General features: G+C 35.2%; 60 protein-coding genes, 1 riboswitch and 1 other annotated feature (1 of these 62 running past the window's edge). Of the genes, 31 read left to right on the top strand and 29 right to left on the bottom strand.

The window, feature by feature from the left end; all coding sequences use genetic code 11:
• From ACQV2T_RS03715 to ACQV2T_RS03645, 15 genes are all read right to left on the bottom strand, one after another.
• Nucleotides 1-340 carry the start of a methionine ABC transporter permease gene (locus ACQV2T_RS03715; protein WP_428893243.1) on the bottom strand. 350 nt of this gene lie to the left of the window's left edge, so the window shows 340 of its 690 coding nt (coding positions 1-340); it begins with the start codon at nucleotides 338-340; its stop codon lies off the left edge, out of view.
• 1 nt (nucleotide 341) lies between these two features.
• Nucleotides 342-1,073 (bottom strand): methionine ABC transporter ATP-binding protein, encoded by a 732-nt coding sequence (locus tag ACQV2T_RS03710; RefSeq protein ID WP_428873071.1) that lies wholly within the window; start codon nucleotides 1,071-1,073, stop codon nucleotides 342-344.
• A gap of 221 nt (nucleotides 1,074-1,294) precedes the next feature.
• Nucleotides 1,295-1,849 carry an energy-coupled thiamine transporter ThiT gene (gene thiT, locus ACQV2T_RS03705; RefSeq protein ID WP_428893242.1) on the bottom strand — a complete coding sequence of 185 codons (555 nt, stop codon included), beginning with the start codon at nucleotides 1,847-1,849 and terminating at the stop codon, nucleotides 1,295-1,297.
• 47 nt (nucleotides 1,850-1,896) lie between these two features.
• A riboswitch (TPP riboswitch) is annotated at nucleotides 1,897-1,996 on the bottom strand.
• Nucleotides 1,997-2,133: 137 nt separating this feature from the next.
• Nucleotides 2,134-2,658: a QueT transporter family protein gene (locus ACQV2T_RS03700; protein WP_428893241.1), complete on the bottom strand. Its 525-nt coding sequence runs from the start codon at nucleotides 2,656-2,658 to the stop codon at nucleotides 2,134-2,136.
• Between the two features lie 207 nt (nucleotides 2,659-2,865).
• A complete protein-coding gene (locus tag ACQV2T_RS03695; RefSeq protein WP_428873068.1) occupies nucleotides 2,866-3,471 on the bottom strand; it encodes a sigma-70 family RNA polymerase sigma factor in 606 nt (201 codons plus the stop codon).
• 12 nt (nucleotides 3,472-3,483) lie between these two features.
• Nucleotides 3,484-4,026: an NYN domain-containing protein gene (locus tag ACQV2T_RS03690; protein WP_428873067.1), complete on the bottom strand. Its 543-nt coding sequence runs from the start codon at nucleotides 4,024-4,026 to the stop codon at nucleotides 3,484-3,486.
• Between the two features lie 8 nt (nucleotides 4,027-4,034).
• On the bottom strand, nucleotides 4,035-4,865 hold the full coding sequence (gene rlmB / locus ACQV2T_RS03685) for a 23S rRNA (guanosine(2251)-2'-O)-methyltransferase RlmB (protein WP_428873066.1): 831 nt from the start codon (nucleotides 4,863-4,865) through the stop codon (nucleotides 4,035-4,037).
• Between the two features lie 2 nt (nucleotides 4,866-4,867).
• On the bottom strand, nucleotides 4,868-5,284 hold the full coding sequence (locus ACQV2T_RS03680) for a Mini-ribonuclease 3 (protein ID WP_428873065.1): 417 nt from the start codon (nucleotides 5,282-5,284) through the stop codon (nucleotides 4,868-4,870).
• A gap of 2 nt (nucleotides 5,285-5,286) precedes the next feature.
• Entirely contained in the window at nucleotides 5,287-6,717 is a 1,431-nt protein-coding gene (gene cysS, locus ACQV2T_RS03675; RefSeq protein WP_428873064.1) for a cysteine--tRNA ligase, read from the bottom strand.
• 145 nt (nucleotides 6,718-6,862) lie between these two features.
• Nucleotides 6,863-7,870 carry a lipoate--protein ligase gene (locus ACQV2T_RS03670; protein ID WP_428873063.1) on the bottom strand — a complete coding sequence of 336 codons (1,008 nt, stop codon included), beginning with the start codon at nucleotides 7,868-7,870 and terminating at the stop codon, nucleotides 6,863-6,865.
• A gap of 110 nt (nucleotides 7,871-7,980) precedes the next feature.
• On the bottom strand, nucleotides 7,981-9,453 hold the full coding sequence (gltX, locus tag ACQV2T_RS03665; protein ID WP_428881941.1) for a glutamate--tRNA ligase: 1,473 nt from the start codon (nucleotides 9,451-9,453) through the stop codon (nucleotides 7,981-7,983).
• Between the two features lie 73 nt (nucleotides 9,454-9,526).
• Entirely contained in the window at nucleotides 9,527-10,621 is a 1,095-nt protein-coding gene (locus ACQV2T_RS03660; RefSeq protein ID WP_428873061.1) for a PIN/TRAM domain-containing protein, read from the bottom strand.
• Between the two features lie 29 nt (nucleotides 10,622-10,650).
• Nucleotides 10,651-12,027, bottom strand: a complete 1,377-nt coding sequence (gene radA, locus ACQV2T_RS03655) for a DNA repair protein RadA (RefSeq protein WP_428873060.1) — start codon at nucleotides 12,025-12,027, stop codon at nucleotides 10,651-10,653.
• A gap of 12 nt (nucleotides 12,028-12,039) precedes the next feature.
• Nucleotides 12,040-12,576, bottom strand: coding sequence for a dUTP diphosphatase (locus tag ACQV2T_RS03650; protein WP_428873059.1), 537 nt, complete (start codon nucleotides 12,574-12,576; stop codon nucleotides 12,040-12,042).
• A 121-nt stretch (nucleotides 12,577-12,697) separates the two neighbouring features.
• Nucleotides 12,698-14,167, bottom strand: a complete 1,470-nt coding sequence (locus tag ACQV2T_RS03645) for an alpha-amylase (RefSeq protein ID WP_428893240.1) — start codon at nucleotides 14,165-14,167, stop codon at nucleotides 12,698-12,700.
• 212 nt (nucleotides 14,168-14,379) lie between these two features.
• Here ACQV2T_RS03645 and ACQV2T_RS03640 point away from each other — a divergent pair, with 212 nt between their 5' ends.
• On the top strand, nucleotides 14,380-15,327 hold the full coding sequence (locus ACQV2T_RS03640; protein ID WP_428876222.1) for a C39 family peptidase: 948 nt from the start codon (nucleotides 14,380-14,382) through the stop codon (nucleotides 15,325-15,327).
• A 43-nt stretch (nucleotides 15,328-15,370) separates the two neighbouring features.
• The gene (locus ACQV2T_RS03635; RefSeq protein ID WP_428873056.1) at nucleotides 15,371-16,228 is read left to right on the top strand and encodes a cation diffusion facilitator family transporter; all 858 of its coding nucleotides are present in this window, start codon (nucleotides 15,371-15,373) and stop codon (nucleotides 16,226-16,228) included.
• A gap of 375 nt (nucleotides 16,229-16,603) precedes the next feature.
• On the opposite strand, the gene ACQV2T_RS03630 is transcribed toward ACQV2T_RS03635, so the two are convergent.
• The 14 genes from ACQV2T_RS03630 to dnaA all read right to left on the bottom strand — a co-directional run bounded on the left by ACQV2T_RS03630 (nucleotide 16,604) and on the right by dnaA (nucleotide 32,583).
• Nucleotides 16,604-17,794 carry an acetyl-CoA C-acetyltransferase gene (locus ACQV2T_RS03630; RefSeq protein WP_428875071.1) on the bottom strand — a complete coding sequence of 397 codons (1,191 nt, stop codon included), beginning with the start codon at nucleotides 17,792-17,794 and terminating at the stop codon, nucleotides 16,604-16,606.
• Between the two features lie 33 nt (nucleotides 17,795-17,827).
• Nucleotides 17,828-18,646, bottom strand: a complete 819-nt coding sequence (locus tag ACQV2T_RS03625; protein WP_428873054.1) for a hypothetical protein — start codon at nucleotides 18,644-18,646, stop codon at nucleotides 17,828-17,830.
• 69 nt (nucleotides 18,647-18,715) lie between these two features.
• Nucleotides 18,716-20,095: a replicative DNA helicase gene (dnaB, locus tag ACQV2T_RS03620; RefSeq protein WP_428876220.1), complete on the bottom strand. Its 1,380-nt coding sequence runs from the start codon at nucleotides 20,093-20,095 to the stop codon at nucleotides 18,716-18,718.
• Nucleotides 20,096-20,118: 23 nt separating this feature from the next.
• Nucleotides 20,119-20,571 (bottom strand): 50S ribosomal protein L9, encoded by a 453-nt coding sequence (gene rplI, locus ACQV2T_RS03615; RefSeq protein WP_428873052.1) that lies wholly within the window; start codon nucleotides 20,569-20,571, stop codon nucleotides 20,119-20,121.
• A 2-nt stretch (nucleotides 20,572-20,573) separates the two neighbouring features.
• Nucleotides 20,574-22,571 (bottom strand): DHH family phosphoesterase, encoded by a 1,998-nt coding sequence (locus tag ACQV2T_RS03610; RefSeq protein WP_428873051.1) that lies wholly within the window; start codon nucleotides 22,569-22,571, stop codon nucleotides 20,574-20,576.
• 122 nt (nucleotides 22,572-22,693) lie between these two features.
• On the bottom strand, nucleotides 22,694-22,927 hold the full coding sequence (gene rpsR, locus ACQV2T_RS03605; protein ID WP_428873050.1) for a 30S ribosomal protein S18: 234 nt from the start codon (nucleotides 22,925-22,927) through the stop codon (nucleotides 22,694-22,696).
• Nucleotides 22,928-22,950: 23 nt separating this feature from the next.
• Nucleotides 22,951-23,463, bottom strand: a complete 513-nt coding sequence (ssb, locus tag ACQV2T_RS03600; protein ID WP_428873160.1) for a single-stranded DNA-binding protein — start codon at nucleotides 23,461-23,463, stop codon at nucleotides 22,951-22,953.
• Between the two features lie 36 nt (nucleotides 23,464-23,499).
• Nucleotides 23,500-23,799, bottom strand: coding sequence for a 30S ribosomal protein S6 (gene rpsF, locus ACQV2T_RS03595; protein ID WP_428873049.1), 300 nt, complete (start codon nucleotides 23,797-23,799; stop codon nucleotides 23,500-23,502).
• 115 nt (nucleotides 23,800-23,914) lie between these two features.
• Entirely contained in the window at nucleotides 23,915-26,428 is a 2,514-nt protein-coding gene (gyrA, locus tag ACQV2T_RS03590; protein ID WP_428876492.1) for a DNA gyrase subunit A, read from the bottom strand.
• A 24-nt stretch (nucleotides 26,429-26,452) separates the two neighbouring features.
• On the bottom strand, nucleotides 26,453-28,387 hold the full coding sequence (gyrB, locus tag ACQV2T_RS03585; RefSeq protein ID WP_428873047.1) for a DNA topoisomerase (ATP-hydrolyzing) subunit B: 1,935 nt from the start codon (nucleotides 28,385-28,387) through the stop codon (nucleotides 26,453-26,455).
• Nucleotides 28,388-28,397: 10 nt separating this feature from the next.
• Entirely contained in the window at nucleotides 28,398-29,507 is a 1,110-nt protein-coding gene (gene recF, locus ACQV2T_RS03580) for a DNA replication/repair protein RecF (protein ID WP_428893239.1), read from the bottom strand.
• 8 nt (nucleotides 29,508-29,515) lie between these two features.
• Entirely contained in the window at nucleotides 29,516-29,740 is a 225-nt protein-coding gene (gene yaaA, locus ACQV2T_RS03575) for a S4 domain-containing protein YaaA (RefSeq protein WP_428873045.1), read from the bottom strand.
• A 195-nt stretch (nucleotides 29,741-29,935) separates the two neighbouring features.
• Nucleotides 29,936-31,084, bottom strand: coding sequence for a DNA polymerase III subunit beta (dnaN, locus tag ACQV2T_RS03570; RefSeq protein ID WP_428873044.1), 1,149 nt, complete (start codon nucleotides 31,082-31,084; stop codon nucleotides 29,936-29,938).
• A gap of 158 nt (nucleotides 31,085-31,242) precedes the next feature.
• Nucleotides 31,243-32,583 (bottom strand): chromosomal replication initiator protein DnaA, encoded by a 1,341-nt coding sequence (dnaA, locus tag ACQV2T_RS03565; RefSeq protein ID WP_428893238.1) that lies wholly within the window; start codon nucleotides 32,581-32,583, stop codon nucleotides 31,243-31,245.
• 489 nt (nucleotides 32,584-33,072) lie between these two features.
• On the opposite strand from dnaA, the gene rpmH reads away from it, so the two are divergent.
• The 29 genes from rpmH to ACQV2T_RS03420 form a co-directional block, all read left to right on the top strand.
• Nucleotides 33,073-33,210, top strand: coding sequence for a 50S ribosomal protein L34 (gene rpmH, locus ACQV2T_RS03560; RefSeq protein WP_258436956.1), 138 nt, complete (start codon nucleotides 33,073-33,075; stop codon nucleotides 33,208-33,210).
• 113 nt (nucleotides 33,211-33,323) lie between these two features.
• On the top strand, nucleotides 33,324-33,704 hold the full coding sequence (gene rnpA, locus ACQV2T_RS03555; protein WP_428873042.1) for a ribonuclease P protein component: 381 nt from the start codon (nucleotides 33,324-33,326) through the stop codon (nucleotides 33,702-33,704).
• Nucleotides 33,694-34,533, top strand: a complete 840-nt coding sequence (gene yidC / locus ACQV2T_RS03550; RefSeq protein ID WP_428875077.1) for a membrane protein insertase YidC — start codon at nucleotides 33,694-33,696, stop codon at nucleotides 34,531-34,533. Before rnpA ends, yidC begins: the two co-directional genes overlap by 11 nt.
• An 18-nt stretch (nucleotides 34,534-34,551) precedes the next feature.
• Nucleotides 34,552-35,502: an RNA-binding cell elongation regulator Jag/EloR gene (gene jag, locus ACQV2T_RS03545; RefSeq protein WP_428893237.1), complete on the top strand. Its 951-nt coding sequence runs from the start codon at nucleotides 34,552-34,554 to the stop codon at nucleotides 35,500-35,502.
• A gap of 190 nt (nucleotides 35,503-35,692) precedes the next feature.
• Complete coding sequence (locus ACQV2T_RS03540; protein ID WP_428873039.1) at nucleotides 35,693-36,895, top strand: hypothetical protein; 1,203 nt, start codon at nucleotides 35,693-35,695, stop codon at nucleotides 36,893-36,895.
• Nucleotides 36,896-37,156: 261 nt separating this feature from the next.
• Nucleotides 37,157-38,533: a tRNA uridine-5-carboxymethylaminomethyl(34) synthesis GTPase MnmE gene (gene mnmE, locus ACQV2T_RS03535; RefSeq protein ID WP_428873038.1), complete on the top strand. Its 1,377-nt coding sequence runs from the start codon at nucleotides 37,157-37,159 to the stop codon at nucleotides 38,531-38,533.
• A 10-nt stretch (nucleotides 38,534-38,543) separates the two neighbouring features.
• Nucleotides 38,544-39,035, top strand: a complete 492-nt coding sequence (locus ACQV2T_RS03530; protein WP_428873037.1) for an NUDIX hydrolase — start codon at nucleotides 38,544-38,546, stop codon at nucleotides 39,033-39,035.
• Nucleotides 39,035-40,942 carry a tRNA uridine-5-carboxymethylaminomethyl(34) synthesis enzyme MnmG gene (gene mnmG / locus ACQV2T_RS03525; protein ID WP_428876488.1) on the top strand — a complete coding sequence of 636 codons (1,908 nt, stop codon included), beginning with the start codon at nucleotides 39,035-39,037 and terminating at the stop codon, nucleotides 40,940-40,942. The genes ACQV2T_RS03530 and mnmG overlap by 1 nt, the downstream gene beginning before the upstream one ends.
• Nucleotides 40,943-41,163: 221 nt before the next feature.
• Nucleotides 41,164-41,889: a 16S rRNA (guanine(527)-N(7))-methyltransferase RsmG gene (gene rsmG, locus ACQV2T_RS03520; protein WP_428893236.1), complete on the top strand. Its 726-nt coding sequence runs from the start codon at nucleotides 41,164-41,166 to the stop codon at nucleotides 41,887-41,889.
• A gap of 13 nt (nucleotides 41,890-41,902) precedes the next feature.
• The gene (locus tag ACQV2T_RS03515) at nucleotides 41,903-42,667 is read left to right on the top strand and encodes a ParA family protein (RefSeq protein ID WP_428873033.1); all 765 of its coding nucleotides are present in this window, start codon (nucleotides 41,903-41,905) and stop codon (nucleotides 42,665-42,667) included.
• Nucleotides 42,657-43,535 (top strand): ParB/RepB/Spo0J family partition protein, encoded by an 879-nt coding sequence (locus ACQV2T_RS03510; RefSeq protein WP_428873031.1) that lies wholly within the window; start codon nucleotides 42,657-42,659, stop codon nucleotides 43,533-43,535. Before ACQV2T_RS03515 ends, ACQV2T_RS03510 begins: the two co-directional genes overlap by 11 nt.
• Before the next feature lie 24 nt (nucleotides 43,536-43,559).
• Nucleotides 43,560-43,766, top strand: coding sequence for a DUF951 domain-containing protein (locus ACQV2T_RS03505; RefSeq protein WP_428873029.1), 207 nt, complete (start codon nucleotides 43,560-43,562; stop codon nucleotides 43,764-43,766).
• 15 nt (nucleotides 43,767-43,781) lie between these two features.
• Nucleotides 43,782-44,882: a redox-regulated ATPase YchF gene (ychF, locus tag ACQV2T_RS03500; RefSeq protein ID WP_428875082.1), complete on the top strand. Its 1,101-nt coding sequence runs from the start codon at nucleotides 43,782-43,784 to the stop codon at nucleotides 44,880-44,882.
• Nucleotides 44,883-44,893: 11 nt separating this feature from the next.
• Nucleotides 44,894-45,658, top strand: a complete 765-nt coding sequence (locus ACQV2T_RS03495; RefSeq protein ID WP_428873025.1) for a DUF1129 domain-containing protein — start codon at nucleotides 44,894-44,896, stop codon at nucleotides 45,656-45,658.
• 152 nt (nucleotides 45,659-45,810) lie between these two features.
• Nucleotides 45,811-47,286: an IMP dehydrogenase gene (guaB, locus tag ACQV2T_RS03490; protein WP_428875083.1), complete on the top strand. Its 1,476-nt coding sequence runs from the start codon at nucleotides 45,811-45,813 to the stop codon at nucleotides 47,284-47,286.
• A gap of 288 nt (nucleotides 47,287-47,574) precedes the next feature.
• Nucleotides 47,575-48,945 carry a D-alanyl-D-alanine carboxypeptidase gene (locus tag ACQV2T_RS03485; protein ID WP_428873022.1) on the top strand — a complete coding sequence of 457 codons (1,371 nt, stop codon included), beginning with the start codon at nucleotides 47,575-47,577 and terminating at the stop codon, nucleotides 48,943-48,945.
• 17 nt (nucleotides 48,946-48,962) lie between these two features.
• A complete protein-coding gene (gene msrA / locus ACQV2T_RS03480) occupies nucleotides 48,963-49,496 on the top strand; it encodes a peptide-methionine (S)-S-oxide reductase MsrA (RefSeq protein WP_428876487.1) in 534 nt (177 codons plus the stop codon).
• An 87-nt stretch (nucleotides 49,497-49,583) separates the two neighbouring features.
• Nucleotides 49,584-49,736 carry a 50S ribosomal protein L33 gene (gene rpmG, locus ACQV2T_RS03475; protein WP_258436941.1) on the top strand — a complete coding sequence of 51 codons (153 nt, stop codon included), beginning with the start codon at nucleotides 49,584-49,586 and terminating at the stop codon, nucleotides 49,734-49,736.
• Between the two features lie 14 nt (nucleotides 49,737-49,750).
• Entirely contained in the window at nucleotides 49,751-49,930 is a 180-nt protein-coding gene (secE, locus tag ACQV2T_RS03470) for a preprotein translocase subunit SecE (protein ID WP_090289890.1), read from the top strand.
• 110 nt (nucleotides 49,931-50,040) lie between these two features.
• A complete protein-coding gene (nusG, locus tag ACQV2T_RS03465) occupies nucleotides 50,041-50,580 on the top strand; it encodes a transcription termination/antitermination protein NusG (RefSeq protein ID WP_428873018.1) in 540 nt (179 codons plus the stop codon).
• A gap of 12 nt (nucleotides 50,581-50,592) precedes the next feature.
• Nucleotides 50,593-51,393: a hypothetical protein gene (locus tag ACQV2T_RS03460; protein WP_428876486.1), complete on the top strand. Its 801-nt coding sequence runs from the start codon at nucleotides 50,593-50,595 to the stop codon at nucleotides 51,391-51,393.
• A 20-nt stretch (nucleotides 51,394-51,413) separates the two neighbouring features.
• On the top strand, nucleotides 51,414-52,337 hold the full coding sequence (locus ACQV2T_RS03455) for a lysostaphin resistance A-like protein (protein ID WP_428876485.1): 924 nt from the start codon (nucleotides 51,414-51,416) through the stop codon (nucleotides 52,335-52,337).
• Between the two features lie 143 nt (nucleotides 52,338-52,480).
• Nucleotides 52,481-52,906, top strand: coding sequence for a 50S ribosomal protein L11 (rplK, locus tag ACQV2T_RS03450; protein WP_428874537.1), 426 nt, complete (start codon nucleotides 52,481-52,483; stop codon nucleotides 52,904-52,906).
• Between the two features lie 82 nt (nucleotides 52,907-52,988).
• The gene (rplA, locus tag ACQV2T_RS03445; protein ID WP_428874538.1) at nucleotides 52,989-53,678 is read left to right on the top strand and encodes a 50S ribosomal protein L1; all 690 of its coding nucleotides are present in this window, start codon (nucleotides 52,989-52,991) and stop codon (nucleotides 53,676-53,678) included.
• Nucleotides 53,679-53,715: 37 nt separating this feature from the next.
• Nucleotides 53,716-53,838: a sequence feature (ribosomal protein L10 leader region), on the top strand.
• Between the two features lie 37 nt (nucleotides 53,839-53,875).
• Entirely contained in the window at nucleotides 53,876-54,412 is a 537-nt protein-coding gene (gene rplJ, locus ACQV2T_RS03440) for a 50S ribosomal protein L10 (RefSeq protein WP_428874539.1), read from the top strand.
• 59 nt (nucleotides 54,413-54,471) lie between these two features.
• A complete protein-coding gene (rplL, locus tag ACQV2T_RS03435; protein ID WP_428875546.1) occupies nucleotides 54,472-54,849 on the top strand; it encodes a 50S ribosomal protein L7/L12 in 378 nt (125 codons plus the stop codon).
• Nucleotides 54,850-54,966: 117 nt separating this feature from the next.
• The gene (locus tag ACQV2T_RS03430; RefSeq protein ID WP_428874541.1) at nucleotides 54,967-55,671 is read left to right on the top strand and encodes a response regulator transcription factor; all 705 of its coding nucleotides are present in this window, start codon (nucleotides 54,967-54,969) and stop codon (nucleotides 55,669-55,671) included.
• Complete coding sequence (locus ACQV2T_RS03425) at nucleotides 55,661-56,908, top strand: sensor histidine kinase (RefSeq protein WP_428875547.1); 1,248 nt, start codon at nucleotides 55,661-55,663, stop codon at nucleotides 56,906-56,908. The genes ACQV2T_RS03430 and ACQV2T_RS03425 overlap by 11 nt, the downstream gene beginning before the upstream one ends.
• 297 nt (nucleotides 56,909-57,205) lie before the next feature.
• Nucleotides 57,206-57,671: hypothetical protein (locus ACQV2T_RS03420; RefSeq protein ID WP_428891945.1), on the top strand; the 466-nt coding region annotated here is incomplete at its 3' end.

The raw sequence follows: 57,671 nt of genomic DNA, 5'->3' as shown, positions 1-57,671 counted from the left end.
CAATGGCAATCAACATCATCGGAAAGGATGCTGCAATCGGATCGCCAGTTGCTCGCCCATAAACCATTCGAATAAGGGGTTGCATTGCGACAACAAGTAACAAAAAAGGAAAAGAACGAACAATATTTACAAATAGGTTTAAGCTAGAATTCAAAAAATAATCCTTTCTTGCTTTACCCATTCGCTGACCCGGACTAGTCAAAAATAAAAGAGTACCTAAAGGAAGACCTAACAAAATAGCTGCTGCTGAGGAGAAAAAAAGCATAATACTTGTTTCTTGAAGACTTTTCCATAATTTTGGCCAATATTCAATGACGCGCACTATTATTTCTTCCAACATCTTAGCTTAGGACCTCCTTCACTTTATCATAATAACTTCCTACTAGTTCTTGGTCACGGTCGGTCAAATTATCAACTATATCTATTAAACCACCTTTTTCCATAATTGCCACTCTGTCGCAAAGTTGCCTTACAAAACCCAATTCATGGGTCACCACTATAATTGTCATGTCGAATTGTTGATGTGCTGCTTTTAATATTTGAACAATTTCATTCGTTCGCATGACATCCAAAGCAGAGGTCGGCTCATCACAAAGCAAAATTTTTGGTTTAGTAATTAACGCTCTTGCAATACCAACTCTTTGTTTTTGCCCCCCCGACAACTGACCAGGATATTGATCTTTTTTATCAGCTAGACCAACAAAATCAAGAACAGAATCAAGAGACAGGGCATTTGAATATTTAAACAATTTAAGGGGTAAGGTGATATTTTCACCAACTGTTTTATTATTCAATAAATTAAAATGCTGAAAAATCATACCTACAGACTTACGATGGAGTCGCAGTTCTTCCTTGCTGAGTTGCAATAGATCTTGTCCATCAATTAATACCTTTCCTTTATCTGGTTTTTCTAAAAGATTAATAAACCTTAAAAGAGTCGATTTTCCAGCACCACTTTCTCCTACCAAACCAAAAATTTCCTTATTTTGGATCGTTAGGGAAACACCATCAACCGCTTTAACTTGTTTATTATTCAAATAGTAATGTTTAGCAACATCAAATAATTCGATCACAAACAATCACCACCTTTCTGCCACAAGTCATAAGAGCATTATAACATAACTTTTTGATATTTCACATTAAATGAAGTTTAAAAGACATTGTGAAAATATAAATTGAAACATTAGTATAAATGCTTTTATTTAACTTTTTATTGTGATTAGTTTAAATTTAGTTTAAAAATGTGCACAAAAAAAGTAGTGGAGAAATATTCACTACTTTAAATATAAACTTATTATCTATATAGCTTACGATCGAATAAACGAGGGGCTGCTTGATAGACTAGGATTAGAATGATTGCCGAAGCAAAAGATGTTAATAAGGCACTCGCTCCATTCATGATAAATGAGAAGACTAAGGGTGACATCCCTTCAGATGCATAAGATCCCCAATAAATATAGCCAGCGACAAAGTGCCAGAAGAAACGTGCAAATGTTCCAATGAAAGTTGCTAAAATTAAAGGCCAAGCTTTATTTTCAGACTGATAAAAACGCTCAGACATTAAGCCCGCAAAACCACCAAAAGCAAAAGCAAGGAGGTATTCAATTAATACCTGACTAACGCTTAAAAAATATACATTCCCTAGGGGGAAATGTAGCAAACCCCAGAGAAAGCCGCAAAACAGCCCCCATTTAAATCCTCGTTTTAAGGATAAAATTGTCAATGGTACCATGCCTAAAGAAATCGTTAATGAAGCACCGAAATTTGTCGGTAATAAAGACAGGACCACTGCGATAGCAGCAAAAATAGCTGCTTCTACTAGAAGTAAAACATTTTTATTCTTTCCCATAAAAAAACTCCTTACATTTTTGCAAAGTAAAGAGAAAAGGCATAAAGTCCCTATTTCAAAGTAATTCCTACGCACGTTTGACCGTGATCAGGTTCAAGGGTCTGGAACAAGTCCACTCTCAGCTTCAAGGCTCCCCTTTACTTTACGATTATTTAACTGACATTATTTTAGCATTCAAATGTTTGCTTGTAAATTAATTCTTTTCAATTTTCATTTTAAAAAAGCTAATATTTCTTGACCGTTTTTGAAATATAAATTGATGATTGCTTCTAATAATCTATCACTTAGCGTCTTAAATCGATTCGCTCACTGATAAAATAGATAATTATTCCTCCAGCCAATAGAGATAAGCCTTCACTAACCATCATACTTACAAGTCGGGTTATAAAAGTTTCCCAAGGAGCTCCTAAAAAAACAACTAACAAGGCAATATTAACCATCGATATAGTCATGGATAGGCCAATAATTAAATATTTGAAAAACAGCGACTTATTAATTTCATCTTTCTTACTATCAATTAAAGGAAATAGTTTTTCAATGATAGAGCAAGCTAAATGTAAAAAAATAAAGCTAGTGAGCGAGCCAATGATCATATCCCAAATACCGTAAGAAAAATAATTGACAATAAAAACGCCTAAAGTAACTCCTAAAATATAACGTTTATTATAAAGGGCTAAAAAATTCAATCCCTCACTGATACGAATTCCCAATCCAAAGGAAAGAGGGGAAATTATCAAAGTCAACACAATGTAGCAAGCAGCAACTAATGCTATTCGCGTTAAATCATTAGTAGTATATCTTTTTTTCATATTAGTCTCCTTTATAGAGCAGGCTCTAGTAATTACTATGACCAAAGGACTGAGGGTGGCTTGATCCACCGAAGAATCATAGTGTTCATAAAGAACAGACCGTAGTATATCATAAGTAGATTGCACAAGTAAAGACTCAGATTCCTAATAAAAAAGCCAAGAATCGGTCTATTTTCGACTAATTCTTGGATAAATTATTAGTAGTTTCTATTCAGCGATAATATCTCTTAACTTATCTTTTGCTCGTCTCAAAGCATTTTTGACTCGATTTTTATCAATGCCTAAATACTCAGCAATTTCTCTTGGTTTCATTGATAAATCACTATAACAGAAGATAATCTGTCTTTCAAAAAGACTTAGCTTAGCAAGATAACGTTCTTTTTCTTCATTGACAATAACTTGTAATTCGGGAGTAGTTGCTAATTGATAGTCATAGCTTAAGCTCTTATGACTAATACTATCACCAATTTCAAGCTGATCGCGTTCAGCGTCCATTCCAAAGCGAATGGTCTGAGCTTCTTTGGAATTGCGACGGAGTAAATTAATCAGGTAATTATACAATGATCTTTGAAAATAAGGGGCAAAATAACCACCATAAGCAGGATCATAATGTTGAATTACCCGATACATCAGGATAACTCCTTCTTGAATAATGTCTTCTGGTTCATAGCCATCCACTGGCATTTGATAAGCAAATTTTTTTAAGAGGGGAATAAAACGTTCAACTAGTAACATAAATGAAAACTCATCAGCGATATTTTCTTTCAAGCGCATAATCAACATTTCATTGGTCAAATGGTCAAACTCGTTCATTTCATCTCTCCATTATTCATTCTTGTCATCATCTAAGCGAAATCTTAGATCATCTAATAGCTTCAATTGGTCAAGCTTCCAAGGGCTCCGCCGCCTGATTAACTGTGAATAGTGGTCTTCAACTGTTTGTCGAACTTGTCTTTTATTAAATTGTAACTGCATATAAAGCTCATTAGCAGACATTCGCATGGCACCTTTTTGAAAAATTAGCCATTGCTCTGCCATATCACTTGTCGCAACTACCACACGATTAAGAGGAGAAATCCAATGAGCTACTTCTCTTTCAATATAGGAATCAGCTGTTTCCCCTTCTTGTGTAAAAACAACTTCGACTTGATAGTGTTCATAAATTTGTGTTATTCCGGGAACAAATTGTGCATCAAAGACAACGATAATTTTGAGGTCTCGGTATTTTCGATATTCTGAAAGCTCAAATAATAATTGATCGCGCGCTTGATTTAACTGGTCCATTTTTTTAAGTTGGGTAAGTTCTGGCCATGCACCAATCATGTTATAACCGTCAACAAATAAAATTTCCTGACGTTTATATCGCATGATAATCCCTACTTTCCAATACGGTGGCGTGCTACTTCATACATCAAGACTGCACTTGCAACAGATGCATTCAAACTTTGCACATGCCCAACCATCGGAATAGTAACGATTCCATCTGCTGATTTTTTTACAAGTTCAGAAACCCCTTGACCTTCATTACCAATTACTAATGCAATTGGTCCGTGTGAATCCCACTGACGCATATCTTCTCCAGCCATATCCGTCGCAAAGATCCATATTCCCTTTTCTTTTAACTGATCCATAACCTGTTTAATGTTAGCTACTCGGATCACTGGAACATGTTCAATGGCTCCAGTAGATATTTTTGCAACTACATTGGTTAATCCAACTGAACGTCTTTTAGGGATAATCACCCCATGAACGCCTGTAGCGTCTGCCGTTCTTAGAATAGAGCCCAAGTTATGTGGATCGACAATCCCATCTAAAATAAGAATAAAAGGATCCTCTCCTCTTGAAGCTGCTAACTGAAGAGCATCTTCTAGTTCAGCGTAATCAAAAGGAGGAATAGTTAGAACAACACCTTGATGATTTTCACCATCAACCATTTCATCTAGCTTCGACTTTGGCACTTCCTGGAATACAATTCCTTTAATTTTAGCCATTTTTATTATACTAGATATTACTTCTCCTGCAATCCCTATTTGAATAAATAATTTATTAACTTGCTTTTTTGTTTCTAAATAAGCTTGAACAGCATGTTTACCATAGATCGATTCACTATTTTCAAAAGCTTTTGAGTCTACCAAAGGCTCTTTGAAAGAATTTATATTGGAGCGTTTTTTCTTATGAAAATCCGCTGTATGATTTTTCTTTCTCATTATTAGGCTCCTTCTTCATTAATATATTGAATCGCTAGTTGAATTAAATGATAGCAACGCTCTTCTTGTCCACTTAATTTAAGCCAACCCAATAATGCCTCAAATCCGCTAGCTTGACGGTAATCACCGATCGAAGCATTTTTAGCTTTTGTATTGGCCTTATGATTGCGCCCACGTTTATAGATTTGAATTTCTTCAGCTGTTAAGAAATCGTCTTGCTGAATCCAATGATGCATCACTTTCGCTTGCCCCTTAGCCGAAACATATTTGATGGCGGCTTTGTGCAATTTATTGGGATGCGTTTTTCCTAATTCAATCACATGCTTGCGTATCTCTACTTCAAAAACAGCATCTCCTACATAGGCTAAGGCTGCGCCATTTAGCAAAGAATACTTATCTGGTGTATTTTCATTTGTCACTTTTATCCTCTTTTCCACCTTGTTCCTTGCGGAGTATCATCTAATAAAATATTTTGCTCTTTCAACCAATCACGAATTTCATCCGCTCTTTGAAAGTTTTTCTCTTTACGCGCTTGATTTCTTTCCTCAATTAAATTTTCAATCTCGCTATCAAGGACTTCTGTCGAATTTAATTCCAAACCGAAGATCCCTAAAAGTTGATACATCAATTGATTGATTTCTTTTAACAATTGAAGCGCCACAGCTTCTTGATCAAGATAGCGATGAATTTGCTTACTCATTTCAAAAATAGCTGATAAAGCATTAGCCGTATTGAAGTCATCTTCCATCGCTTGATTAAAAGCATCCACGCCTTCTTTGATTGCTTCTCTTACTTCCTGTTCTCTATCAAGACTAGCTTGTCCACTTCCTAAATGATCCATTCGATAGGCTAAGCGATCCATCAGTTCTTTCAAACGTTCAACTTCACGACTTGCAGTAGCGATGGCATTAGCATCATAACGGATAGGACGACGGTATTGCACACTAGCTAAAAGATAGCGTATAACCATTGGATCGTATTCTTTAATAATATCCCTTAGAAGCACAAAATTACCTAATGATTTCGACATTTTCTCTCCATTGGATCCCATAGTTACAAACCCATTATGTAACCAATATTTAGCAAATGGATGAGAATAATCAGAATGGGCTTCGGACTGAGCGATTTCATTTTCATGATGAGGAAACTGTAAGTCTTGACCACCCCCATGAATATCAATCGTTTCACCCAAGTATTTCGTAGCCATTACCGAGCACTCAATATGCCATCCGGGTCTACCTTTACTCCATGGCGATTCCCAAGAAACCGCACTTTTTCCAGCTGCCTTCCATAAAGCAAAATCAATCGCATTTTCCTTTTTTTCACTCTCTTCATCAGTAATTCGTTGACTAGCGCCATCACGCAAATCGCTGATAGACTGGTCCGATAATTGGCCATACTTCTCAAATTTAGCTGTCCGATAATAGACGTCTCCTTGGCTTTCATAAGCATAGCCCTTATCGATTAAAACTTTAATAAAATCAATGATTTCTGGGATATTTTCCATAACACGCGGGTTATTGCTGGCGGGCTTAACATTAATCGCACGCATATCTTCTTTATAGGCAGCAATATACTTATCAGAAAGCTCTTTGGCTGTTAATCCTTCCTTTTCAGCTGCCTTAATAATTTTATCATCCACATCAGTAAAGTTACTGACAAAATTCACTTCATAACCGCGATACTCTAAATAACGACGAATAGTATCAAAAGCAACAGCAGAACGTGCATTACCAATATGAATATAGTTATATACTGTTGGCCCACAAAGATAAAAGCTCACTTTTCCTTCTTCTAGGGGAATAAAGTTTTCCTTTTGACGTGTTAAGGTATTAAATAATTGAATAGCCATCTTATGAACCCTCTTTCTATCATTAAACTTGAGGCTTATTATATCATTACTAGCACTTACTTTCGAATAAATATATTGGCATTTAATGAGTCCATAAAGAATTAAAAAAGCCGGAAATATTTCCGGCCAATAATTTATTGCACTTTTATGAGAAAATCATTTCAACAAGCTCTTCTGCTTCAACATTTCCTAAATATTTTTTAAGATCCATATTTTCTAGGGCCTTTAAAATACTTTGACGTTCAAATTTAACGCCAGTTATAGCATTTTCTACATCTTCAATTTCACCAAGTCCAAAGAAATCACCATAAATTTTGGTATCGGTAATCATGGCATCTTTAATGTTGAAGCGCATATCTACAAAACCGAAAGGGAATTTGTGAGAGGCTTGAATATCAAATTTTGGTGAGTGACCGTAGTTCCAATCCCAATTACCAAAACGCTCTTCACGAATTTGATAAACCTTTTCCCAGTCTTCTTTTGTCAAATGATATTCTTTAACATCTTCGCGTTTTTCAACATTAAAGATTTCTAATAAGACAAGGTCTCTGAATTGCTCAGTAGTTAACTCTTTATACTTATCATCCACGTAAGGCTTTAAGTTTGTCACCCGTGAGCGTACTGACTTGACACCTTTAGATTCAAACTTTGCTTTGTTTGGTTTTAATGCATTATTGACTTCGTCTAAATCAGAATCGAATAAAATCGTTCCATGAGCTGTCATACGCCCACGTTTAGCATACATTGCATTACCAGAGAACTTCTTGCCATCTACTAGTAAATCATTTCGGCCTAACAATTCAGCTGAAGTGGCTCCCATCTTATGTAAAGCATCAATGACGGGTTGAGTAAATGCTTTAAAATCTCTAAATGTTCCATCATCATCTTTGATAAAGCAGAATGAGAAGTTTCCTAAATCATGGTAAACGGCTCCCCCACCTGACATACGGCGAACTACTCGAATATTATGTTCATCAACATAAGCTTGATTAATTTCTTCAAAAGTATTTTGATTACGGCCAATAATAATCGAAGGTTCATTAATGTAGAAAAGTAAAATTGGCTCATCGACTAAGCGATTCTCTACTAAATAAGTTTCCAAAGCAATATTGACACTCGCATCATAGTTATTTTCATTATCTACGAAATACATAAGTAGCCTCCTTCAAATTTGTGCATATTTATTATGACATTCCATTATTTAAAGCTCAAGAAAAAGCTCTCAAACAAAAGTGGAAACCATCGGTTTCCACTTTGTATTCACTAAAGCGATAAAACTTGCTGAATATGGTCTAAGGCTTTTTTCTTGCCTAGTACTTCAATCATATCCGGCAATTCTGGACCATGCATTTGACCAGAAACCGCAATTCGGATTGGCATAAAGAGGTTTTTCCCTTTAATACCTGTTTCCTTTTGAATTTCCTTAGTCAATGGTTTGATATTGCTAGCTACAAAATCTTCATCTGACAAAGCCTGTAATTTGCTTTGCATAGCTTGAACGACTGTTGAAGCACTCTCAGCTTGCATAATTTCTTTTGCTTCCTCACTCAGCTCTAACTTATCATTGAAGAATAAGCTAGATGCTTCAACAATCTCAGCACCATAAGAAATTTGCTCATGGTATAAGCTAACTAGCTTTTTAACCCAGGCTAATTCTTCTGCATTAGGATCAGCACTTACTTTTCCTGCTTTTTGTAAATGAGGTAATGCATAGTCTACCACTGTCTCAAGATCTGCTGCTTTCATGTAAGTGTTGTTAATCCATTCTAATTTCTTCTTATCAAATGAAGCAGGAGAAGTTGATAGACGTTCTGGGTCAAATTGTTCCACTAACTCTTGTGGCGAGAAGATTTCTTCTTCACCTTTTGGTGACCAACCTAATAAGGCAATAAAGTTAAACAAAGCCTCTGGTAAATAACCTAAGTTACGGTATTGCTCAATAAATTGTAGGATTCCACCATCACGTTTAGATAACTTTTTATTAGTTTCGGCATTAATAATTAATGTCATATGACCAAATTCTGGATATTCCCAATCAAAAGCATCATAAATCATCATTTGTTTAGGGGTGTTCGCAATATGGTCATCTCCACGTAAAACATGAGTGATCTTCATCATATGATCATCCACAGTTACAGCAAAGTTATAAGTAGGCATACCGTCTCTCTTTTGAATTACCCAATCGCCTGAAATATTTTTCGATTCAAAGCTTACAGGCCCTTTTACAATATCATCAAATTGATAAGTAACATTTGCTGGTACTCTAAAACGAACAACAGGCTGACGGCCCTCAGCTTCAAAAGTTTCTTGTTCTTCCTTGGTTAAGTGGGCATGTTTTCCCCCATAATGAGGCATTTCTCCACGAGCCTTTTGTTCTTCTCTTTCTGCTTCTAACTCTTCTTCAGTCATATAGCATTTATAAGCCAAGTCACGAGCTAATAAGTCATCAATCAAGGGTTGATAGATATGCAAACGCTCTGATTGTCTGTAAGGACCATATTCACCAGGATTAACCGGGGATTCGTCCCAATCAATACCTAGCCAAGTTAGATTGTCTAATTGGCTTTGTTCACCATGTTCTAGATTACGTTTTGTATCTGTATCTTCTGTCCGAATGATAAACGTTCCATCTTGTGAACGTGCATATAGATAATTAAACAAAGCTGTTCTCGCATTCCCAATGTGTAAATCGCCCGTAGGGCTTGGTGCATAACGCACACGAATTTTATCGCTCATTGTATTTCTCCTTTAATTCCATCTAGTCTACAAAAGCTATTGTACTCCTTCATCTAATGAGATTCAAATGCTCTTAATTTTCAAAAATTTTAGCAAAAATCATTCTACCAGCAGCTGTTTGCAAAGATGAAGTAACTACTACATTTAAATGCTTATTAATATAATTTTGGCCATCCTCAACCACTACCATGGTGCCATCATCAAGATAGGCCACCCCTTGGCGGCGTTCGGTTCCTGCTTTTATAATTTGAACTTGCATTTCCTCACCAGGTAACACTTCTGGTTTTACCGCATTGGCTAACTCATTAATGTTCAAGACAGGAACATTTTGAAATTCTGAAACTTTATTTAAATTGTAATCATTGGTTACCAAGATCGCATTTAAATCTTTAGCTAGCCTTACTAATTTCGCATCGACTTCTTCGATATCCGCATAGTCTCCTTCAAAAAAATCAATATTTATTTTGGAAGACTTTTGTAAAAGGTTTAGAATATCTAACCCACGTCTACCTTTTGCCCTTTTTAAAGAATCAGAAGCATCTGCAATATGTTGCAATTCAGATAAGACAAATTTTGGAACTAATAAACTTCCTTCTATAAAGCCTGTTTGAACCACTTCTGCTATTCTTCCATCAATAATTACACTAGTGTCTAATATCTTCAATCTTTGACCTGCTTTGACTTCGCTTTGTTTAGGTTTTTTATTCAATTCAAAAGAAGCAGATTGTAGTTTTTGGCCAGATTTTGTAAAGAGATGTAAGACTTCATCTCGGCGATTGATCATCATTTGATAACCAATCATTCCCCCTAAAACAGTCAGAACAAGCGGCATTGTACTCGATAAGAAAGGGATATCTAAAGACCCAATCGGCAACGAAAGTAAATAACCGATTAATAGTCCTAATAAAATGCCTAAAGCACCGAATAACAGATTTGGCGTTGACTGCTTTTCCAAAATAGATAGTAATTTATGAATTAATTGTTCAAAAAGCGGCGCAAGTAAAATACCTAATAACATAAAAATAAGTCCGAAAATCATACTATTCACAAAAGGATTGATTAATAATTGATGGTATAAGCGAAGACTACGCCAAATTTCTGCTCCTAAAGTATAGCCAAAACTTAAGCCAACAATCATTGATACACTAATCGTCATTTTTTTTATCATTTTTTCACCTCCTTTGTAAGAATTTTCAATTATTTAGGAAAAACGATTGAAATAGCTTGTTTGATCGTTTTAACTGGGATGACTTCAATCGATAGGTCCAGTTGTTTTAGATGCGATTGATTATTATAAGGGATAAAAACACGCTTAAAGCCTAATTTACTTGCTTCCTTAATTCGTTCTTCAATCTGATTGACTCTTCTAATTTCTCCAGTTAGACCAATCTCACCAATAAAGACATCATCTACTCTCACTTCTCGATTCCAATAGCTAGAAGCAATGCTTACAGCTATGGCTAAATCAATGGCGGGTTCATCTAAGCGAACCCCTCCAGTCGTTTTAAAAAAAGCATCTTGGTTTTGAACTAAAAGACCACAATGTTTCTCCATGACTGCTAATAAGAGCGATATACGTTGGTACTCTATTCCTGATGCGGTGCGTTTGGCGTTACCAAACACCGTCGGAGTCATTAATGATTGGATTTCAGCTAATACCGTTCGCGTCCCTTCCATGGCAGCAACAACTGTGGATCCGGTAGCACCTTCTATCCTCTCCTCTAAGAATAACTCTGAGGGGTTGGTTACTTCTACTAAACCTGTATCAATCATTTCAAAGACGCCAATCTCATTGGTAGATCCGTATCGGTTTTTTACAGCCCTTAAGATTCTGAAGCGATTATGTTTTTCACCTTCAAAGTATAAAACCGCATCTACCATATGTTCCAACATTCTAGGTCCCGCTATATTGCCTTCTTTAGTTACATGGCCAACTATAAAAATAGCAATTTTATGGTCTTTGGCTATTCGCATCAAAATATTAGTCGCTGCCCGTAACTGAGAAACAGATCCCACTAAGCCTTGATTGTCTGGTGATGCCATCGTTTGAATAGAATCGATGACTACGATTTCAGGATTCACTTCTTGAATTTGAGTCACAATATTACCCAAGTCCGTATCAGATAATAAATAAAAATCTTTACCACTTAATGCCAGTCTTTCAGCTCTGAGTTTAATTTGGGTTAAACTTTCTTCACCAGAAACATAAAGGACCCGCTGTTTCAAATTAGCTAAGCGAATGGATACCTGAAGTAATAAAGTCGATTTCCCGATTCCAGGATCGCCTCCAATTAAAACTAAACCACCTGGAACAATTCCCCCGCCTAATACTCGATCGAACTCTCCCATTTTTGTATTAATTCTTTCTTCAACTTGACTTGGAATTTGATCCAATTGAGTGGCTTTGCCGACCATTGATTGTGATGTATGAGTCAAAGTAGTTGAAGTAGTGGTTGTAGGGACCAATTGTTCTTCCATTTGATTCCAACTGCCACAATTTGGACATTTTCCTAACCACTTAGGTGACTCATAGCCACAAGCTAAACACTCATACATTACCTTATTTTTTGCCATTCAATCACTCCCTTAACCAGATGACCCAAAACCACCCTGTCGATCACTATTAACTACTTGATCGTCATCTACTTGTAGAAATTTAGAAAAAATTCCTTGAGCAATCCTTTCACCCTTATGAATGGTTCGATCCTTCAAGCCATAATTAATAAGTTGAATATATATATGTCCTTCATTTTTTTCATTATTATAATAATCTTGATCAATAATACCAATACCATTAGGTAGGGTTGTTTGGTGCTTATAACTTCCCGACGAGCGATTAACAATCTTCAAATATTCGTTTTCCATCATGTAGGCCTTTAAACCCGTTGGAACTAAAGTAGCCTGCCATAAGTCATCTTCCTTCATGGTTTCCTGACCCTTAATCATTAAAAAGGTATTATGTATTAAATAATAAACAGACTGTTTCCAAAAGGAAGGAAGTACAACCGTTTCGGCAGCTTCAATGTCATAGCCAGCTGAGTACTTGGTTTGCCGTTGAGGAATTCGAATCGCTTTATCCTTATACGAACGGATAACTTCAAAACCCCGATTTTTCTTTTCCATTTTATTCACATCCTTTCATTCCCATGCTAAATAAGCCGTTTATATGAAAACGCTTAATAATATTATACGTGATTCTTTTAGATATATCTATCTTTAATAGTTTTAAATTTATCTTATTTCACTAGTCCCATATAGCTTTTTCATCAATCCAAACAGATACTGAGGCTTGATTAACTGGGAAAAATCCTTTTCCTTGCTCATCTAATTCTACTTTGCCTGAGTGATTATTTAGATAATCAACATAAATAGCTCCTGCATTCAATTCACCCATACTCATCTCTTTAAAACCTGCCTCACTATTAGTCATCACTACTGCTATCCCGTAGGGATGTTCTTGTGTTCCTAGACAAGTCCAGCCTACGGTATTTCGATGGTCAAAGTAATCCACTTGCTCTCCGTAAGTATGATATTTTCGCAAGTGTAGTAAAGGATCGATTTGCTCTTGATAGGATGGGGACTTCTCTCCATTTTGTACTCCATAATAATCGCCATAAAAGAGAGTAGGAAGTCCTTGCTGACGCAAAAGAATTAAAGCATAGGCATGTTGTATAAACCATTCTTCGACTTGAGACTCAAGAGATTGTCCTAGTTGTGTGTCGTGATTATTAACAAATGTTACACTGACTAATGGATTGTCCTTAACTAAGCTTCCTGCAAAAATTTTACTTAAATCATACTGATTACTCGCTTGACTGGCTTGGTATAAATTCATATGTAAGCCTACATCAAAGAGATCTAACTGATAATTAATCGATTCTAAATAATCTAATTTTTTTTCAAGATCAGGATTCCAATATTCACCAATTAAATAAAAATCATCACCTTGTGTAAAATTAATTTCTTCACAGAGTTCTTTTATATAGTGAGAATCAATATGTTTTAATGCATCGAAGCGTAAACCTTTAACTCCCGTTTCATTCACCATCCATTTTAACCACTGTTTGATATGTTCGTTTACTTCAGGATGAGAAAAATCAATATCAGCAAACATCAGATAATCATAATTACCATAGGTACTATCTACCGATTGATCATCAGCCCAACCTTTTTCGTCGCCTAAAATTAAATAAACACCCTCTTCATTATTAGTCGCATCATAATCAATGCCACTAAAATGGTACCAGTGCCATTCAAAATCTGAGTATTTATTCGCTCTACCTGGAAAATAGAAATGGGTCCAACCTTCAATTTCATAAGGATCAGAAATCATTTCTTGACGGTTTTCAGGATTCACTTTCATCACATGAAATTTTTCTTTACCATCTGCATAAGCCTTATGATTAATCACAAGATCAGCAATTGGTAGAATATCTTTTTGTTTGAGTAATTGAATAGCCTTCAATAAGTCTTCCTTTTTACCATACTTAGTGCGCACATTTCCTGCTTGATCAAACTCGCCCAAATCCCAAAGATCATAGACTCCATATCCCACATCATTAATAGAAGTGGCTTTACAAAAAGGAGGAAGCCAGATATGATCCACACCTATTTCATACAAGTGATCTACATCATTTTGTAAGTTTATCCAATGTTTTCCTTCATTAGGCAGATACCATTCAAAATACTGCATCAATAAGTTATTTTTTTCCACTGTACTCTCTCCTTTATATACTCTTCCATTAAAACACAGGACTTAAAAATAGTCACAAATAAGCTCTTAGAGATTCTCATTTAGAATTTAAATTTACCTAATTGCGATATGATTACAAATTTTTTAGTTTTGTTTTTCGATAGGTTTCCCTTATAATTTATGCTATCATAAACAAGAATTTACGGAGTAATGCTCCATTGAGGAGGAAAACCATGCATTCATTTCAAGACAAAATAAATCGTCTTGCAGCCTTCTTATCCCTTATAACCATCCTATTAAGTCTAAGCTTAACTTTCTACTTAAACCATCTTTCTACAAAAGAAAATACCAGTCCAGAGAAAGTTACAACATCCAATCAAGCACTAATTAAAAAAAAATTACCGAGTGTAAAAAATGAAACCATTAATGAAGAAACAGCTACAGAAGAAGAAAAAATGCTGGCCCTTGAATTAAATAAATATGGTTCCAAAACAGCTTCCATTCAAGATGTTCAAGAATCGATTGCTGATATTATAAGAACAGATTATCAAGGAAATATTATGAGTGCTCAACAAGATATTGTACAAGCCATCAATGAGAACCAGATGAGTATTGAAAGAGAAGGAACCCTCTTTCTCCCTGATCAGCCTTCCTTCGCTAGTAAAAACTCTTATTTACAAATGGATGTTCCATTAATTTTACAAAAGTCACCCCTTTATTCAGACATCGATTATGGCGCTAGTCAACAAGATACTTTAGGTGACAATGGTTGTGCAATCGTATCTTTAGCCATGGTATATTCTTATCTATCCAACCGATTGGTTGAGCCAGAAGAAGTGCTTGAATGGTCCGGTCACGATTATTTTTTCGAAAATGAGGGTACCTCCTGGACTATATTTTCAGATTATGCAACCGATCACGGATTTAATTTTTATAATCATGGTAATAATTTTTACTCTGCTATGGAAGCTGTCCAAAAAGGCCAAGTGGTAATTGCATCTGTCAAACCTGGTTTCTTTACCGATGTAGGTCACATTATCGTAATTCGTGGCTATGAACCTGGCTATGTCTATGTCAATGATCCCAATGATAATCCTGAAAAAATGTATAGTTTCCAGCCCATTAATGAGCAAATTTTGCTAGATGAAGGATTAAACTACTGGTCTTTTTATAATGATTAAATTTAATTTCATAGAAATAAACCGTTAGGAGTTTTCAATCTTTATGAATAATTACAAACTCGCTTCCAAAGGTGCAGTGATTGGAATTACAGTTTATTTATTACTGACAACAATCAAGTTAACTACCGCTTCAATCTTTAAAGCAAATTCTTTACAAGCTGATGGTCTGAATAACTTATCAGACATTATTGCCTCTTCTGCTGTGTGGATTGGATTATATTTAGCAAAGAAGCCTGCTGATCATAACCATAAATTTGGACATGAAAAATACGAAATTATATCCAGTTTCATTGTCTCTTTGCTAATGTTCACAATTGGCTTTCAAGTAATTCTTTCAGGAATGAGTCAACTTTTTTCCAAAGACTATTCACAAACAAGCCAACAAGTTCTTCTTACTACACTTCTTTCAATCGTAATTCTGACTTTAACGAAGTCCTATTTAAAAAAATTAGCCACCCAATCAAATTCTGTCGGTTTAAAAGCTACTGCTAAGGATATGCAAGGTGACTTACTTATTTCAATAGCAACTCTTATCGGAAGTTTATGTGTCAGCTGGGGCTTTCCTATTATCGATACGTTTCTTTCAATTACAGTGGGCATTATTATTATACTGTCTGCCTTTGAAGTCTTTAAAGAATCGACTTTTACTTTATCAGATGGATTTGACCCTGAAACATTATTAATTTATGAAAAATGTATTCTCTCCCACCCTGATGTGATTGCTATTAATTCCATTCGCGCAAGAATGGCTACACAACAGATCTATTTAGATGTTACCATTGCTTTAGATCCGAGTATGTCCGTCTATCAATCACATTGTATTACAGAAGAAATCGAAGCTATCTTACAAGATCAATTTCAAATTAAAGATATCGACATTCATGTTGAACCCTATGAATAAATTAAAGCGGCTGGAACAAAAGGGCTTCTCAGCCGCCTCAAAATTTTCAGCGAGCCTAGATTGGAAAGTGACTTTCCAATCTAGGCTCGCTACTTTGCGTATTTACGTAGATTATTGACCACAAATATCAGCTTGACTTCGATCTTCACCTTATCTTTATCGCAAAGGGGGTGGCGAGTAAAATCTAACTTCGCTTTTTCTTTTACGTTTACAAACGCTTCTCAATCGTAACGAGGGCTTCCAGGAAGGTGTCGGCTTGATCGAAAGACATGGTTTATATTTTTAAAGAAAAAGTCCGATTAACGATTGTCTCGTTGACCGGACTTTCTTTAATTATTCAAGGCTTTTGTCCCAGCCCCTTTATTTTTTGTAAAATTATGCTCGCGTTCTTTCTATTATGACAGCATTTCCTTGTCCGCCACCTATACATAAGGTCGCTAATCCTCTTTCCACATTACGTATCTTCATTTCGTGAATCAGGGTGACAAGAATTCTCGCTCCACTACAGCCAATTGGATGCCCTAAAGCAATAGCTCCTCCATTAACATTAATGATTTCGTCCTTAATTCCTAATTCTCGATTGACTACTAAAGATTGGACTGCGAATGCTTCATTTCCTTCGATTAAATCCATATCTTCAATGGTTAAACCGACATTATTTAAAGCATTTTGAGTAGCTGGAATAGGTCCTGTTCCCATTAAAGAGGGTTCAACGCCTGCTTTACCTATTGAACGAATACTAGCCATTATTTCTAGTCCTAACTCTTTCGCTTTACGCTTAGACATTAGGAGTAAGACAGCAGCACCATCATTAATAGTTGAGGAATTGCCTGCAGTCACAGTCCCATTCTCTTTAAATACTGGTTTCAATTTTTCTAAGTCGGCAAGAGTTTGTCCCATGCGAATATTTTCATCCTCTTCAAAAACAACTTCTTGACCACGCTTCATTTGGACAATAGGAATAATTTCTTGCTTAAACCGACCAGAAGAATAAGCTTTTTCAGCTTTCTTTTGACTGCTTAACGCAAATTCATCTTGTTCTTCGCGACTGATTTGATATTTTTCAGCCAAGTTTTCAGCGGTTACTCCCATGTGATAACCTTCAAAAGCATCAGTCAAACCATCAAAAACTAAAGTATCCACTACCCTATCATTGCCTAGCTTGGAGCCCCAGCGATGATTGGAAAGAATATGAGGGGCTTGACTCATATTTTCACAACCCCCCGCCACCACAATTTCATTTTCACCTGTCATAATAGACTGGCTAGCTAACATAACAGCTTTCATTCCGGATCCGCAAACTTGATTGATAGTTGTAGCAGGTGTTTTGAAACTAATACCAGATTGAATAGCTATTTGACGAGCAACGTTTTGACCTAAACCTGCGGACAAGACATTTCCCATGAAAACTTCATCAACTAAAGAAGGATCGAGAGTGATATTATCAAGCATCCTTTTGAGTAACTGACTAGTCATTTCCACTGCCGAAACATCTTTCAAACTGCCGCCAAATCTTCCTATAGCTGTTCGATTTGCTGAAACAATCACTACTTCCTCTAAATTCATAAAATCCTCCTAAATTTCTTACTGCGAATAAAATTAGCTAAATAACCTTTGCAACCATGACTTTGACTTAATTGATTCGTTTTGTTCATCATCTTCATCCGAAGAGACTTTCATCGATTGAGCTACTTTATCTTCTATTCCCAGATGTTCAATAGTCTCTATTAAATGATTATTCTTCTTTTCTGTCAAGAGCATTAGCTGCTGTTGCTGGTCGACTAATTGCAGTAAATCATTAATTTGTTTATTTTTTTCTTTTAGTTCATTAATAAGAACATTTCTTTCTTTTTCATCCTTCAACCATTTTTCTTTCAGTTGTTCTTTGACAGTCTTTTCAATATAAGTTCTAATGGCTTGTTGCTGTTTTTTTAGATCCGTATCATCTGACATCAGATTTTTTTTTATAGTATTTGAAGAGCCTTTTTCTTTTACTTCTTCGTTTTCACTTGACTTTTCGTTTTTTGAGTCACGCTCATTTTCAAGGACAATTGAGATTTGCTTCGCCAGTTCAGGATCATAAGAAAAATCACGCTTGAGTTCTGTCAAATGATCTAGGGATTCAGTATTTTCCTCACCTGGTTTATCTTTTATACTTTCTTCATAATTCTGACTTTTTTCTTTTGTCACTTCATTTTTATTTTCGGCTTTGGCTTTGACTGTTTCTTCTATTTGAGTGTCAAATGTATCTGTCATAAAAGATTTTAATAGCTTTTGCTGTTCTTTTGTAAAAACCAATCTGTTTTCTTCATTATACACTTTCTCCTCATTAGGAATCTTTTTTGCATGATAATAGATCAATTGTCGAGTAACTTCTAATTCATCAGCAAATTCCTGGGCTGTTAAATATTCTTCCATATTATCTCCTCGTATTCTATCTTTCAAATCACTACTCTTTGTCAAATAACAAAAGAACCTTTTACTATATTATACAGTAAAAGGTTCTTTTTGATAGGATAAACTTGAAAACTTATTATACTCTTTTTTAAAAAGTAGTTTGACAGTATCTCTTGCACCTGCTCTATTTTTAGCAATAATTACTTCTACCGTATTATCTGGTAAATCGTCCTTGTGTCCTTCGTCTGCATCACCATTTTGCTGGTGATAATCCTCACGGTAAAGAAAAGCGACAATATCTGCATCTTGTTCAATTGAACCCGACTCGCGAATATCACTTAAAATAGGTCGCTTATTTTGCCTTTGTTCCAGACCACGAGAAAGTTGTGATAAGGCAATTACTGGAACCGATAATTCCTTAGATAGTTTCTTTAACTGACGCGAAATTTCTGAGACTTCTTGTTGGCGGTTTTCTCTTCCATTTCCATCAATAAGTTGTAAATAGTCAATGACGATTAAACCTAAATCAGGATTTTCTTGTTTTAAACGACGACACTTAGCCCTAATTTCTGAAACACGTATACCAGCTGAGTCATCAATATAAATAGGAGCTTCTCTTAATATATCAGTTGCTACCGTGAAACTTTTCCATTCATCATCCGTCAATTGCCCTGTTCGTAGATTCGATGCATGTATACTTCCTTCTGCACAAATCATCCGATATACCATGTCTAATGCACCCATCTCTAAGGAGAAAATTACAACTGGAACCTTAGATTTAGTTGCGACATTCTGTGCTATATTTAAGGCAAATGCTGTTTTACCAACAGAAGGTCTAGCGGCAATAATAACTAACTGATCGGGTTGAAAACCACTAGTTAATTTGTCCAGCTCATGATAACCAGTAGGAAGACCAACAACATCACGTTTTTCCTCTGCTAATTTTACGATATTATCAAAAGCCTCGGCTATCAATTGCCTCATCATTTGAGGTCTATTACTCTGAGAGCCTTCTCCTATTGATAAAATTAACTTTTCACTTTGATCGATGATCTCTTCTATTGCATGTTCTTCATCATAAGCAACTTGAGAAATTTTCGATGATGCATGAATGAGTTGTCGCAGTATAGATTTTTCTTTAACAATTCTGGCATAATTTTCAATATTAGCAGTGGTCGGAGTGAAACCTGTTAGTTCAACAATATATTCATAGCCTCCGACATTTTCTAGTTGATCCAAAGCATCTAATTGATTCTTTAACATCAAATGGTCTAAGGTATTGTCGCGATCAAAAACTCTCTCCATAGCTGCAAAAATTTGCTGATGGGCTACTTTATAAAAGTCCTGCTCTTGTAAAAGTGTTTGAACAGTTGCTAATTTCTTTGGATCTAATAAAAGACCACCTAAGACAGATCTTTCTGCTTCAATATTTTGAGGTGCTTGCATCTGATTCATTTGCGAAATATCCATCGTCTCACCTCTTTATATTTTATCTAAACTGCTTCGACTTTTACACGAATAGTTGCTATTACTTCGGTGTGCAATTTAACCGGAACATTGTGGAAACCTAAGGATGAAAGGTTATTTTCTAACTCAATTTTACGTTTATCTACTTCTATGTCGTATTGTTTCTTTAATTCTTGTGCTATTTGTTTAGAAGGGATGGTTCCAAATAAACGACCATCTTCACCTGATTTAGCTGAAATAATAACGATGGTTTCTTCTTTTTCAATTTGTACTTTTAAATCTTTTGCCTCTTGCAATGCTTCCGCTTCCAACTTTGCTTGAGCTTTCTTTTGTGCTTTGAATTCACTCATTGCTTTAGCATCAGCTACTTTTGCTAAACCATTTTTAATTAAGTAATTATTAGCATAACCATCTGAAACATTTATAATCTGACCCTTTTTACCTTGCTTACGAACATCTTCTAACAAAATGACTTTCATTTTTAGTCCTCCTTAACATTAATTACCTTAATTAATTGTTCTTCTACTTCTTGGATTGTTTGGTCTTTTATCTGTGTTGCTGCGTTAGATAAATGACCTCCACCTCCAAGCTTTTCCATAATAACTTGGACATTTATTTTACCCAAGCTTCTAGCTGAAATACCTATTTCGTTCTCATGGCGTTTATAAATAACAAATGAAGCTTCAATTTGATCAATTCCTAACAAATCATCAGCTGTTTGAGAAGCTAAGACATTGTCCACTACTATATCTTCATCCGTTACTGTTACCGCAAAGACCTTATCGATTATTTCAGTGTTCTCAATCAAGCGATTTTTAATTTTAATGCTTTCTAAACTTTCTTTTAACAGATGCTTAATTTTTATATTATCTGCACCCATAGACTTTAAATATGCCGCTGCTTCAAAAGTTCTCGACCCGGTCCTTAAAGAAAATTGATTGGTATCAATAATTATACCAGCTAGCATAACTGTTGCAAGCATTTCATCAATTGCATTTTCCTTTTCATCCATCACACTAAAGTATTCCGTGAGTAATTCGACCGCTGATGAAGCCGAAGGTTCTAAATAACTTAGCACACAATTTTTGGGGAATTCTTCTGCCTGGCGATGGTGATCAATGATAACAATATCGTAGTCAAAAAAGATAGACTCAGCTTGTGAAATCATCGCTCGGTGATGGTCTACCAAAATTAGTAAAGTTTTTTCATTTAAGTAGTTATCTAAATCTGCTTCTTCAATGAAAACTTCTTCATCAGACTTCTCGAAGTACTCATTATTAATAATCCCTTTTATATCTTGGTTGAGTTCATCTCTATCAATCAGAATTTTGGCTTGGCGATCAAAAGATTTTACAATTTGTCTGACAGCTAAGGCTGAACCAATTGAATCTAAGTCTGGTGACTGATGTCCACTAATTAAAATTCGATCATAAGTCAATACCGTACTTTTAAGCGCCTGGAAAAACATTTTACTGCGTATATCCGAACGGTTTTCTGTAAAACTAGTCTTTGCGCCATAGAACCTTGCTTTTCCTTCTATTTCACGAATAACAACTTGGTCTCCGCCACGACCTAGTGCTAAGTCTAGGTTGGATTTAACCTGCTTGGAAACTTCAATTATATTTTGTTGAGTATTTCGACTATAAGAAAAAGCGAGAGAAAGCGATATAGGAATTTTTCGACTGGTATAATACTCTTTAATAGCTTCAATGGATTCAAACTTTTCTTTTTCGAGTTCATTTAAAGAACTCTCATTCAACAAAAGTAGAAACTGATCTTCATCAGTTTGCTTTAAGTAAATTTGATAATGATCTGCCCAGCGATTAAGACGACTGATTAAATCAGATTCAAATTTTGCACTTGCTTCATCATCCATCGCATAAATGAGATCATCAAAATCATCTAATAATAAAGATCCCATTACTAAAATGGATTCACCGATTACTTTTTGAATTTCGATATCTTGTGTAATGTCATAAAGATAAAGTGCTTTATATTCATGATGATGTAAGGCTCGGTAATAACCATTAGTTAAAGACACTTCTTGCCATTGACTCATATTACTTTGTCCAAGAATTTGTGTCAATTTCCCATCCACTTTTTCAATTTTTTCACCAATAATATCCTGTTCAAAAATCTTCTTAATAGCTGGGTTAGTCCACGTTACTCTTTCTTCTTGATCATAGAGTATTACTCCTATTGGAGCATTATATAGGGCATATTCTTGCGCTAAAGAAGCATTTTCTGACATATGACTCGCCATCTTCGTTAAATCCTTAATAAAACCTTTAATATTAAAGGTAAAAAATAGAATGATGATACTAAGGAAAATTAGTAATAATACACCTATACGCCACTCTAATTTAAAGGCTACTCCAATTAAAACTATATAAATTAATAAAATAGAATAAATCTGCCAAGAAATTTGAAGCGAATGGAAGTAATCAAAAAATTCTTTTAGTTTTATTTTTTTAAACACAGTACACCTCGTAGTATTAATATCACTTATTTTATCATATTTAAGTGAAATGTTCTATCTACTAATTAATTACTTAATGTTTCACGTGAAACAAAAAAAACCACCCAAAGGGTGGTCAAATATTATTCTTGAACGGTAAATGGTAATAAAGCCATGATCCGTGCGCGTTTAATTGCATTAGTCAATGTACGTTGATGCTTTGCGCAAGTACCTGTTACACGACGAGGTAAAATTTTGCCTTTTTCTGAAATAAATCTTTTTAAAAGATCTGTATCTTTGTAATCAATATAATCGATATGATTAGCGCAGAAATGACAAACTTTTTTTCTACGTCTTCCTCCACGACGTTGTGCCATGCATTTTCCTCCTCTACATTATTCTAAAATGGTAGATCATCTTCAGAAATATCCACCTTCTGACTGTCACCAAATGGATTACTATTTTGACTGAAGTCTTGATTAAAACTAAAATCATTACTATTCGTTTGATTTGGTTGAGCTTTAAACTGATTCGTTTGATTTGGTTGTTTGTATGATTGATTACCATCGGAAACTGGACGTTGTTCAGTCACTGATTTTGGTTCTAATAAGTGAAAGTTACTTACAACAACTTCAGTAACATATACTCTCTGTCCTTGTTGATTATCATAACTTCTTGTTTGGATACGACCTTCGACTCCAATTTGAGAACCTTTACGGGTAAAGTTAGCTAAATTCTCAGCAGCTTTACGCCAAATCACACAATTAATAAAATCTGCTTCACGCTCACCTTGTTGATTGGTAAAACTGCGATTTACAGCTAGTGTAAAACTTCCAACTGGAGTTCCTGAAGAAGTATAGCGTAAATCAATTTCCTTGGTTAAACGCCCAACTAATTGTACGGTATTCATAATTTTCCTCCTACAAGTGTTTCACGTGAAACATAGTGATTATTCTTCTACTTTTGTAATCATATGGCGTAAGATATCACGGTTGATTCGTGCTAGACGATCGAACTCGTTGATCCCTTTAGCATCATCAGCGGTTAAAGTAATTAAGTGGTAAACACCTTCACGATAATCGTTGATCTCGTATGCTAAACGTTTCTTAGCCCAGTCTTTTGATTCGATAACTTCTGATCCTTGATCGACTAAGATTTGATCGAAACGAGCAATTAATTCTTTCTTTGCTTCGTCGGTCATATCTGGACGAATAATATAAAGGATTTCATATTTAGTTGGTTGACTCATGACTGCACCTCCTTTTGGTCTAATGGCTCCATAGAGCAAGGAGTTAAGCTATTAAGCTATTAACTCACATTTAATAATTTTATCACTCTATTTTTAAGAAATCAATCTAATTTTTCTATTCCTCTGAATTTTCTATTGAATTATCAGATTCCGACATATCTTCTTCTGTATTTTCTTCATTTTTTTCAATGACAACAATTTTATCAACGATAGAATCATCATCTAATCGAATAACCTTAACTCCCAAGGTATCTCTTGAAGCGGTTGAAATCGAATCGATATGAACACGAATGACGACTCCTTCATTGGTCATGATTAGTAAATCTTCATCACCATCAACAGTGACTAAACCAGCTAATTTACCACTCTTTTGAGAGATATTAGATGTTTTTACACCTTTACCGCCTCGGTTTTTAATAGCATATTGGTTAGATTCAGTTCGCTTACTGTAACCATTTTCTGTCACTACAAGAACTTGCTTATCATCATCTAAAATAGCAGCACCAATAACATAATCTCCTGAACGGAGTCTCATGCCTCTGACACCTGAGGCTGTCCGACCCATATCACGGACATCATTTTCATTAAAGCTAACGGCATAACCATTATTAGAACCAATGATAATATTTTTTTGTCCATCAGTAATTAATACATTCACTAACTGATCATTTTCTCTTAATTTAATAGCAATTAAACCATTGGTACGAATGTTATAGTATTCACTTACTAAAGTACGCTTAACGGTCCCATTTTTAGTAACAAACAAGAGATGAGTGTCTTCATCATCAGCTTCTCTACGAATATTAACTATATCTCTTACATACTCTTCTTTATCTAAGTTTAAGAGGTTAATAATAGGTAAGCCCTTCGAAGTTCTTCCATATTGAGGTATATCGTAACCCTTAGCGCGATAAACCTTACCAAAATTAGTGAAAAAGAGGAGGGTATCATGGGTGGAGGCAGAAACTAAGCTTTGAATGGAATCCTCGTCACTCACTCCCATTCCTTTAACCCCTCTACCACCTCGATTTTGAACACGGAACTCATCTTCAGTCATACGCTTAATATAGCCAGAAGTGGTTAAAGCAATCAAAATATCTTCCTCATCAATTAAATCTTCATCTTCAAGAGACTGAATTTCACCCAATTTGATTTCAGTTCTTCTTGGATCATTATATTTCTTAAGTATTTCTCTTAATTCATCATGAATAATTTCATAAATTCTTTCTTGAGAAGAAAGTATTTCAGTCAAGCGAACAATCAATTCTTGTAAATCTTTTAGCTCGGCATCGATTTTTTCTCGTTCTAATCCAGTTAAGCGAACCAATCGCATATCTAAAATAGATTGTGCTTGAATTTGCGAAAATTCAAAACGATTAATCAATTCTTGCTTAGCTGTTTCTGAATCATGGGAAGAACGAATAATAGCAATAATCTCATCAATGACATCTAAGGCTTTTTGTAGACCTTGTAAGATGTGAGCCCGATCTTCTGCTTTTCCTTTTTCAAATTTAGTCCGTCGCGTAATCACTTCAACTTGATGGGCTAAATATTTTTCAAGAATTTCTTTTAAATTTAGTATTTTAGGAACTCCGAAATCAATCGCTAGCATATTAATACCAAAGTTAGTCTGTAAAGGAGTATGTTTATATAAGTTATTTAGAATAACATGAGCAGAAGCGTCTCGACGTGCTTCAACTACAATCCGCATACCTTCACGACCAGACTCATCAGCAATATAGGAGATACCATCAATTCGCTTATCACGACCCAATTCAGCAATTCTTTCAACTAATTTAGCTTTATTTACACCATAAGGTAATTCTTTAATAATAATTCGCTCACGGTCTTGATTATTACCAAAGTATTCAATTTCAACTTTACCGCGAATTGTGATTTTTCCTTTACCTGTCCGATAAGCTTGGCGAATACCTGATTTTCCAACAATAATTCCACCAGTAGGAAAATCAGGACCCGGTAAAGCTTCCATCAATTCATCCACAGTCGCTTCTGGATTACGCATAAGAATTTGTAAAGCGTCAATGACTTCTTCTAAATTATGCGGTGGTATATTAGTTGTCATACCAACTGCAATACCAGAAACTCCATTAACTAAAAGGTTAGGGAAACGACTTGGTAATACAACCGGTTCTTTTTCTTCTTGAGAATAGTTTTCTTGGAAATCAATTGTATCTTTATTAATATCTCTTAACATTTCTAGAGTGATTTTAGCCATTCTAGCTTCAGTATACCGCATTGCAGCTGCACCATCACCATCGACTGAACCAAAGTTACCGTGCCCATCAACTAACATTTGGCGGTAGGAGAAGGGTTGCGCCATCCTTACCATGGCTTCATAGATTGCAGAGTCACCGTGAGGGTGATACTTACCCATAACATCCCCAACAATTCTGGCTGACTTCTTATGTGGTTTATCAGGTGTAACACCTAATTCATTCATACCATATAGAATACGACGATGAACAGGTTTTAATCCATCACGAACATCTGGTAGGGCTCTTGCGACAATTACTGACATAGCATAGTCCAAAAATGAATTACGCATTTCATCAGGTAAATTGATTTCTTCAAAAGATTGTTTGCTAACATCAAAATGATCTTCCGTCATGACTAACTCCTTTCAAGGGTAATTCTATACATCCAAGTTACGTACATAGACTGCATTTGTTTCAATAAAGACACGACGGGGTTCTACTTCTTCTCCCATCAACATAGACATCACTGCATCCGCTTCTACTGCATCATCAACAGTTACTCGCTGCATCCGACGATTTTCAGGATTCATCGTTGTTTCCCAAAGTTGATCTTCATTCATTTCTCCAAGACCCTTATACCTTTGTAATGAATACTTAGTATTTGGATTTTCTTTTTCCCATTGGAGTAATTGCTCATGTGTATCTAAATAAATCTCTTTTTTACCAACTTTTAATTTATAGAGTGGCGGAAGTGCAATATAAACATAGCCTGCATCAATCAAAGGACGCATATAGCGGAAAATAAGCGTTAATAATAACGTACGAATATGCGCACCATCGACATCTGCATCGGTCATAATGATTAGTTTATGATAACGGGCTTTGCTCACATCAAATTCTGCTCCAAAACCAGTGCCCATGGCAGTAAATAGCGAGCGAATTTCAATGTTACTCAATATACGCTCCATTGAGGCCTTTTCAACATTTAAGATTTTCCCTCTAATTGGTAAAATAGCCTGATACATTCTTGAACGGCCTTGTTTAGCCGAACCACCTGCTGAATCTCCCTCGACAATAAATAGTTCGCATTTTTCTGCGTCTTTAGAAGAACAATCCGCTAATTTACCAGGTAAGTTTGCGATTTCTAAACCGGATTTACGACGGGTCATCTCCCTAGCTCGCTTGGCAGCCATTCGTGCTTTTGAAGCTAGAATTCCTTTATCTAAAATCAAACGTGCAACTTTAGGATTTTCCAATAAAAATGTTTCAAAATGTTGAGAGAAAAGGCGATCTGTTACAGTTCGTACTTCAGAATTCCCTAATTTTGTCTTAGTTTGACCTTCAAATTGAGGATCTGGATGTTTAACCGAAATAACAGCTGTCAGACCTTCACGAGTATCCTCTCCAGATAAGTTATCATCACCATCTTTAAGTAAGTTGTTTTTACGACCATAGTCATTAATAACCCGTGTTAAAGCTGTTTTAAAACCTGATTCATGTGTTCCTCCTTCATAAGTGTGAATATTATTAGCAAAAGACAGTAAATTTAATTGGTAAGCATCTGTATATTGTAGAGCGATTTCAACAGCAATACCATCTTGTTCACCTTCAATATAGATAGGTTCATCAAAAATTAATCCCTTGTCTTCATTAAGATAAGAAACGTATGATTTAATTCCACCATCAAATAAATAACTATCATCAGCTTCGCGATCCATCCGTCGATCTTGTAAAGAAATGCGTAAACCTTTATTTAAGAAAGCTAGCTCATGGATACGCTCATTTAATATTTCATACTTAAAATCCGTTGTTTCAGTAAAGATTGACGGATCCGGTACAAAATTAACTTTAGTACCTGTTTCCGTTGCTTCTCCAACCACCTTTAACTCAGATACAATAGCTCCTCTTTCAAACTTAATTTGATGAACTTTTCCATTACGTGAAACCTCCACTGATAGTTCGCTTGATAAAGCATTCACAACAGAGGCTCCTACACCATGGAGACCACCTGAAACTTTATAACCGCCACCACCAAACTTGCCACCCGCATGCAAAACGGTGTAAACCGTTTCAACAGCAGGTCTGCCTGTTTTAGACTGAATATCGATCGGGATTCCACGACCATCATCTGTTACCGAAATAGAACCATTCGCTTCTATGACTACTTCAATTTGACTACAATAGCCAGCTAAAGCTTCATCAATAGAATTATCAACAATTTCCCAAACTAAATGATGTAATCCAGTACTCGCAGTAGATCCAATATACATTCCTGGTCGTTTACGGACAGCTTCCAATCCTTCTAATACTTGGATTTGTTCAGCATCATATTGGGGTTGAGTTACATTTTTCTTGTCGTTATTTTCTGCCATTTGTATCCTCCTATTGAACTTTACCTTTACTTATATGTCTTATTGAAGAATTTTTTAGCTCTTGAATATGAATATTTTCAATACTAGCTGTGGTTAAAATTGTTTGAACTTTCCCTTCGATTTTACTCATCAAAATAAATTGACGATGATCATCTAACTCGGACAGAACATCATCTAATAAAAGAACTGGATAATCTTGATCAATTGTATAAAATAAATCCAATTCAGCTAACTTTAAACTAAGAACAACTGTTCGTTGTTGGCCTTGTGAGGCAAATTGCTGAGCTGAATTTCCATTAATATTAAAAATTAAATCGTCTCGATGAGGTCCATATATGGTAGCTCCTTGATGGATTTCCCTTTGAATAGACAATTTGAACAATTCACTCATTTGATCTTTAATTAAATCAATCTTCTCATAATCAAGTTTAGAAGAGGAAGACTTATAGACCATTGATAAGCTATCTCTTTCATTAGAAAGTTCATAATGAATCGGGTGAGCCATTACTTCTAAATCTTTAACAAATTGCAAACGATATTTAATTACTTGGCTTCCTGCATCAATTAGCTGATCAGTTAAGATGTCTAAATAAACTGGATCATAAGTATGTTTTTCACGCGCTTGCTTTAAATAAGCATTTCTTTGTTTAAGTAAGCGATGATATTCTAATAAATTTTGTAGGTAGATGGGATGGGTTTGACCGAGTTCTGTATCTAAAAACTTTCTTCTTAGACTTGGAGACCCCTTAACTAATTGCATGTCTTCGGGAGAAAAGAGGATAACATTTAATTTACCTATAAATTGAGAAAGTCTCTTTTGATCGAGGTGATTGTATTTAGCAATCTTACCCTTATCATTTAATATGATTTCTAAAGGAAATTGAGAGTTTTTAGTGGTTATTTGGCCGACTATCTTTGCATAATCTTCTTCCCAACTAATCATTTCTTGATCATGATTGGTTCGATGACTCTTAGCCAAAGACAACAAAAAAATGGCCTCAAGGATGTTAGTTTTTCCTTGGGCATTTTCACCAGCTAAAATAGTTAGACCGTCATGAAAATCAATCGAAAGCTCTTTATAGTTCCTAAAATTGGTTAAATTTAATTCTTTTATTTTCATAAGCTATCTTATTGATCTACGACATCTACTATTAATTCATCCTGAACAAACTCCACACGGTCTCCAGGATATAATTTTTTTCCTCGTCGATTTTCTGATTCGCCATTTAAATAGACAGTAAATTCACCTAAGTACCATTTAGCCATTCCACCACTGGATATTAAATCTACTATTTTTAATAATTGGCCGAGTGTTACATGGTCACTATCTATTTTGACTTTTTTATGTTCCATTTGGCCACCTCATTAGTAATTTATTAGATTCATTATACTACTAAATAGCTTAAATCTCAAATTTTTGGCGGAAAAATGCCATTTTAAATAAATTTGACCTTCAGAGTATAAAAAGCTTATTTAAGTTAAATTAGGCTTAAATGCTAAATAATGGCAAAAAATAAGCAGGTCGTTTATTAGACCCGCTAAAAAGTTTTAATGTGTACGAACTGGTGTTAATAATTGCAGTAAATCATTGTGGGGTAATTCACTCTTTACACTTGGTGTTATAAGCATTGGACGAACTGCTGAATTAAATTGAATGGTAATTTCTATATCGCCAAAAGATCTTAAAGCTTCTTTCATATAGTCAGGGTTGAATGAAATCTGAAGCTCTTCACCATTTGAGGAAACAAATTGAATTTCTTCTGCCACATTCCCTATTTCATTTCCTTTTACAAATAACTCGATATGGTCTGTTTGAATATCTAATTGGACAATATTATTTTTTCCTTCATGTGACATTAAAGAGGCCCGTTCAATTGCTTGCAGAAAATCAGCCGCATTTAAGACGATTTCTGTTTCAGATGAATTAGGAATTAACCGATCAGTAGCAGGGTAATTACCCTCCAGTAAGCGTGAATAAATTGTTATGTTTTCGAAAGTAAAAATAATTTGTTGATTCGATATAGTCATCATTAAATCAGCATTATCAGGAACTATTCTAGCCAATTCAATCATTGTTTTTTTAGGAACAGTGATTGCTTCTAAATGATGCGAATTCTCAGTTAATTTTAAAGGAATTTCTCTTTGGCTTAAACGATGGCTATCTGTTGCCACTCCCACTAAGTAATCTTTTTCTAGCATTAAGTGAAGTCCTGTTAAAATTGGACGTGATTCTTGATTAGAAGCTGCAAAAATAGTCTGATGAATCATATTTTTAAAAGTAAGTGTTGGAAGTTGAATTTGATGATCTAGGTCAATAATAGGCAAACGAGGATACTCATTTCCATCAATACCAACAATTTGGAATTTTGCATTACCAGATTGAATAGTTGCTTTAAATTGATCATCTACACTCACTATTACCTCATCTTGTGGTAATTTTTTAATAATTTCATTTAATAAACGTGCAGGTAATACAATTTGGCCTGTTTCTTCAATTTGTAAATTAGCTAAGGGTTCATCAACTGAAATATGACTTTCGATAGATATATCAGCATCGCTACCTATTAAAGTCATTCCATTACTATCTAAAGATAATTTAATTCCATATAGAATGTTAATGGTTGTTTTAGAAGGAATAGCTCTTTGAACATTATTTATTTGTTGAGTAAAAGCAGATCGGTTAATTGTAAATTTCATAATTTTCTCCTTTATAAATAATTATTATATATCTAAGTAATAATAGTAGGGCTTGTTGATAGAGTGTATAAGTGATAAAGAGTTCTACAAACTAGGCTTTAGCATTGTTGATGACTATGTGTAAAGATGATTTTTTACAGTAGACTTATCCACATTCTTTATTCTAGCATCTGTTTGATTGTTGCAATTTCATGTTTGAGGGTAGTATTACTTTTAAGATCTTCAGAGATTTTTTCATAAGCATGGATAACCGTTGTATGGTTTTTATTACCGAAAGCTTCACCAATTTTAGGAAAAGATAGTTCTGTTAATTCACGTGTAAGATACATAGCAATTTGACGAGCAGTAACGATTTCTTTATTCCTTTTCTTTCCTTTAATTTGTTCAGTGGATATTTTATAAAATTGACTACAAGTAGAAATGATAGATTCGGCATCAATTACTTTTTCTTTTTGCTCTCCAAAAATAGAAGAGAGAGCTTCTGCGGCTAAATGACTTGTAATTTCTTTGCCCTCTATAGCTGCATAGGCAAAAACTCTCATTAAAGCTCCTTCTAATTCACGTATGTTTGTATCTACATTATTAGCGATATATGTGAGAGTTTCAGAATCAATATCCAATCGATTATTTGCAGCCTTTTTTCTAAGGATAGCGATACGAGTTTCCAAATCAGGAGGGGTAATGTCGGTTGATAATCCCCATTTGAATCGTGAAATAAGCCTTTCCTCGAGATTATCAATATTATTTGGTAAACGGTCTGAAGTTAAAATAATTTGTTTATTATTATTATAAAGTTCGTTAAAGGTATGGAAAAATTCTTCTTGTGTGGCATCTTTTTTCGATAAAAATTGAATATCATCGATCAATAAGACATCTATTTCACGATACATTTCCCTAAATTTTTTTTGAGAACCGTTTTGAATACTGGTAATAAAATCATTAACAAAAGATTCACTGGTTGCATATTTAATTTTAGTAGAAGGTTTTTTACGTAGGATATCGTTACCTATAGCTTGCATTAAATGAGTTTTTCCTAAACCTACACCACCATAAATTAAAAAGGGATTGTAAGTTTTTCCTGGACCATCACTCACTGCCAGGGCAGCTCCTGCAGCCATTTTATTATCTTCACCAATCACAAAGTTTTCAAAGGTATAAGAAGGATTTAATTTTGAGTCAGAAAAGCTTGGAAGACTGTCTGTCTCTCCTTGCTTATCAATCGATTTCGAAAGCATGGGTTCATTTTGATTGCTTTGATAAATTATAAATTGAGGTTCATATTCAATACCATATCGTTCACGACTATATTGCAATATATAGTTTACCAAATGATTTTCCCAATATTTTTTAGTCATCGGATTAGGAACTGCAATCGTAATTGATTGATTACCAATTCGAGTAGGGATTGAAGGTTCAACCCAGGATCGATAGGAAGAAGTGGACAGGATTTCTTTTAAATAATCTTGAACTCCTTGCCAAAAAAGATCTTTTTCATCCATTCATTTCACCTCGAATAAGTTAATATAGTTAAGATTATTGTATCATATTTAGAGTTTTCCACAAGTTGAGAATGTGTAAAAAACTCTATCCACATACTCACATTTAAGTTATCCACATGTGAATTAAATGTGTGGATAAAAAAGTAGTTAAGTAAACATTAAGTAGATTTGTGCAAAAGGAAAAAAATAACAATTCCTATGCCATCAACTTCCTTAAAGGTTTAAATAATGTTTTCAACAGAGTTTGTGGATAAAATAATATTTATTGACAAGCTTAGAAAATGTGGATAATTTTATCCTCTAGTTTGTTAAAAGAATTTTATTTTTTTAGGGTTTGTTTAAAAACTGTGGATAAGTTGTTGACAATTGTTAAGATTTTACATCGATTGGGATATTTAATAGAATATTAAAAAACACTTGACTTTAAAGGAGTCATTCTTATAAACTATTCTAGTATTGTTTATATTTAGCAACAAGGAGGTGTATTGCATGACTAAGAGAACATACCAACCTAAAAAACGTCAACGTAGTAAAGAACACGGTTTTCGTAAACGCATGTCAACAAAAAATGGACGTCGTGTATTAAGCAAGCGCCGCTTAAAAGGACGCAAAAAGTTAACTGCATAATTTTGAGGCTTCCAAGTGAGGCCTTTTTTTTATAAAATAAAGAGAGAGATTCCAATTATTCTTATTTTTGATATAATATTATGAGGACTCTAAAACATCGGAGTGATAGTCTAATGAAAAAAGAATATCGAGTAAAAAGTGATAAGGATTTTCAAAGAGTCTTTCATCAAGGAAACTCTACAGCAAACCGTCAACTGGTTATTTATACCTATTCAAAACCAGGTCAAAAACATTTTCGTGTCGGTTTGTCAGTAAGTAAAAAGTTAGGTAATGCAGTTTTTAGAAATCAAATAAAACGCTATTTAAGACAAGCCTTGCATGAGGTGGAAGATATGGTTATTCCTGAAGTTGATTTTCTATTGATTGCTCGTAAGGATATTTGTGATAAGGATTTAAAGCAAATAAAGAAATCGATTATTCACGTTATGAAGAAAGCTAAAATTATCCAACCATTATTTAAACTAGAAAAATCTGGAGGTCGTAATGAGCAATAAAAAAGTAAATAAAATTTTAAAACTTTCACTGCTATTAGCTATTGTAGTGGTATTATCTGCTTGTGCAAATATTAATGAACCGATTACTAACGATTCATCAAATCTTTTGGATCAATTTGTTCTCTATCCCTTCTCTCAATTTATTGTTTGGCTAAGTGGTTTAATGGGTCATAATTTTGGTTTAGGTATTATTAGTTTAACCCTTTTAATTCGTCTTTTGCTAACCCCTTTGACATTAATGCAGATGAAATCTCAAAATAAAATAATGGAGTTACAACCGGAAATTGAAGCCATTAAAGCTAAGTACCCTCATAAAGATCGTCACTCAATGGAATTACTTCAAGCTGAGCAACAAGAATTGTTTGATGAAAAAGGAGTTAATCAATTCGCAGGTTGCTTACCAACTTTAATTCAATTACCAATTTTGATGGCCTTGTATCAAGTGATTTCGCGAACAGAGCTTATAAGACAAGGACAGTTTCTTTGGGTTGATTTAGGACAACCAGACCCTTACTTTATTTTCCCTCTTTTAGCGGCTCTATTCACATTTTTATCTACTTACCTAAGTAGTAAAGCAAATCCTCAACAAAATGTTTCAATGAAAATTATGATGATAACTATGCCAATTATGATTTTCTCTATATCTTTTGCTTTACCTAGTGCAGTTTCACTTTATTGGTTTATATCGAATTTAATTACTGTAATTATTATTTTAATTTTTAACAATCCATATAAAATGATTAAAGAACGCCAAGAACGCATTGCTCATGAAAAAGAAAAAGAGCGTCAATTGCGTAAGGCCTTGAAAAAAGTTAAAAGTCGTAAATAAATTAAAAGGAGTGATGATATGTTAGATCATAATATGACTGTTAGGGCTGAAAATGTCGAATTAGCTATTGAAAAAGGGTTAAAACAATTGCGAATTAGTCGAGAAGAAGCCGATATCCGTATTATAAGTGAAGGAAAAAAAGGTTTCTTTGGCTTCGGTAAGCAAGAAGCAGTAGTTCATATTGAAGCTAAGACTGATCTATCATTAAAAGAATTAACCAATCAATTAGAAAAAAAAGTTGGAATGGAACATAAGGATAAAACAGGTCAAAAACATAAAGAAACAGTAAATAAAACTAAAGATTATATCCGTCAAAATAATCAAAAACATAGTGAGCCTGTTAAAGAAGAGGTTCACGATCAAAGAAAAACTGACAATGTTGTTTTAGAAAAAGAATCTTCCATTGAAAAACAAGCAGAAGATAAAAAATCTGAAACAGTCGAGCAAAAAGTGAGTGAAAAAGTTTCAAATGAAAACCAAACGTCTGAAACAGAAGTTGCACAAAGTGAATCTACAATAGAAGAAGAGTATCAAGCGGCTTGCCATTACCTCGAAGAAGTTATTCGTTTATATGGTGCAGAATCGCACATTGAATACGAATTAAGAGGTAATCAGTTAGTTTTTAATATTGAAACGGACAAATCAGGTTTAGTCATTGGTAAACATGGAAAAATTATCAATTCCTTACAGACTTTAGTTCAGGTTTTATTGCATAGACGTGATCGTAAACGAATCTCAGTTTTATTAAATGTTGGGGATTACCGTGACCGTCGTTTAAATGTACTTGAACAAATGGCAGAAAGAACTGCTGAGCAAGTTTTAACTACCAAACAAACAGTCATCCTAGATCCGTTACCTGCTTATGAACGCAAACAAATTCATGCTTATCTTGGACAATATGAGCATATTGCAACCCACTCTGAAGGTAAAGATCCTAATCGATATTTAGTGGTAGATTACGTCCCATAATATTAATTACGTCCCTAAGCTCTGCTTAGGGATTTTTTCTCTCAAACCTTTTTTATAAATGTTTAGTCATAATTGAAAATTATCATGAATAAATCAATGGTCTTATTTTTAAAACGAAGCACTAGTAAAATTATATTAGAAGGTTATAAAAATTATGATATAATATAGCTTGTTTTAGGAGGTGACGGATTTGAGTCTGTCTGGCAGAAAGATATTTTGGCTTTTGTTAATTGTTATTACTTTATCAGCTTGTAAACAAGAACCTATGATTAAATTGAGTAAAGAAAACCAAATGAAGATAGAGAAGAAACAAGCAGAAAATAAAGAAACACAGCTAGATCAAATAAATAATAAGAAAGCCAATACATCCGACCAAGTAGTTATTGATCCTAACTCGTGGATTAAAGAAGGAGAAGATGTAAACTATAATTTAGAAAATTTTCTTCCTTATAATGCTAATCAAGTAAAAATCCTTTCCAATGGTAAAACTAGCTATGTTGAATATATGGATCAAACAAGCCAACAGATGCAAGTGAGAGAGACGCTAGCTGATGAAAAAACCATTGAACTCTATCGTTGGAATACTGAAGTGATTGAACTATACGGAAAATTTGAAAAAGAGCGTCGATTTACTAATTATTTAAAAAACTCAATAGAAGCTAATCAATTAGAAAAAGGTCTAATCATTTTACAATCTCCTTTAAAAGTAGGAACTGAATGGTTATATGACGGTAACATTCCTTCAAAAATCGTCGGCTTATATAAAGAAGTGAATATCGGTGATCAAATCTATCAAGAAGTGATTGAAGTTGTGACTCAATTTGAAGAGGGCGAAAGACATCAGCTATTTGCTGCTAATAAAGGGATTATTGCTCAATGGCAAGAAAATAAAGAGGAATATTATCTTGCAGAATCGATTACAGATAATGTAATGTTAGTAAGCAAAATGGATTGGTACATGCCTCAATCTTCAACAGAAGAACCTTTTATTCAAAAAGAGACAGTTGACTTTGCCTGGCAAACAAACGATACCCTAGCAACAGCTTTTCAGCGCTTTTATTACGATAACCAATGGATTACTCCCGAAATACAAGTGGTTGATATTTATGAGTCCAATGGAATTGCCCATCTCAATTTTTCAAGCGGTGTTGTTGCTAGTTTAAACCGATATCCAGCAGGTGAAAAAGCGGTAGCAATTGCCATGATGGTGAATATTGCTGACTATTACTCTGTTAATCAAGTGAGTTTAGAAGTGTTTGGAAATGGTATGCTACTCAATGCCATATCTTATCCTCCTAATGGAATTCATCAAATAGATCCCAAATGGGTCAAGCAAGAAGATAGTAGTAATACGCAAACGCCTTTGAGTAGTGAAGAATTAACCTTAGAATAAGTGAAGATCACCATTCTTAATTAGAGGAATGGTGTTTTTATTAAGGCAAATGTTTTGGAGAGCTTATGTTAAAAAAAAGCTAGACACTCTCTTTTAAATATAATTTATCTAAACAGTTTCACACCTATCTTGCAAGAAGAATAACGATTTGATACAATTACTACGATAAATAGACAGGCAGTCAAAGTGCTTTCGAATGACCTAAAAAACTTAGGTATCTTTCGTTGAGCACTTTTTTTATGATTAAAGGGGGTATTAAGTATGTATATTTTAGACACAATTGCAGCTATCTCAACCGCAATTGGCGAGGGGGCTATTGGAATAGTACGTATGAGTGGTCCGGATGCTTTGCCAATAATAAAAAAAATATTTAAAGGCAAAGACTTGAGTCAGGTTGAAAGTCATACCATCCATTATGGTCATATAGTAGATAAGGATCAAAAAGTCTTAGATGAAGTAATGGTCACTATCTTAAAAGGACCAAAAACCTATACACGTGAAGACATAGTAGAAATTAATTGTCATGGTGGTATCGTAGCTATGCAGCGAATCCTGGAAAGTTGTTTATTAGAAGGTGCGCGCATGGCTGAACCAGGTGAATTTACAAAGCGCGCCTTTCTAAATGGTCGCATTGATTTGTCACAAGCAGAAGCTTTGATGGATTTAATTCAAGCTAAAACAGGTAAAGCTATGGACGCTTCTCTAAACCAATTAAAAGGAACCCTATCTCAGCAAATTAGACAATTGCGCCAAGAAATGCTTGAAAGTTTAGCTCAAATTGAAGTAACGATTGATTATCCGGAATATGATGATGTTGAAGAGATGTCTAGTCAAACTCTTATAGAAACAGCACAATATGTAAAAAATAAAATAAATCAAATTTTGAAAAAAGCTCAAAATAGCCGTCTTTTCCGTGAAGGAATACGAACAGCTATTATAGGTAAACCAAATGTTGGTAAGTCGAGTTTACTAAATTACTTAACTGGATTTGACAAAGCAATCGTGACTGATATCGCTGGAACAACTCGAGATACTATTGAAGAATACATCAATGTCAAAGGAGTCCCCCTACATTTAATCGATACAGCAGGCATTCGCCAAACTGATGAATTGGTAGAGCAAATTGGTGTGGCTAAAAGTCGTAAAATTATGGAAGAATCTGATTTAGTTATTTTGATTTTAAATCAATCTGAAGCTTTGACAGAAATTGACAAAGAACTTTTATCTTTGACAAAGGATCAAAAGCGAATCATTTTATTAAATAAAACCGATTTGCCGAGTCAAATTGATTTTACAAAGTTGACAAATGTAGTAAATAAAGAGGAAATCATCCCAATTTCAATCTTAAAAGATCAAGGATTAAATCTACTAGAAGAAAGAATTGAAAATTTGTTTTATACGGGAAATTTAGAGTCGAATGATATTAATTATTTACTTAATTCACGTCATACTAATTTACTAAAGCAAGCAATTCAAGCGCTTGACGAAGTTGTGAATGCTTGTCAAGCAGACGTACCTGTTGATTTGGTACAAATAGATTTTACTAGAGCCTGGGATCTTTTGGGCGAAATAACAGGTGATAGCGTACAAGATGAATTATTAGATAAGTTATTTAGTCAATTCTGTTTAGGAAAGTAGGAAAGCTATAATGCAACAATTATCTACAATTTGTTATCTGGATAATGGAAAACAGTTATTATTGCTCCACCGTAATAAAAGAGAAAATGATATCCATGGAGGAAAATGGGTTAGCGTCGGTGGAAAATTTGAAGCAGGAGAAAGTCCTCAAGAGTGTGCAATTCGTGAAATTTATGAAGAAACGGGTCTAAGGGCCAAAAGCTTAATCCCCTTAGGTTTCATAACTTTTCCAGATTTTACCCATGATGATAGAGATTGGTATTCTTTTGTCTATAGAGTGACAGATTTTGAAGGAGACCTATTAAAGGACTGTGACGAAGGGACTTTAGAGTGGGTGGATTATGACGATGTCTTGGACAAACCAATTTGGGAAGGGGATTATCTCTTTTTACAATGGGTCTTAGAAAACAAACCTTATTTTTGGGCTAAATTTGCTTATGATAAAAAGGGTGACTTAATCGACCATCAGGTTGAATTTATGAAAAACAGAGGTGAAATATAATGCAAACATATGAAGCGGGTCAATATGATGTAATTGTTGTAGGAGCCGGGCATGCAGGTTCGGAAGCAGCTTTAGCTTCAGCTCGACTAGGTGCTCAAACACTTTTAATTACGATGAATCTAGAAATGGTAGCCTTTATGCCATGTAATCCATCAATTGGTGGACCTGCTAAGGGGGTCGTTGTACGTGAAATTGATGCACTGGGTGGAGAAATGGGACGTAATATAGATAGGACTTATATCCAAATGCGTCTTTTAAACACCGGTAAAGGACCAGCAGTTCAAGCACTCAGAGCTCAAGCAGATAAGCAACATTACTCCAATACAATGAAGCAAGTCTTAGAAGAAACAGATAATTTAGACCTCAAACAAGGACTTGTTGAAAGACTTTTAATTGAAGAAAATCAATGTCGCGGTATTATTACCAATTCGGGGGCTATTTATCGTGCTAAATCTGTAGTTCTAACGGCAGGTACTTCTTCACGAGGAAAAATTATTATTGGAGATTTAGCCTATTCTTCCGGTCCTAATAACACCCTACCTTCTGTTAAACTGTCTGAACATTTAATGGAATTAGGGATTGAATTAACTCGTTTTAAAACTGGAACACCTCCACGAGTGCATTATGACTCAGTCCATTTTGACAAAACAGAAGAACAGCCTGGCGATATTAAAGCGAATCATTTTTCTTATTTGACAGATGATAAAGATTATTTGCAAGATCAAATATCTTGTTGGTTGACACATACCAATGGTCAAACGCATAATATAATTAGAAATAATTTGCATAAAGCACCTATGTTTTCGGGAATAGTTGAAGGAGTAGGGGCTAGGTATTGCCCATCAATAGAAGACAAAATAGTTCGTTTTAGTGACAAACCACGCCATCAAGTGTTTATCGAACCTGAAGGTCGTAATACTAAAGAAATGTATGTCCAAGGCTTGTCAACTTCTTTACCAGAAGATGTCCAACTAGAGATGCTCCATTCAGTAGAAGGTTTAGAAGAAGCAAAATTGATGCGAGCAGGGTATGCTATTGAATATGATGTAGTGGTACCCCATCAATTAACGCTATCCTTAGAAGTGCGAGATTTACCTGGCTTATTCACTGCCGGTCAAATGAATGGAACGAGTGGTTATGAAGAAGCAGCGGGACAAGGAATTGTTGCAGGAATCAATGCTTGCCATAAGGCTTTTGACAAAGACCCTTTTATTATAACGCGTTCAGAAGGCTACATTGGTGTTATGATTGATGACCTTGTAACAAAAGGAACGACTGAACCTTATCGTTTGCTAACTTCTCGGGCTGAATACCGTTTATTACTACGTCATGATAATGCAGATTTCCGTTTGACAGAAAAAGCCTATAAAATTGGATTGGTGGATGAAGCACGTTATCAGCATTTTAAAACGAAAGAAGCTGCTGTAAAAGCAGAACTTGATCGCTTAGCGTCTATTCGTATTAAGCCAAGTACAGAGGGTTTAGCAGAGTATTTTGAAAGAATCAATTCAACGCCACTTAAAGATGGAATTTTAGCTAGTGAACTTTTAAAAAGACCGGAAATTAAATATTTTGAATTGATTAAAGCTTTACCTATTTTAACGACTGAAGTTAATCGACAAGTAGGAGAACAAGTTGAAATTCAAATCAAATATGCAGGCTACATTAATAAAGCTAACCATAAGGTCGATCGTGTTAAAGCTATGGAAGAAAAAATAATTCCTGAAAACCTAGATTACGATGCAGTGGATAGCTTAGCAACTGAAGCAAGAGAAAGATTAAAATTAATTCGACCTTCTAACATTGGACAGGCTAGTCGAATTTCAGGTGTCAATCCGGCTGATATTGCCATTCTTTCAATCTATATTCAACAGGGTAAAATTGCAAAAATTGAATCTCATCAATAATCAACTAAAAATCACCAAAAAGATAAAGATCTTCTTCTCAATTAGCAAGCTAATTAAGAAGGGATCTTTTTAAAATGAAAAAAGCAGATACTATAAATTTAAGTAATTTAATTATCTTTCGAAATTTATTGAAGGATAGATGTTGCTATTGAGTAGTTATTTTAGTAAAGTAAAGTTGCTGTGAAACATTGTTTCACAATTACCAAAATGAGAGGGATTATATGGAAGAAAATCAGTTTAAAAAGAAATTGCAAGATCAAGGATTATCAATTAGTCCCGATCAACTACTACAGTTTTCCACTTATTATCAGTGGTTAATTGAATGGAATCAAAAAGTTAATCTGACAGCTATTATTGATAAAGAAGGAGTTTATCTTAAACACTTCTATGATTCTTTAATGCCGCTGTGGCATTTACCTTTAGCGAACTATTATTTGAAGATGTGTGATGTAGGAGCGGGAGCAGGTTTTCCAAGCTTACCAATCAAAATTATTCATCCTGAAATTGAACTGACGATTATCGATTCTTTAAATAAACGTATTCAGTTTTTAAAAGATTTAAGTTCCAATTTAAAACTTGAACAAATAGAGTTTCTCCATGGCAGGGCTGAAGATGTGGGCCAAGATTCAAATTATCGTGGACAATTTGATTTAGTGACTGCTCGGGCAGTAGCTCCTTTAAATGTTTTAGCTGAGTACTGTCTTCCTTTACTAAAAAAAGGTGGAAAATTTATAGTTTTAAAAGGCAGCCATGAACAAACAAATACGGAATTAAAAGAAGCTGAAAAGGCGATTAAAATATTAGGAGCAAAGTTAGAACAAGTGGTGCAAACTTATCTGCCTGAAGATGAAGGTGAGAGAACACTATTATTAATAGAAAAAACATTAGATACTCCCAATAAATATCCACGTAAAGCAGGTAAGCCAAGCAAACAGCCTATAAAATAAAAGGAGGAAGCATATGGGAAAAATGATTGCAATCGGCAACCAAAAAGGCGGAGTTGGTAAAACAACCACAACTGTTAATTTGGGTGCAGCATTAGCCTTTATGGGGAAAAAGGTACTGGTTATTGACTCCGATTCTCAAGGAAATGCTACTTCCGGTTTAGGAATTGAAAGAGGCGATGTGACTTATAGCTTATATGAAGTGCTGGTCGATCGAGTACCTATTCAGGATAGTATCTTAACCACTTCTAGAGAAAATCTAGATATTATCCCATCAACTATTTCTTTAGCAGCTGCTGAAATTGAATTAGTAAATTTTAAAGACCGCGAATTTCGCTTAAAAGAAGCTGTAGAATCAATAAAGCAAGATTATGATTATCTTTTAGTAGATTGTCCACCGTCCTTAGGGCAATTATCTATTAATGCCTTTACAGCATCTGATACAATTTTGATTCCGGTTCAAGCAGAATATTATGCCTTAGAAGGTTTAAGTCAATTATTAAATACAATCCGCTTAGTTCAAAAGTCATTAAATCCTCAATTCAGAATTGAAGGTGTATTAATAACTATGCTAGATGCGCGCACGAACTTGGGCTATGAAGTAGTTGATGAAGTACGTAAATACTTCCAAGAGAAAGTATATGATACGGTAATTTCACGAAACATTCGTTTGTCAGAGGCTCCATCTTATGGTTTGTCAGTAATTGATTATGACCCAAAATCTAGAGGAGCCATCATGTATAAAGAATTGGCAGAGGAAGTGATCAATAATGGCCAATAAACCAAAAAAAGGTGGACTAGGTCGTGGAATGGAAGCTCTCTTTAGTTCAGCTTATGAAGAAGTACCTAACGATCACGAAATGGTCACCGAAATTAAATTAGAAGATATTCGTCCAAATCCCTACCAACCTAGAAAACACTTTGATCTCAATGCTTTGAATGAGTTAGCGGAATCGATTCGTCAAACGGGTGTTTTCCAACCTATTATTATTAGAAAATCCTCTATTAAAGGATATGAAATTATTGCAGGAGAGCGTAGGGTACGTGCTTCTAAATTGGCAGGCAAAACAACCATTCCAGCAATTGTTAGAGAACTTGATGAAGAAGCAATGATTGAGATTGCTGTAATAGAGAACTTGCAAAGAGAAGACTTGAGTCCTTTAGAAGAAGCAGAAGCATATGATATGCTAATGGAACGTTTAAAACTAACGCAAGCAGAAGTTGCTGAACGTATTGGGAAAAGTCGCCCTTATATAGCCAATTATATTCGTTTACTTCAATTGCCAGATCCAATTAAACAGTTAGTAAATGAAGAAAAACTATCTATGGGCCAAGCACGCACCATTTTAGGGTTAAAAGATAAGAGTCAGATGGAGAATTTAGCTAAAAAAGTTGTTAAAGAACAGCTTACAGTGCGTCAGTTAGAAGAAGTAGTACAAAAATATAATCAATCATTACCAAAAATGACGAAAAAGGGACGAACCGAAAATAAATCACCACTTTGGTTAGCAATTGAAAATCAAATGGAAGAAAAGTTTGGGACACCCGCTAAAATTGTTTCAAAAGGAAACAAGGGAAAAATTGAATTAGAATTCGTCAACGATTCAGATTTGACAAGAATTCTAGACTTACTTAACATTCAAGTTTAAATAGTGACAAATAGGAGGGTCAAAATGGATCCAAAAGCTTACGATAAGTTCGATATAGTAGAAATGAAAAAGCCACATGCTTGTCAAACTAATCGCTGGCAAATTATACGAATGGGTATGGATATTCGTATACGTTGTGAAAATTGTCAGCATATTGTTACCATGACACGCCGTGACTTTGAAAAGAAGATGAAAAAAATTCTTAAAAAACATCAAGAAGTAAACCTTTAGAAAGAGAGTGAAATTATGGCATTAACAGCAGGAATTGTGGGACTACCAAATGTGGGCAAATCAACTTTATTTAATGCAATTACTAAAGCTGGAGTGGAAGCGGCAAATTATCCTTTCGCTACTATTGATCCTAACGTAGGGGTTGTGGAAGTCCCTGATGAACGTTTGACAGAGATTACTCGCCTTGTCAAACCAAAAAAAACCATCCCGACTACAATAGAATTCACCGATATCGCAGGGATAGTAAAAGGAGCGAGTAAAGGGGAAGGGCTGGGTAATAAATTCTTAGCCAATATCCGCCAAGTAGATGCCATTTGTCACGTTGTGCGTTGTTTTGAAGACTCTAATATTACTCACGTTTCAGGTAAAGTTGATCCGATTGAAGATATTGAAACCATTAACTTAGAGCTGATTTTGGCAGATTTAGAAACCATTGAAAAACGAATTACTAAAGTTGAAAAGTTAGCACGTACTAAAGACAAAGAGGCTGTTGCTGAGCATGAAGTACTTTTAAAATTAAAAGAGGCTTTGGAACACAACCAATTAGCTAATAGTGTGGAGTTTTACGATGAACAATTACCTTACGTCAATAACTTGTTCTTGTTAACACGTAAGAAAATGCTTTATGTTGCCAATATAGGTGAAGAAGAAGTTAGCAATCCAGAAGGAAACCCGTTCTTAGTAAAAGTTCGTGAATTAGCTGACCAGCAAGGCGCAGAAGTTGTTCCTGTTTCCGCTCGTTTAGAAGAAGAGATTGCAGAACTAGATGATGAAGAAAAGACCAGTTTCTTAGAAGATTACGGTTTAAAAACTTCAGGTCTTGACCGCTTAATTCAATCAGTTTATAAATTGCTTGGTTTGGGAACTTATTTTACAGCCGGTGAAAAAGAAGTTCGAGCTTGGACTTTTAAAGTAGGAATGAAGGCACCACAAGCAGCCGGTGTGATTCACTCAGATTTTGAACGCGGATTTATTCGTGCAGAGACCATGGCTTATGATGATTTAGTGAAGTATGGCTCTGAGCAAGCAGTAAAAGAAAAAGGCCTCTATCGCTCAGAAGGTAAGGAGTATATAGTTAAAGATGGAGACATTATGCTCTTTCGCTTTAATGTATAGGAGGAAATTCAATGAAAGATCAGCAAGAAGAAAAAGTTGTAGAAGAAGTCTCAAATAGCCAACCACTTGAAAATCAAGTGGCAGTTGAAAGTCAAGAAAGCTCGATATTAACTGGGGTACCACAAGAAAAGGTGGACCAGTTAACCAAACGTAATCTAAAATTTATGCTAGACATTGATCGCTACTTAAAAGAAGAACAAATATCACAAGCAAATTGTCAAGTAGTTTATTTGGAAATGGTAGATACACTTTTAGAAGGGCAAAAAGATGGTCATACTGCTAAACATATTTATGGAACGCCTAGTGAAACTAGTCAGATTATTATTAGTAAAGCAGTAAAAGAGCATGAAGAAAAAGAGAAGTCACCGGATTGGCAAATTGCTGTCGATGGTGGGTTAATGTTAGGAGCTATTTTCACCCTAATAACGGGTGTATTTGGTTTAAGTGGGAGTTCAAATGTTCAAGAAAATTTCTATATGGGTATCCTAACAGTTATCCTCAATTATGCTATCGGTGGTTATGCGATGATGCGAACAGCAAAAGTCTTACCAGACTTGGATGCTCCTAAAGGGCAAAAGGGTTATGGGCGCTATTTCATGGCATCTACAATTGCAATGATGGCTTGGATTGGTTTAATTATGTTAAGTCAAGCCTTTATACCGCCGGTAATTAACCCAATTTTACCGCCTATGGGCTATATCATACTGGGTGTAATTACTTTGGTCTTACGTTATTACTTAAAGAGAAAGTGGAAAATAGTTGGTGGACTCTTTTAAGGGCATGCTGTTTGATAAAAAGACGAACATTAAATACTTCTCATAATCTAACATCTGCAAAAAACTTGTTTCATTCCCACTAACATGTTAAATTAGTTGGAAATTATCGTCGAATCGCTTGTAGAGAATCAAAAACATATAGGAGGAAAATAATGTCATCTTGGGAAACAAAATTTGCGCGTGAAGGTTACACATTTGATGATGTCTTGTTAGTTCCAGCTCATAGTGAGGTATTACCAAATGATGTCGATTTATCAGTCCAATTAGCCCCTAATTTAAAACTAAATATTCCCATCTTATCAGCCAGTATGGATACCGTAACGGATGGGAACATGGCGATTGCTATAGCCAGACAGGGAGGATTAGGTGTTGTCCATAAGAATATGTCTATTGAAGATCAAGCAAACGAAGTACGAAAAGTAAAACGTTCGGAAAATGGCGTTATCTTGGACCCATTTTATTTAACTCCTGAGAATCTATTGCAAGAAGCAGAAGATTTAATGAGTCATTACCGCATATCAGGTGTTCCAATTGTAAAAAGTGAAGACGATTTGACACTTGTAGGTATTATTACAAATCGTGACATGCGTTTCATTGAAAATTATCAAGATAATATTGGCTCTCACATGACTCATGAGAATCTGGTAACAGCAGCCATTGGCACTTCACTAGAAGAAGCTGAAAAGATTCTTTATAAAAATCGGATTGAAAAATTACCACTAGTAGATGATGAAGGACGTCTTTCAGGTCTAATTACTATAAAAGATATTGAGAAAGTCATTCAATATCCTCAAGCTGCTAAAGATCAACATGGTAGACTATTAGTGGCGGCAGCCATTGGAATAACTAGTGATACATTTGAAAGGGCAGAAGCCTTAATTAAAGAACAAGTTGATGCGATTGTAATTGATACCGCTCACGGGCATTCTGAAGGCGTGATTCGTAAAGTCAAAGAAATCAGAGAGGCTTACCCAGATGTAACCATTATTGCTGGTAACGTAGCAACAGCCGAAGCGACACGCGCTTTATTTGAAATTGGTGTTGATATTGTAAAAGTGGGTATCGGACCTGGTTCAATTTGTACAACTCGTGTAGTAGCCGGAGTAGGAGTTCCTCAACTAACTGCTATCTATGAATGTGCTTCAGCAGCAAAAGAATTTGGTAAAACCATTATTGCTGATGGCGGCATTAAGTATTCAGGTGATATTGTTAAGGCGCTTGCAGCGGGTGGGCATGCGGCTATGCTCGGCTCTATGTTAGCAGGAACAGATGAATCACCAGGTGAAATGGAAATTTATCAAGGTAGAAAATACAAATCTTATCGTGGCATGGGCTCTTTAGCTGCTATGCGTTCAGGATCAAGTGATCGTTACTTCCAATCAAAATCAGAAGCCAACAAAATGGTTCCTGAAGGTATTGAAGGACGTGTTGCATATAAAGGTGCCGTTGAAGATGTTATCTTCCAAATGGTTGGAGGTTTAAGATCTGGTATGGGTTATACCGGTTCAGCTAACCTTAAAGAATTGCGTGAGGAAGCACAATTTGTAAGAATGTCTGGTGCAGGACTGATTGAATCTCACCCACATGACATTAATATCACCAAGGAAGCACCAAACTATTCAAGATAAAGATAAACTGAAGTATCAAAGCCTACTGCAATAGACTTTGATACTTTTTTATTAATTTCTATCATTTTTTACTTAAAAAAGACAAGTAAAATTAAAAGCTGCTAACAATTGAATAACTCTGTATCTAAATTAGGAAAAGCTTATTTTAATAGGAAAGTGAGAACTACCTTTTTTTATTCAGTTGGGTATAATAGAAAAAGCAACTTTTAAATGAGCATAAAGAGTGAGGAGTGGAGCCTAACATTGCTTATAAACGGTATTAAAAGGATACTTGTCTTAGGATTACTTATGAATAACTTTCTATCAACTGATGGTTATGCTGTGACTACATCGAAAGATTCAAATCCCACTGATGAGGCTTCCTTGCAAGAAATGGATACTCTGCCGGAAGAAAGTATAGCTGAAAATCTGGTAAACGCGATGCCTGTTTTTGAGGAAGTAAAGGGGGCCTATATTGTAGACGGCCTCAATGGGCAAATCCTTTATAAGCATGAAGTGGACCAGCTAGTTGAAGTGGGTTCTTTTAGTCAATTACTTTTATTATATAGGGTGTATCAAGCCATTGATCAAGGTCAGTTGGACAGTGATCAAGAGGTATGGATATCGGACGAGGTTTACGCTTTGAGTCAAGATTATAATTTGCCGAATGTTCCTTTAAGACAAGACTTGTCTTATTCCTTAAAAGATTTAATGGAAGCTGTTAGTTTAAATGCTGCCAGAGGAGCGGCCTTAGCCTTAGCAGAAGAATTAACTGGATCCGAAGCAGAAACACTTAAGCAAATGAAAGAACAGTTAAATGAATGGGGAGAAGAAGATTTTGATTTAATAAATGTGACTGGAGTGAGTGATCGTTATCAAGTGGGTGATTCTGAAAGCATTTATCAAGGGCGAACTAACAAAATGACTGCTCAAACAGTTGCTACCATAGCCTATCATCTGATTAATGAATACCCTGAATGCATGGAAGCTAGTCAGATTTATCAAAAGCTTTTTCAAGAAGATACGAGCGATGAGTTTGAAATGACCAATCCCAATCTGCTAATTGAAAGTGCTAATTCACTTTATGCTATGGAGAATGTTGATGGTTTGACTGCCAGTAAATCAGAAGAAGATGGTTATAATTTAGTTGCAACGACAGAAAAGAATGATTTACGTCTAATAGTAGTGGTATTAGGTGTCAGTGAAAACGAAAAGCTTTATCAAGTTAGTAGAGAATTGATTGAAAGGGCCCAAAATATCTTCCGCATTGAAACAGTTATTGAAGAAAATTCATTAGCTACTCACCTAGACTCCATTAAAGTGGAAAATGGCAAAGTTAATAAGTTACAATTAATGTATGGATCAAACTTACAATTAGTGGTACCTATTATTGATACGGCCCCACGACTGGTTTATCAATTTACAGCTAATCAAGAAGTGACCAATTATCACGTTAAAGCGCCTGTTAAAGCAGGCAAGGTTGTAGGAAAAATGCAAGTCGATATAGCTGATTATCGTCTACCTATTCTAAAGTCCGGTAGAGGAAATTATGTGCCAGTAAAAGTAGCAGAAGATATCGAAGAAGCCAATATCTTAGAAAAAACTTGGCGAAATGTTCAAAATACTGGCGAAAATACTTGGAATGCTGTTCGAAAATTCTTTACGGATTTATTTAATTAAATAAGGGAGGTAAAATTATGGAAAATAAAGAAACGGCGATTTTTGCAGGAGGTTGTTTTTGGTGCATGGTTCATCCATTTGATGAAAGAGATGGTGTTATCTCTGTAGCTTCTGGCTATACGGGTGGAGATAGTGTGAATCCTACCTATGAAGAAGTCTGCTCAGGACAAACGGGTCATGCAGAAGCTGTCAAAATCGAATACGATCCTAGTAAAATAAGCTATCAAGAACTTCTAAAAATTTATTGGTCTTCAGTCGATCCGACTGATAAAGATGGACAGTTCGGTGATCGAGGCTCCTCTTACCGACCAGAAATTTTTTATAGTACCCAAGCCCAAAAGGAAGAAGCCGAACAATCGAAAGCAGAACTTGAAGCGTCACAAGTTTTCAAAAAGCCGATTGTTGTGCCAATCAGTCCAGCCCAAACATTTTACCTTGCAGAGGACTATCACCAAGACTTTCACCGCAAAGAACCGGATCATTATCAAAATTTCTACCGTGGTTCCGGGCGTAAAAAATTTGTTGAAGAGGTTAAAGATAAATTGAATTAAGATAGTAAATGCTAAGCTAAGCTTGACATTTAAAAGATTTCTATTTATCATTCTTAATGATTCTAAACAAAAGACGGAGGTGGGAAAATGGCTCAAAAGAAAGCGTCACTAGCTTGTAGTGAATGTGGAAACCGTAATTATCAAATGATACCAACTCAAGCGGGCCAAACCACTCGATTAGAAATTAAGAAATTCTGCAAGAATTGTAATAAACACACGATTCATAGAGAAACCAAATAGAAAAGAGGAATATAATGAGTTACATTAAAGGCATTGCCCAAGAAATGAAAAAAGTAACTTGGCCTACAGCTAAGCAAGTAAATAAATTTACTTGGACCGTAATTATGATGATTATTTTCTTTGGATTATACTTTGCTTTAACAGATTTTGTATTTGGCAATTTCATCGACTGGTTAATTAGTCTAGGCGCATAATCATAAAATTATTTATTATCTGTTTAAGCATGTTATAATAGAATACAAATAAAACCTACACCCTTGTAGGTTTTTTATTTTACAAGAAATTAATTAAAGGAGATTTAACTATGGAATCTAATAAGGAATGGTACGTTTTGCATACTTATTCTGGTTATGAGAATAAAGTAAAAGAGAATATTATGATGCGAGCAGAAAGTATGAATATGGAAGACTTTATCTTCAATGTGGTAGTACCTGAAGAAGAGGTAACCGAAATGCAAGATGGAGAGAAGAAAACAAAGATTCAAAAGACCTTCCCAGGTTATGTGTTAGTTGAAATGGTGATGTCTGATGAGTCTTGGTTTATTGTTCGTAATACGCCAGGCGTGACTGGGTTTGTAGGCTCACATGGCGCTGGATCTAAGCCGGCCCCTCTTTTACCTGAGGAAATGGAAGCGATCTTGGGGGATAAGCCTGCTCAGAAAGTTCAATTAGAAGTTGAAGTGGGCGATTTAGTTGAAATTATCGATGGCGCTTTCTCAGGAATGACTGGAGAAATCGAAGAAATCAGTGAAGAAAATCAAAAACTTAAAGTAGTTATTGAAATGTTTGGTCGTGAAACAGTAGCCGAATTGGACTTTATGCAAGTGCGCAAAGACAATCTTTAATTAGGTGGTTTCATGAAACAAAAGACTGACCACCACATCCTCTATTTTCGTTTAGCCATGGTGATGTATCTCTTGGTTTTGTGCTTACAGTTGGTTTTTGATGCCAGTTTTATCGAATCCATCAGCTTGAACCAAGTCTTAGAGGAAGTTCCTCATGTTTTGCTTCCTGTAGAATTCACTTTTTATCTCTGGCCAATCATTATTCTATGGGAAGCGTTTGGTTTATTTGCGGGACAACGGAGACAGGCTTTTACAACTTTTGATCAGAGTTATTCACTGTTAGTGGCTCCCAAATTAGTTGAATTATCTTTTTACCATACAGTCTATCTTTTGATATGGTCGCAACAATTATATTTATTTACCTTCATCCTTATGGTGCTCTATTTGAGACGGATTATTTCTTTTATGAAATTAATTTCATATAAAAGCTCCCTGAACGAACCAAGTTGGCTATTAAAGCTTCCCATTGGTCTTCATACCGGTTGGTTGATCAGTATGACGGCCCATATTTTTTATAGCTATTTAGTGAGTAAAGGATTAAACAGTCATAATGGGTGGATGATAGCACTTGCTTGCCTTTTAATTCTTGCTATTGCAGCCGGAAGTAGCTACTTGTATGCACGTTATGGTAACCAGGCAATTATGCCGGCTGTTTTAATCTTTCAATTAGGGCTACTCTATCATCATTATCCTCGTTCATCCTTTGGATTAAGACATAACTTCTTTTATCTTGTGATTGCGGTTGTATTTATTCTGACCTTAGCCGTATACATACGTTACTTGCGTTATCAAATAAAGCAAAAGACTTTTTAGATTTTTATAGGAGGAAAACTATGAACTGGCCTTTCAATCAATCGATGCAGTTGACGCAGAAACAAGCAGGCAAAAAACCATTTAGGGTTATTGCTTTTACTGCGCTTATAAATCTTGTTAGTTTACTATTTGCTTCACTTATTTCAGTTTTTTTAATTGGTCCATTAATCTATATGAAATTTGGTGATTCCTTTTTAACCGAAGATGTAGGTCAAGCACTGTTAAACGAGCCATTAATGGTTTATTTAGAACTATTTTTAACGATTATTACTATTATTACAACGGTCCTTTTGGCTAAATGGTTGCAAGGACGCAGACTTAACTCCTTTGGCTTTTATAAAGATAATTTCCTAAAAAAATATGGGATGGGCGTCGTAATTGCTACCGCCTTAATGTTCTTTATTTTTTTAGTTAATCTTTTGATGGGGACGATCTCTGTCCAAATGAACCCTCACGCCGATGGAGTGGCGTTTATCCTCTTATTAGTCGGCTTTATGATCCAAGGCATGTCTGAAGAAATCCTCTTGAGAGGTTACTTGATGAATGGCTTGGCAGCCGCTTGGGGAGTTCCTCTTGCCATTTTGATAAACTCCATCTTCTTTAGTTTGTTGCATTATGGCAATCCAGGAGTTACAGTTTTAGCCTTAGTTAACATTGCCTTAGCCGGTATTTTCTTTTCCTTATTATTCTATATTACTGATAATATGTGGTTAACAGGAGCTGCTCATTCCTTTTGGAATTTTATAATGGGTGTGGTCTTTGGGGTCCAAGTGAGTGGATTGGTATTACCGGGCACACTATTACTAACTAAATCCAAAGCTGAGGCCAGTTTGATCAATGGTGGAGACTTTGGATTTGAGGGGGGTCTTGTGGTTACAGTTATTTTAGTAGCTGCTTGTATTTACTTAATCAATAAATGTCCGAAACAAGAAAAAGCTATTTAAAAACTTCTTGCAATCTCATAAGCCTTCCGTTATAATATTGCAATGCATGTATTCAAACCATGCATTGGGTGGGAGGAGCAAGTTTAAAAAAGATAAAAGCGCCAATTACCACATCACGAAAATTGACATAAGGAGGAATATTCGTGGCTAAAAAAGTTGTCACTCAAGTAAAATTACAAATCCCTGCAGGTCAAGCGAGCCCAGCTCCACCAGTAGGACCAGCGTTAGGTCAAGCCGGTGTTAATATCATGTCCTTTACGAAGGAATTTAACGCACGTACTCAAGATCAACAAGGAATGATTATTCCAGTTGTTATTGATGTCTATGAAGACCGTTCATTTACCTTTATTACTAAAACACCACCAGCTCCAATCCTATTGAAAAAAGCTGTTGGCTTGAAAAAGGCTTCAGGTGAACCTAACAAGAACAAAGTCGGAAAGGTTACACGTGATCAAGTCCGTGAAATCGCAGAAATTAAAATGGCAGACTTAAATGCAGCCGATGTAGAAGCTGCTATGCGTATGGTTGAAGGAACTGCCCGTTCAATGGGGATTACAGTCGAAGACTAAGCGCCAAGGTAGCTTCTCGCCCCGTTTCTATCGGGTGTGGGAGGGAAACCCCGAATAACCACAAATATAGGAGGAAAAACAAATGGCTAAGAAAAGCAAAAACTATGTAGCGGCAAGAGAAAAAGTTGACCGTACAAAGAAATATGATGTAACAGAAGCAGTCGCATTAGCAAAAGAAATTGATTTTGCAAAATTTGATGCCTCTGTTGAAGTATCTTACAATTTAAATATCGATGTTAAAAAAGCAGACCAACAAATTCGTGGCGCAATGGTGCTACCACATGGAACAGGTAAAACACAAACAGTGGTAGTTATTGCAAAAGGTGAAAAAGCCGCTGAAGCAGAAGCTGCTGGAGCAGACTTTGTTGGTGAAGAAGATCTAATTAATAAAATCAACGGTGGTTGGTTAGATTTCGACGTAATGGTAGCTACCCCAGATATGATGGGACAAGTTGGACGTTTGGGTCGTGTCTTAGGACCTAAAGGCTTAATGCCAAACCCTAAAACAGGTACCGTTACAATGGACGTAACCAAAGCCGTTAACGATATCAAGGCTGGACAAGTAACTTACCGTGCAGATAAAGCAGGTATCGTGAATGTTCCAATTGGTAAAGTATCTTTTGAAGATGAAAAATTAGTGGAAAACTTCAAAGCACTTCATGAGCAAATTATGCGTGTGAAGCCAGCTACAGCTAAAGGAACTTATATTACTAATTTAGCTTTAGCAACCACTTTCGGACCCGGAATCAAGATTAACGTCGAAAGTTTATAATTTCATATTGACAAATAATTTGTTTATCACTATGATAAATAAGTATTTTAAACGACCTAAGACAGTAAGTGGCTAAGCCTTAATTTCTTACCGAGGAAGTTCCCGTTAAACAGGAAGCTATCTCTATGTCTAGGTGACATAGAGATTTTTAATTTTAAAAATCTCTATACCTATTTGATGGAGGTGAAAGAAGAAACATGGTTAAAGAAGCAGTATTAAATGCAAAGGCTCAAGAAATTGAAAAAATTGCTGAAGATATGAAAAACTCTGCAACAATCGTTGTAGTGGATTATCTTGGCTTAACGGTTGAAGAAGTAACAGACTACCGTAAACAATTACGTGATGCAGGCGTTCAAATGAAGGTTGTGAAAAACACAATGCTTCGTCGTGCGGCTGAAAAAGCAGGAATCGAAGTTCCTCAAGATTTATTCAAGGGTCCTTCAGCGATTGTCTTCTCAGATGACGTCGTAAATCCAGCGAAAATTTCAGCAAACTTTGCTAAAGACAATGAAACTCTTGAAATTCGTGGCGGAATTGTTGAAGGTCAAGCAGCTACTAAAGAAATGATTGAACAAGTAGCGAAAATGCCTGGTCGCGAAGAATTACTTTCAATGTTACTATCTGTATTGCAAGCGCCAATGCGCAATGTGGCATCTGTCCTTTCTCAAGCAAACCCAGCACAACAAATGGTTTACGCTTTGAACGGAATTATCGACAAAAAAGGTGCTGCCTAAATCGATCGCTCGTCGCATAAGTACAATATAAACTAAAAAAATATTTGGAGGAAACCAAAATGGCATTAAATATTGAACAAATTATTGAAGATATCAAATCAGCAACAGTTGTAGAATTAAACGAATTAGTAGAAGCAATTGAAGAAGAATTTGGCGTATCTGCTGCGGCTCCTGTAGCTGTTGCAGCTGGACCTGCTGCTGGCGGTGGCGAAGCTGCTGCAGAGCAAACTGAATTTGACGTAGTATTAACTTCAGCTGGCGACGCTAAAATTAAAGTAATCAAAGTGGTTCGTGAAGCTACTGGCTTGGGCTTGAAAGAAGCTAAAGAATTAGTAGACAACGCTCCTAAAGCAATCAAAGAAGGCATTTCTAAAGAAGACGCTGAAGAATTGAAAGCTAAAATTGAAGAAGTTGGTGGATCTGTAGAAGTTAAATAATTTCTCTATCCCATCTATATTAACCTGGTCAGATCTTCTGATCAGGTTTTTCCCTTTTTAAAGATAAATTTAAAAAGTTGGGCTATAATGGAAGAGAAAGATTGAGGAGGGAAGAAAATGGTCAAGTTATTAATTGCAGATGATGACAAAGCAATTTTAGATTTATTACATATTTATATGCGTAATGAGGGATATGAGTGTATATTAGCTAATAACGGAGAAGAAGCTTTAGAAATAATTAACTTACATCCTGAATTAGATATCGCTCTTTTAGATATTATGATGCCTAAAATGACGGGGATGGAAGTATTAGAAGCCATGCGTCATAAAAATGTAGATATTCCAGTTATTTTTATTTCAGCTAATCAGACTCAAACCGATAAAATTTCTGGCTTGCTTGCAGGAGCCGATGATTATGTTACTAAACCCTTTGAACCTTTAGAGGTAGTCGCTAGAGTCAAGAGTATCTTAAGACGTCAAGGTGTGAATGCTCATTCTTTAGCGCAAAAAGACAGTAAAGACTTTATTAATCTAGGAGCAGTCACAATCGATACTAAAGGACATCAAGTGATGACTGCTGAAGGAGAAGAAATTAAAGTAACAGGTCTGGAATTTGAAATTTTACAGTTACTTGCCGAGCAAAGGGGGAAAGTTTGGTCTGCTGATGAAATTCTTAATAGTGTTTGGAAGGATAATTCCTCTGCTTCTACTAAAACGGTAATGGTCCATGTAAGTAACCTCAGAAATAAAATAGAAGAAGCAACTGGCGGCGAGAAAGTTATTCAAACCGTGTGGGGAGTGGGCTATAAGATTGATAAATAAGAATGAAGAAAAAAAGGCTGGACTAATTCCTTCTTTTAAAAGTTTTAAACTAAGTAAAAGCGACCGCATTGAAATGACGATAAATCTATTTATAGTAGCTGGTACCGTTTCCTTTATTTATCTTGTGCTAATGTTTAGCTATCAACAACTCTTAAATTTTTTAACATTCAATTTAGGATGGACCATTAAAACAAATTTGAAAGATAACATTATCGCATATACACTCTATAATAAAAGTAATCAAATATTAATTGGTCTTTATCTTGCTACTTTATTTATTACAGTGACTTTTAGATATATTCATGAAAGAAATCGGATTACTTTAAGGTATATTCGTAAATATATTTCCGCCATGGCTAAAGGCAAGTATGACCTGAGAATTCCCAATGAGGGAATTGGAGACTATGTCACTTTGGCTCAGGATGTGAACACCCTGATGGACTCTATTAATCAAGCTTTTAAGGAAAGAGACGAGACCGAGAAAACAAAAGATGAATTAATGAATAATATAGGTCATGATATTCGAACGCCACTTACCTCAATACTTGGGTATTTAAGACTGATTCAAGACAGCTCAGATTTAACTCAAGAAGAACTGGCCTCTTATATAAAAACAGTGCATAGTAAAGCTAAAAGCATGCAAGTATTAATCAATGATCTGTTTGAATATACCTCCACCCAACAAACGACTGCAAAAGTTAATAAACAAGCTATAGCTATGCAAGCTTTTACAGAACAGGTGCTTGCTGACTTTAATTTGCAAGCCAAGCAAGCAGGGATTGAAATGTTCTGTCAAGTCACACCAAGTGACTTGGTATTAGAAATTGATCCTGAAAAAATGGTAAGAGTATTTAACAACTTTATAACCAACACTTTTAAATACGGAGAAGGTGCCACTTATCAAAAAATATTAGTGACAGAAATGACTGATCAAGAGTATAAAAAATATACTCGCTATCAAAAAAACAGACTGGATACGATTAAAACAGAAAAATGGGTGGTTATCGAGTTTCGAAATAATGGCACCTTATTGAATGAGGAAGATTTGGAACGAGTATTTGAACGATCCTATCGAGCTGACAGCTCACGGACCTCTCAAAAACCGGGATCAGGCTTAGGGTTAGCGATTGTACGCAATATGGTTGCCCTTCATCAAGGGGTAGCTTATGGAATTGTGGAAGAACAAGATCTTGTCTTTCGGGTCGAAATTCCAATCTTAAGGGAAGACTTACATTAAAGAATCAAACATTACAATACTTGTAATATTTGAAACCGAATTGTATCTTTAAAAACTTTAGATTTACTTGCTATTCTTTAAGAGAAGGTTATAATTATTCATGTTGGAAGAAAGTTAAATGCTTATTCAAACTTAAGTACTAACAAAACTCTAAAGAATTCCTAAAGTTTTTAAATTTTATCTTTAAAAAGCCTTGAAAATTATTTAGAAGTTTGTTAATATTAAAAGTAAGGAATGCAAATAGCTTTCCAGCCGTCGCTAGAAAAATAAAAAACAAAAAAGAAAGAGGTATAATAAATGAAAAAATTATTATTAACTTCAGTTGCAGCATTAACTGTTGCAGCAGCAGGAATGCCAGTAGCAACATCAGTAAACGCACAAACTCAAAATAATCCAGTTGAAGCACAAGAGCAGAAAACTACTTATAAATTAGAAGTAAAAACAGCAGATACAAATATTACTTCAGAATACAAAGCAGAAAGTATGCAAGCAGCTGAGCAACATTTCCACGATTATGTGGCAGGTCAAGGATTAAAAGACTTAGAATGGTCATATGATTTTGATACAATGACATTCATGGCAACAGATGAAAAAGCACCAGAATTATATACTTACAAATTAATAGTAAAAACAGCTGATACTAATATTACATCAGAATATAAAGCAGAAAGTATGCAAGCAGCTGACCAATACTTCCACGACTATGTAGCAGGTCAAGGATTAAAAGACTTAGAATGGTCATATGATTTTGATACAATGACAT

The sequence above is a fragment of the Facklamia sp. P13069 genome (assembly GCF_050409405.1).
Classification (GTDB): domain Bacteria; phylum Bacillota; class Bacilli; order Lactobacillales; family Aerococcaceae; genus Facklamia.
Note: the sequence above shows the minus strand (reverse complement) of the source record. Positions and strands in the feature narration are given on the sequence as shown.

Bases quoted from the DNA above. Each gene is read 5' to 3' on its own strand.
- ACQV2T_RS03455 (WP_428876485.1), top strand. From the start codon at position 51,414: ATGAACTGGCCTTTCAATCAATCGATGCAGTTGACGCAGAAACAAGCA.
- rpsF (WP_428873049.1), bottom strand. From the start codon at position 23,799: ATGAGTCAACCAACTAAATATGAAATCCTTTATATTATTCGTCCAGAT.
- ACQV2T_RS03625 (WP_428873054.1), bottom strand. From the start codon at position 18,646: ATGGAAGAATATTTAACAGCCCAGGAATTTGCTGATGAATTAGAAGTT.
- rpmG (WP_258436941.1), top strand. From the start codon at position 49,584: ATGGCTCAAAAGAAAGCGTCACTAGCTTGTAGTGAATGTGGAAACCGT.
- ACQV2T_RS03530 (WP_428873037.1), top strand. From the start codon at position 38,544: ATGCAACAATTATCTACAATTTGTTATCTGGATAATGGAAAACAGTTA.
- thiT (WP_428893242.1), bottom strand. From the start codon at position 1,849: ATGGGAAAGAATAAAAATGTTTTACTTCTAGTAGAAGCAGCTATTTTT.
- mnmG (WP_428876488.1), top strand. From the start codon at position 39,035: ATGCAAACATATGAAGCGGGTCAATATGATGTAATTGTTGTAGGAGCC.
- cysS (WP_428873064.1), bottom strand. From the start codon at position 6,717: ATGGCTATTCAATTATTTAATACCTTAACACGTCAAAAGGAAAACTTT.
- rplI (WP_428873052.1), bottom strand. From the start codon at position 20,571: ATGAAAGTCATTTTGTTAGAAGATGTTCGTAAGCAAGGTAAAAAGGGT.
- ACQV2T_RS03630 (WP_428875071.1), bottom strand. From the start codon at position 17,794: ATGAATTTAGAGGAAGTAGTGATTGTTTCAGCAAATCGAACAGCTATA.
- ACQV2T_RS03635 (WP_428873056.1), top strand. From the start codon at position 15,371: ATGAATAATTACAAACTCGCTTCCAAAGGTGCAGTGATTGGAATTACA.
- ACQV2T_RS03510 (WP_428873031.1), top strand. From the start codon at position 42,657: ATGGCCAATAAACCAAAAAAAGGTGGACTAGGTCGTGGAATGGAAGCT.
- rnpA (WP_428873042.1), top strand. From the start codon at position 33,324: ATGAAAAAAGAATATCGAGTAAAAAGTGATAAGGATTTTCAAAGAGTC.
- dnaN (WP_428873044.1), bottom strand. From the start codon at position 31,084: ATGAAATTTACAATTAACCGATCTGCTTTTACTCAACAAATAAATAAT.
- rpsR (WP_428873050.1), bottom strand. From the start codon at position 22,927: ATGGCACAACGTCGTGGAGGAAGACGTAGAAAAAAAGTTTGTCATTTC.
- ACQV2T_RS03505 (WP_428873029.1), top strand. From the start codon at position 43,560: ATGGATCCAAAAGCTTACGATAAGTTCGATATAGTAGAAATGAAAAAG.
- yaaA (WP_428873045.1), bottom strand. From the start codon at position 29,740: ATGGAACATAAAAAAGTCAAAATAGATAGTGACCATGTAACACTCGGC.
- rsmG (WP_428893236.1), top strand. From the start codon at position 41,164: ATGGAAGAAAATCAGTTTAAAAAGAAATTGCAAGATCAAGGATTATCA.
- ACQV2T_RS03640 (WP_428876222.1), top strand. From the start codon at position 14,380: ATGCATTCATTTCAAGACAAAATAAATCGTCTTGCAGCCTTCTTATCC.
- ACQV2T_RS03430 (WP_428874541.1), top strand. From the start codon at position 54,967: ATGGTCAAGTTATTAATTGCAGATGATGACAAAGCAATTTTAGATTTA.
- ACQV2T_RS03695 (WP_428873068.1), bottom strand. From the start codon at position 3,471: ATGAACGAGTTTGACCATTTGACCAATGAAATGTTGATTATGCGCTTG.
- msrA (WP_428876487.1), top strand. From the start codon at position 48,963: ATGGAAAATAAAGAAACGGCGATTTTTGCAGGAGGTTGTTTTTGGTGC.
- dnaA (WP_428893238.1), bottom strand. From the start codon at position 32,583: ATGGATGAAAAAGATCTTTTTTGGCAAGGAGTTCAAGATTATTTAAAA.
- radA (WP_428873060.1), bottom strand. From the start codon at position 12,027: ATGGCAAAAAATAAGGTAATGTATGAGTGTTTAGCTTGTGGCTATGAG.
- ACQV2T_RS03650 (WP_428873059.1), bottom strand. From the start codon at position 12,576: ATGGAAAAGAAAAATCGGGGTTTTGAAGTTATCCGTTCGTATAAGGAT.
- yidC (WP_428875077.1), top strand. From the start codon at position 33,694: ATGAGCAATAAAAAAGTAAATAAAATTTTAAAACTTTCACTGCTATTA.
- nusG (WP_428873018.1), top strand. From the start codon at position 50,041: ATGGAATCTAATAAGGAATGGTACGTTTTGCATACTTATTCTGGTTAT.
- rplA (WP_428874538.1), top strand. From the start codon at position 52,989: ATGGCTAAGAAAAGCAAAAACTATGTAGCGGCAAGAGAAAAAGTTGAC.
- ACQV2T_RS03700 (WP_428893241.1), bottom strand. From the start codon at position 2,658: ATGAAAAAAAGATATACTACTAATGATTTAACGCGAATAGCATTAGTT.
- ACQV2T_RS03460 (WP_428876486.1), top strand. From the start codon at position 50,593: ATGAAACAAAAGACTGACCACCACATCCTCTATTTTCGTTTAGCCATG.
- ychF (WP_428875082.1), top strand. From the start codon at position 43,782: ATGGCATTAACAGCAGGAATTGTGGGACTACCAAATGTGGGCAAATCA.
- ACQV2T_RS03515 (WP_428873033.1), top strand. From the start codon at position 41,903: ATGGGAAAAATGATTGCAATCGGCAACCAAAAAGGCGGAGTTGGTAAA.
- ACQV2T_RS03670 (WP_428873063.1), bottom strand. From the start codon at position 7,870: ATGTATTTCGTAGATAATGAAAATAACTATGATGCGAGTGTCAATATT.
- gyrB (WP_428873047.1), bottom strand. From the start codon at position 28,387: ATGGCAGAAAATAACGACAAGAAAAATGTAACTCAACCCCAATATGAT.
- secE (WP_090289890.1), top strand. From the start codon at position 49,751: ATGAGTTACATTAAAGGCATTGCCCAAGAAATGAAAAAAGTAACTTGG.
- ACQV2T_RS03660 (WP_428873061.1), bottom strand. From the start codon at position 10,621: ATGATAAAAAAAATGACGATTAGTGTATCAATGATTGTTGGCTTAAGT.
- rplL (WP_428875546.1), top strand. From the start codon at position 54,472: ATGGCATTAAATATTGAACAAATTATTGAAGATATCAAATCAGCAACA.
- dnaB (WP_428876220.1), bottom strand. From the start codon at position 20,095: ATGGATATTTCGCAAATGAATCAGATGCAAGCACCTCAAAATATTGAA.
- rlmB (WP_428873066.1), bottom strand. From the start codon at position 4,865: ATGAGAAAGAAAAATCATACAGCGGATTTTCATAAGAAAAAACGCTCC.
- guaB (WP_428875083.1), top strand. From the start codon at position 45,811: ATGTCATCTTGGGAAACAAAATTTGCGCGTGAAGGTTACACATTTGAT.
- mnmE (WP_428873038.1), top strand. From the start codon at position 37,157: ATGTATATTTTAGACACAATTGCAGCTATCTCAACCGCAATTGGCGAG.
- rpmH (WP_258436956.1), top strand. From the start codon at position 33,073: ATGACTAAGAGAACATACCAACCTAAAAAACGTCAACGTAGTAAAGAA.
- ACQV2T_RS03495 (WP_428873025.1), top strand. From the start codon at position 44,894: ATGAAAGATCAGCAAGAAGAAAAAGTTGTAGAAGAAGTCTCAAATAGC.
- recF (WP_428893239.1), bottom strand. From the start codon at position 29,507: ATGAAAATAAAAGAATTAAATTTAACCAATTTTAGGAACTATAAAGAG.
- rplJ (WP_428874539.1), top strand. From the start codon at position 53,876: ATGGTTAAAGAAGCAGTATTAAATGCAAAGGCTCAAGAAATTGAAAAA.
- ACQV2T_RS03485 (WP_428873022.1), top strand. From the start codon at position 47,575: ATGAATAACTTTCTATCAACTGATGGTTATGCTGTGACTACATCGAAA.
- jag (WP_428893237.1), top strand. From the start codon at position 34,552: ATGTTAGATCATAATATGACTGTTAGGGCTGAAAATGTCGAATTAGCT.
- ACQV2T_RS03690 (WP_428873067.1), bottom strand. From the start codon at position 4,026: ATGCGATATAAACGTCAGGAAATTTTATTTGTTGACGGTTATAACATG.
- gyrA (WP_428876492.1), bottom strand. From the start codon at position 26,428: ATGACGGAAGATCATTTTGATGTTAGCAAACAATCTTTTGAAGAAATC.
- gltX (WP_428881941.1), bottom strand. From the start codon at position 9,453: ATGAGCGATAAAATTCGTGTGCGTTATGCACCAAGCCCTACGGGCGAT.